Source organism: Cyanobium sp. Copco_Reservoir_LC18 (assembly GCF_009834675.1).
Lineage (GTDB): Bacteria > Cyanobacteriota > Cyanobacteriia > PCC-6307 > Cyanobiaceae > Cyanobium > Cyanobium minutissimum.
In genome coordinates this window covers 168,186-225,856 of sequence record NZ_ASAC01000003.1, presented here as the reverse complement: position 1 = coordinate 225,856, position 57,671 = coordinate 168,186, and the positions used below count along the sequence as shown (strand labels likewise).

Annotated in this window: 47 protein-coding genes (2 of these 47 cut by a window edge); 42 read left to right on the top strand and 5 right to left on the bottom strand. The window is 70.6% G+C overall.

Features of this window, described 5'->3' with window-relative positions:
• A protein-coding gene (locus L107_RS01275; protein WP_159816071.1) for a hypothetical protein crosses the window boundary here: on the top strand, positions 1-298 show its final stretch. The gene continues 584 nt to the left of window position 1, outside the view; 298 of the gene's 882 nt are visible here — the last part of the coding sequence; its start codon lies off the left edge, out of view; the stop codon is at positions 296-298.
• 3 nt (positions 299-301) lie between these two features.
• Positions 302-1,429 carry a UDP-galactopyranose mutase gene (glf, locus tag L107_RS01270; protein ID WP_159816070.1) on the top strand — a complete coding sequence of 376 codons (1,128 nt, stop codon included), beginning with the start codon at positions 302-304 and terminating at the stop codon, positions 1,427-1,429.
• On the opposite strand, the gene mnmA is transcribed toward glf, so the two are convergent.
• Entirely contained in the window at positions 1,414-2,541 is a 1,128-nt protein-coding gene (gene mnmA / locus L107_RS01265) for a tRNA 2-thiouridine(34) synthase MnmA (RefSeq protein ID WP_159816093.1), read from the bottom strand. The genes glf and mnmA overlap by 16 nt on opposite strands.
• Positions 2,542-2,674: 133 nt before the next feature.
• Here mnmA and L107_RS01260 point away from each other — a divergent pair, with 133 nt between their 5' ends.
• The gene (locus L107_RS01260) at positions 2,675-4,297 is read left to right on the top strand and encodes an NAD(P)H-hydrate epimerase (RefSeq protein ID WP_236550431.1); all 1,623 of its coding nucleotides are present in this window, start codon (positions 2,675-2,677) and stop codon (positions 4,295-4,297) included.
• A 222-nt stretch (positions 4,298-4,519) separates the two neighbouring features.
• Positions 4,520-5,452 carry a sigma-70 family RNA polymerase sigma factor gene (locus tag L107_RS01255; protein ID WP_159816069.1) on the top strand — a complete coding sequence of 311 codons (933 nt, stop codon included), beginning with the start codon at positions 4,520-4,522 and terminating at the stop codon, positions 5,450-5,452.
• A gap of 16 nt (positions 5,453-5,468) precedes the next feature.
• Here L107_RS01255 and L107_RS01250 read toward each other — a convergent pair whose 3' ends face one another.
• Both L107_RS01250 and pdhA read right to left on the bottom strand, forming a co-directional pair.
• Positions 5,469-6,266, bottom strand: a complete 798-nt coding sequence (locus L107_RS01250; protein ID WP_159816068.1) for a hypothetical protein — start codon at positions 6,264-6,266, stop codon at positions 5,469-5,471.
• Between the two features lie 112 nt (positions 6,267-6,378).
• Entirely contained in the window at positions 6,379-7,488 is a 1,110-nt protein-coding gene (pdhA, locus tag L107_RS01245) for a pyruvate dehydrogenase (acetyl-transferring) E1 component subunit alpha (RefSeq protein ID WP_159816067.1), read from the bottom strand.
• A gap of 108 nt (positions 7,489-7,596) precedes the next feature.
• Here pdhA and L107_RS16850 point away from each other — a divergent pair, with 108 nt between their 5' ends.
• From L107_RS16850 to galE, 9 genes are all read left to right on the top strand, one after another.
• Entirely contained in the window at positions 7,597-9,573 is a 1,977-nt protein-coding gene (locus L107_RS16850) for an ARC6/PARC6 family protein (protein WP_159816066.1), read from the top strand.
• Positions 9,573-11,048: a signal recognition particle protein gene (gene ffh / locus L107_RS01235; protein ID WP_159816065.1), complete on the top strand. Its 1,476-nt coding sequence runs from the start codon at positions 9,573-9,575 to the stop codon at positions 11,046-11,048. Before L107_RS16850 ends, ffh begins: the two co-directional genes overlap by 1 nt.
• Positions 11,049-11,094: 46 nt before the next feature.
• Positions 11,095-11,520 (top strand): 30S ribosomal protein S16, encoded by a 426-nt coding sequence (gene rpsP / locus L107_RS01230; RefSeq protein ID WP_159816064.1) that lies wholly within the window; start codon positions 11,095-11,097, stop codon positions 11,518-11,520.
• Entirely contained in the window at positions 11,517-12,533 is a 1,017-nt protein-coding gene (locus tag L107_RS01225) for a PhoH family protein (RefSeq protein WP_159816092.1), read from the top strand. The genes rpsP and L107_RS01225 overlap by 4 nt, the downstream gene beginning before the upstream one ends.
• Positions 12,530-13,036, top strand: a complete 507-nt coding sequence (locus L107_RS01220; RefSeq protein WP_159816063.1) for an aromatic acid exporter family protein — start codon at positions 12,530-12,532, stop codon at positions 13,034-13,036. The genes L107_RS01225 and L107_RS01220 overlap by 4 nt, the downstream gene beginning before the upstream one ends.
• A gap of 104 nt (positions 13,037-13,140) precedes the next feature.
• Positions 13,141-13,869 (top strand): Bax inhibitor-1 family protein, encoded by a 729-nt coding sequence (locus L107_RS01215; RefSeq protein WP_159816062.1) that lies wholly within the window; start codon positions 13,141-13,143, stop codon positions 13,867-13,869.
• A gap of 326 nt (positions 13,870-14,195) precedes the next feature.
• Positions 14,196-15,320, top strand: a complete 1,125-nt coding sequence (gmd, locus tag L107_RS01210) for a GDP-mannose 4,6-dehydratase (protein ID WP_159816061.1) — start codon at positions 14,196-14,198, stop codon at positions 15,318-15,320.
• Between the two features lie 130 nt (positions 15,321-15,450).
• A complete protein-coding gene (locus L107_RS01205) occupies positions 15,451-16,419 on the top strand; it encodes a GDP-L-fucose synthase (RefSeq protein ID WP_159816060.1) in 969 nt (322 codons plus the stop codon).
• Complete coding sequence (gene galE, locus L107_RS01200) at positions 16,416-17,462, top strand: UDP-glucose 4-epimerase GalE (protein ID WP_159816059.1); 1,047 nt, start codon at positions 16,416-16,418, stop codon at positions 17,460-17,462. The genes L107_RS01205 and galE overlap by 4 nt, the downstream gene beginning before the upstream one ends.
• Here galE and L107_RS01195 read toward each other — a convergent pair.
• Positions 17,416-18,606: a TIGR03790 family protein gene (locus L107_RS01195; RefSeq protein ID WP_236550430.1), complete on the bottom strand. Its 1,191-nt coding sequence runs from the start codon at positions 18,604-18,606 to the stop codon at positions 17,416-17,418. The two genes, galE and L107_RS01195, sit on opposite strands and share 47 nt — an antisense overlap.
• 367 nt (positions 18,607-18,973) lie before the next feature.
• Between L107_RS01195 and L107_RS01190 the strand changes: the two genes are divergently transcribed.
• The 28 genes from L107_RS01190 to L107_RS16290 all read left to right on the top strand — a co-directional run bounded on the left by L107_RS01190 (position 18,974) and on the right by L107_RS16290 (position 53,783).
• Positions 18,974-20,893: an ABC transporter ATP-binding protein gene (locus L107_RS01190; protein WP_159816058.1), complete on the top strand. Its 1,920-nt coding sequence runs from the start codon at positions 18,974-18,976 to the stop codon at positions 20,891-20,893.
• Positions 20,894-20,942: 49 nt separating this feature from the next.
• Complete coding sequence (locus tag L107_RS01185) at positions 20,943-21,872, top strand: glycosyltransferase family 8 protein (RefSeq protein WP_159816057.1); 930 nt, start codon at positions 20,943-20,945, stop codon at positions 21,870-21,872.
• The gene (locus tag L107_RS01180) at positions 21,869-23,419 is read left to right on the top strand and encodes an asparagine synthase-related protein (RefSeq protein ID WP_159816056.1); all 1,551 of its coding nucleotides are present in this window, start codon (positions 21,869-21,871) and stop codon (positions 23,417-23,419) included. Before L107_RS01185 ends, L107_RS01180 begins: the two co-directional genes overlap by 4 nt.
• Positions 23,416-24,630, top strand: a complete 1,215-nt coding sequence (locus tag L107_RS01175; RefSeq protein ID WP_159816055.1) for a glycosyltransferase — start codon at positions 23,416-23,418, stop codon at positions 24,628-24,630. The genes L107_RS01180 and L107_RS01175 overlap by 4 nt, the downstream gene beginning before the upstream one ends.
• On the top strand, positions 24,623-25,534 hold the full coding sequence (locus L107_RS01170; RefSeq protein ID WP_159816054.1) for a glycosyltransferase family 2 protein: 912 nt from the start codon (positions 24,623-24,625) through the stop codon (positions 25,532-25,534). The genes L107_RS01175 and L107_RS01170 overlap by 8 nt, the downstream gene beginning before the upstream one ends.
• The gene (locus tag L107_RS01165; RefSeq protein ID WP_159816053.1) at positions 25,531-26,415 is read left to right on the top strand and encodes a glycosyltransferase; all 885 of its coding nucleotides are present in this window, start codon (positions 25,531-25,533) and stop codon (positions 26,413-26,415) included. The genes L107_RS01170 and L107_RS01165 overlap by 4 nt, the downstream gene beginning before the upstream one ends.
• 15 nt (positions 26,416-26,430) lie before the next feature.
• Positions 26,431-27,552, top strand: a complete 1,122-nt coding sequence (locus L107_RS01160) for a hypothetical protein (RefSeq protein WP_159816052.1) — start codon at positions 26,431-26,433, stop codon at positions 27,550-27,552.
• Positions 27,553-27,574: 22 nt separating this feature from the next.
• Positions 27,575-28,459 (top strand): glycosyltransferase family 2 protein, encoded by an 885-nt coding sequence (locus tag L107_RS01155; protein WP_159816051.1) that lies wholly within the window; start codon positions 27,575-27,577, stop codon positions 28,457-28,459.
• On the top strand, positions 28,456-29,811 hold the full coding sequence (locus tag L107_RS01150; RefSeq protein WP_159816050.1) for a glycosyltransferase family 4 protein: 1,356 nt from the start codon (positions 28,456-28,458) through the stop codon (positions 29,809-29,811). Before L107_RS01155 ends, L107_RS01150 begins: the two co-directional genes overlap by 4 nt.
• A complete protein-coding gene (locus L107_RS01145) occupies positions 29,804-31,825 on the top strand; it encodes a glycosyltransferase (RefSeq protein WP_159816049.1) in 2,022 nt (673 codons plus the stop codon). Before L107_RS01150 ends, L107_RS01145 begins: the two co-directional genes overlap by 8 nt.
• A gap of 4 nt (positions 31,826-31,829) precedes the next feature.
• Positions 31,830-32,765, top strand: a complete 936-nt coding sequence (locus L107_RS01140) for a glycosyltransferase family A protein (RefSeq protein ID WP_159816048.1) — start codon at positions 31,830-31,832, stop codon at positions 32,763-32,765.
• A complete protein-coding gene (locus L107_RS01135; protein ID WP_159816047.1) occupies positions 32,762-34,825 on the top strand; it encodes a glycosyltransferase in 2,064 nt (687 codons plus the stop codon). Before L107_RS01140 ends, L107_RS01135 begins: the two co-directional genes overlap by 4 nt.
• Position 34,826: 1 nt before the next feature.
• Entirely contained in the window at positions 34,827-36,134 is a 1,308-nt protein-coding gene (locus L107_RS01130) for a hypothetical protein (protein ID WP_159816046.1), read from the top strand.
• A complete protein-coding gene (locus tag L107_RS01125) occupies positions 36,131-37,306 on the top strand; it encodes a glycosyltransferase (RefSeq protein WP_159816045.1) in 1,176 nt (391 codons plus the stop codon). Before L107_RS01130 ends, L107_RS01125 begins: the two co-directional genes overlap by 4 nt.
• On the top strand, positions 37,303-38,760 hold the full coding sequence (locus L107_RS01120; protein WP_159816044.1) for a hypothetical protein: 1,458 nt from the start codon (positions 37,303-37,305) through the stop codon (positions 38,758-38,760). The genes L107_RS01125 and L107_RS01120 overlap by 4 nt, the downstream gene beginning before the upstream one ends.
• Positions 38,757-39,560 carry a glycosyltransferase family 2 protein gene (locus tag L107_RS01115; RefSeq protein ID WP_159816043.1) on the top strand — a complete coding sequence of 268 codons (804 nt, stop codon included), beginning with the start codon at positions 38,757-38,759 and terminating at the stop codon, positions 39,558-39,560. Before L107_RS01120 ends, L107_RS01115 begins: the two co-directional genes overlap by 4 nt.
• A gap of 106 nt (positions 39,561-39,666) precedes the next feature.
• The gene (locus L107_RS01110; protein WP_159816042.1) at positions 39,667-40,701 is read left to right on the top strand and encodes a GDP-mannose 4,6-dehydratase; all 1,035 of its coding nucleotides are present in this window, start codon (positions 39,667-39,669) and stop codon (positions 40,699-40,701) included.
• Complete coding sequence (locus L107_RS16845) at positions 40,698-41,915, top strand: glycosyltransferase (RefSeq protein WP_159816041.1); 1,218 nt, start codon at positions 40,698-40,700, stop codon at positions 41,913-41,915. Before L107_RS01110 ends, L107_RS16845 begins: the two co-directional genes overlap by 4 nt.
• A gap of 5 nt (positions 41,916-41,920) precedes the next feature.
• Positions 41,921-43,765, top strand: coding sequence for an asparagine synthase (glutamine-hydrolyzing) (gene asnB, locus L107_RS01100; protein ID WP_159816040.1), 1,845 nt, complete (start codon positions 41,921-41,923; stop codon positions 43,763-43,765).
• 277 nt (positions 43,766-44,042) lie between these two features.
• Positions 44,043-45,794, top strand: coding sequence for a carbamoyltransferase C-terminal domain-containing protein (locus tag L107_RS01095; RefSeq protein WP_159816039.1), 1,752 nt, complete (start codon positions 44,043-44,045; stop codon positions 45,792-45,794).
• Entirely contained in the window at positions 45,791-46,669 is an 879-nt protein-coding gene (locus tag L107_RS01090) for a glycosyltransferase (RefSeq protein ID WP_159816038.1), read from the top strand. The genes L107_RS01095 and L107_RS01090 overlap by 4 nt, the downstream gene beginning before the upstream one ends.
• A gap of 28 nt (positions 46,670-46,697) precedes the next feature.
• Positions 46,698-47,432, top strand: a complete 735-nt coding sequence (locus L107_RS01085; RefSeq protein ID WP_159816037.1) for a hypothetical protein — start codon at positions 46,698-46,700, stop codon at positions 47,430-47,432.
• A gap of 11 nt (positions 47,433-47,443) precedes the next feature.
• The gene (locus tag L107_RS01080) at positions 47,444-48,361 is read left to right on the top strand and encodes a hypothetical protein (protein WP_159816036.1); all 918 of its coding nucleotides are present in this window, start codon (positions 47,444-47,446) and stop codon (positions 48,359-48,361) included.
• Positions 48,358-49,296 (top strand): glycosyltransferase family 4 protein, encoded by a 939-nt coding sequence (locus L107_RS01075; RefSeq protein ID WP_159816035.1) that lies wholly within the window; start codon positions 48,358-48,360, stop codon positions 49,294-49,296. Before L107_RS01080 ends, L107_RS01075 begins: the two co-directional genes overlap by 4 nt.
• Before the next feature lie 351 nt (positions 49,297-49,647).
• Complete coding sequence (locus L107_RS01070; RefSeq protein WP_236550429.1) at positions 49,648-51,555, top strand: nucleoside-diphosphate sugar epimerase/dehydratase; 1,908 nt, start codon at positions 49,648-49,650, stop codon at positions 51,553-51,555.
• On the top strand, positions 51,552-52,490 hold the full coding sequence (locus tag L107_RS01065; protein ID WP_159816033.1) for an exosortase/archaeosortase family protein: 939 nt from the start codon (positions 51,552-51,554) through the stop codon (positions 52,488-52,490). The genes L107_RS01070 and L107_RS01065 overlap by 4 nt, the downstream gene beginning before the upstream one ends.
• Positions 52,487-53,155 carry a hypothetical protein gene (locus tag L107_RS01060; RefSeq protein ID WP_159816032.1) on the top strand — a complete coding sequence of 223 codons (669 nt, stop codon included), beginning with the start codon at positions 52,487-52,489 and terminating at the stop codon, positions 53,153-53,155. The genes L107_RS01065 and L107_RS01060 overlap by 4 nt, the downstream gene beginning before the upstream one ends.
• Before the next feature lie 22 nt (positions 53,156-53,177).
• Positions 53,178-53,783, top strand: coding sequence for a hypothetical protein (locus L107_RS16290; protein WP_201295762.1), 606 nt, complete (start codon positions 53,178-53,180; stop codon positions 53,781-53,783).
• Between the two features lie 9 nt (positions 53,784-53,792).
• On the opposite strand, the gene L107_RS01050 is transcribed toward L107_RS16290, so the two are convergent.
• Positions 53,793-56,276 (bottom strand): polysaccharide biosynthesis tyrosine autokinase, encoded by a 2,484-nt coding sequence (locus tag L107_RS01050; RefSeq protein ID WP_159816031.1) that lies wholly within the window; start codon positions 56,274-56,276, stop codon positions 53,793-53,795.
• Positions 56,277-56,623: 347 nt separating this feature from the next.
• Between L107_RS01050 and L107_RS01045 the strand changes: the two genes are divergently transcribed.
• A protein-coding gene (locus tag L107_RS01045) for a polysaccharide biosynthesis/export family protein (protein ID WP_106220691.1) crosses the window boundary here: on the top strand, positions 56,624-57,671 show its 5' portion. Its footprint extends 56 nt past the window's final position; the window shows 1,048 of its 1,104 coding nt (coding positions 1-1,048); its start codon is at positions 56,624-56,626; its stop codon lies beyond the right edge, outside the window.

Here is a 57,671-nt window from a genome sequence, read left to right as displayed (position 1 = left end):
GCAGGCCATCGGCAATCACCGCTCCCAGAACTGCTTCATGCGCGAGTCCCAGGTGTGCCTCGACCACGAGGGCAACTTCTCGGTCTGCTGCGTGCAGTCCCCCTCCGCCCCTTCGATCGCCAACTACCTGGACACTCCCTACCAGGTGATGCAGGCGAAGCGCTATGGCAGCGAACTCTGCAAGAAGTGCACCAGCAGCGGCATCAACATCTTCGCCACCTATGGCATGCAGGAGCCGCCGGAGATCCAGCAGTCAATCGAAAATCTTCTGCCCGTCGACCTGAAGGATTTTCGCTGATCTGTGACCTCCCAGGAATCAGACTCGCCCACCTACGATTACCTGATCGTCGGTTGTGGCCTGTTCGGCGCCACCTTTGCCCGACTGGCCACCGATGCCGGCAAGCGCTGCCTGATCATTGACCGCCGCTCCCACATCGGTGGTAACTGCTATACGGAGCAGCTGGAAGGCATCAACGTTCACCGCTACGGCGCCCACATCTTTCACACCAGTAACAGGGCCGTCTGGGCCTTCGTCAACAGGTTTGCGGAATTCAATAACTACATCAACTCCCCCAAGGCGATCTCCGGAGACAAGTTATACTCCCTTCCCTTCAATATGAACACCTTCTACGAGCTCTGGCAGACCCGGACGCCCGCGGAAGCCCGGCAGAAGATCGCCTCCCAGCGCTTCAGCGGCGAACCCACCAACCTGGAAGAGCAGGCCCTGTCCCTGGTGGGGAAGGACATCTACGAAACCCTGATCCGCGACTACACCCGCAAACAGTGGGGCAAGCATCCCCGTGAGCTGCCTGCCTTCATCATCAAGCGGCTGCCGTTGCGCTTCACCTACGACAACAACTACTTCTCCGACCGCTTCCAGGGCATTCCGATCGGCGGTTACACGGCCTTGTTCGACGCCATGCTGGAGGGCATTGAGGTCCGCCTCAACGTCGATTACTTCGCCCACCGCACCCCGTTGGGGCGCCTGGCCCGCAAGGTGGTCTACACCGGCTGCATCGACCAGTACTTCGGCTACGCGCTGGGGCGGCTGGAGTACCGCTCCCTGGAGTTCGACAACGCCGTGGTGGAGACCGACAACGTCCAGGGCAACGCGGTGATCAACTACTGCGACATGCGCGAGCCCTTCACCCGCATCATCGAGCACAAGCACTTCGAAGGCTCCAGCTCCCCCGTCACCGTGATCACCCGGGAGTACCCCCGCCCCTGCAGCGGCGACGCCATTCCCTACTACCCGGTCAACGATCCCCGCAACCAGGAGCTCTATCGCCGCTATCTCGACCTCTCCCAGGGAACGGAGAACGTGATCTTCGGGGGCCGCCTCTCCGAATACAAGTACATGGACATGCACGTGGTGATCGAATCGGCGATGAACCGGTTCCGCAGCGAGAGCCGTCAGGCGTCGGCCTGAATCAGCCCGCCACCGAGGAGCACCTCGCCGCTGTAGGCCACCGCCGCCTGCCCCGGAGCCACCGAGAACTGGGGCTCGGCGAAGTCGAGCCGAGCCCGGTGGGGCCGTCCGGTGGCATGGTCGGCGGCCGTCTCGGGCAGGGGCGTCAGCAGGGCCCGCTCCGGCAGGCTCCGGTAGCGCACCTGCACCTCCACCTCGATCGGCCCGCTGGGCGGCGCGATCGACACCCAGTTGATGGCGCCCACCACGCAGGTCCGGCGGGTCGCCTCCCGCCGGGGCGCCACCACCACCCGGTTCATGGCCCCATCCAGCCGCACCACATGGAGCGGTTCGCTCCAGGCCACCCCCAGCCCCTTGCGCTGGCCGATGGTGAAGTGCTCGATGCCGTCGTGCTGGCCGAGCACCGTGCCGTCCGCCAGCACGATCTCGCCCTGGCGGGGCGCCAGGTAGGCATCCAGGAACGCCCGCATCGAGCCGTGGTGGTCGGCCAGGCAGAGGTCCTGGCTTTCGGGCTTGGCGGCGGTGCGCAGGCCGAGGCGTGCGGCCTCGGCCCGGGTGGCCTCCTTGGTGAGTTCACCCAGGGGGAAGACCAGCCGGCCCAGCACCGACTGGGGCAGGTCGTAGAGGAAGTAGCTCTGGTCCTTGTGGGCATCGAGGCCCCGCAGCAGCTGATGGCGGCCGTCCCGGGGGTCGCCCTGGCGCAGCCGGGCGTAGTGGCCCGTGGCGAGGCGACCGATGCCGCGTTCCGCCTCGGCCCACTCCAGCATCGGGCCGAACTTCACCGCCCGGTTGCAGCGGGAGCAGGGCAGGGGGGTGAGGCCCTCGCCGTACCCCTCCACCAGGAAATCGACGATCTGCTCCTGGAACCGGGTCCGGGAATCGACCACATGGTGGGGAACCCCCAGCTGGTCGCAGATGCCGGCCGCGTCCACCAGACCCTCGGCGCAGCAGGAGCCCTTGCCGCTCATCAGCCACAGGGTGAGGCCCTCGACCTCCCAGCCGGCCGCCACCAGCAGGGCGGCGGTCAGGGAACTGTCAACGCCGCCGGAGAGACCCACCGCCACGCGCCGTTCACCCGGCCAGTCGCCAAGCCGTCCCAGCACCGCCGCCACCTCGGGGCTGACGGCGGGGGGGTGGGCAGGGGACTCAGGCGGAACGGAGACCGTGGCGGCGGTGGGGCTCAAGGATCCCGATGGATGGAACGGGCGGACGCCTCCATCATGGGAGAGCACCGCTCGGGCCGCCGTGAACCTCGGGCCGCTGCCCACCGCCTGGCCGCCGGCGGATGCCGATCACATCCTGGTGAGCGGCGCCGCCATGGCCGCCATCGAGCAGGAGCTGTTCGCCAGCGGACTGCCGGTGGAGGCCCTGATGGAGAAGGCCGCCCTGGCGGTGAGCCGCCGCCTGGCGGAACGGCCGGGCCGGGACCGGCAGGACGGCCTGCTGGTGCTGGTGGGGCCGGGCCACAACGGCGGCGATGGGCTGGTGGTGGCCCGGGAATGGCACCTGGCCGGAGGCCGGGTGCGGATCTGGTGTCCCTTCGAGCGCCGCCGGCCCCTCACCGAGGCCCACCTGCGCCATGCCCGCTGGCTGGGCATTCCCCTGCTGGAGGCCCCGCCTGACCCGGAGGATCCGGCCCTCTGGGTGGATGCCCTGTTCGGCATCGGCCAGCACCGGCCGGCCGGCCCGCTGATCGAAGCCCTGCTGGGGGAGCGGCAGCGGCGGCGGCCCGGCGCCCTGGTGGCGATCGATGTGCCCACCGGCCTGGACGCCGATGACGGGGTGCTGCTGGGCGAGGTGGCCGCCACGGCCGCCACCACCTACACCATCGGCCTGATCAAGCGGGGCCTGGTCCAGGACGCCGCCCTGCGCTGGGTGGGACGGCTGGAGCGGATCGACCTCGGGCTGCCGGCCGCTCTCCTGGTCCAGCCCGATGGCGAGCCGCTGCTGGGCCTGGGGCCCGCCGACCCGTCCTCGGCCCCCTGGCCCGTGCCGGATCCGGCCGCCGGCAAGTACGCCCGCGGCCGCCTGCTGGTCGTCGCCGGCAGCCGCCGCTTCCGGGGAGCCGCCCACCTGGCCCTGGCCGGCGCCACGGCCTCCGGGTGCGGCAGCCTCCGGGCCGCTCCGCCCCGGGAGATCAGCCCCCAGCTCTGGCAGATCCATCCCCATGTGGTGCTCGAGCCCGGCCTGGGGGCCACCGCGGCCGGGGGGCTGGCCCTGGTGGATCTGGCCGCGGGCTGGCTGGATCGGCTGGATGCCGTGCTGCTGGGGCCCGGCCTGGGCGGGATCGACCCCGCCGGCGCCCCGCAGGCGGCGGGGATCGAAGGCGCGGAACGGCAGCGCTGGCAGGAGCTGGCCGGCTTCGAGGGCCTGCTGGTGCTCGATGCCGATGGCCTCAACCGCCTGGTGGCCCTGGGCAGCGACTGGCTGGGAACCCGCCGGGGGCCCACCTGGATCACCCCCCACGCGGAGGAGTTCCGGAGGCTCTTCCCCGACCTGGCGCCCCTGCCCCGGCCGGAGGCGGCGGCGGCGGCGGCCCGCCGCACGGGTGCCAGCGTGCTGCTCAAGGGGGCCCGCAGCGTCGTGGCGGCCCCCGACGGGCGCCGCTGGCAGCTGCTGGCGGCCTGCCCGGAGGCGGCCAGGGCAGGACTGGGGGATGTGCTCGCCGGCTACGCGGCGGGGCGGGGGGCCCTGGCCCTGGCCGCCATCGGGCAGGGGGGAAGGCCTGGGGCCGATGCCGTCTGGCTGGCGGCCGCCGCCCTCGACCATGCCCTGGCCGGTGTCCGGAGCCATCGCCGGCACGGGGCCGGAGGCGTCACGCCCCTGGCGGTGGCCAAGGCCCTGGAGAATCCGGAGCCCTTGGAATAGGGCGGAGCCGCCACTTCCCCATCGGGCGACTCTGATGGATTCCTCAGACCGGCAACGGAAGAATTAGCCCTTTGCTCATCCAATCAAAGCCCATTGCTAAAGAAGTCCGATTGTGTGCGGGTTCACATCTCATTCCTTAAAAGTTGTTCCAGACACTTTCTGCCCCTGCCGGTGGGTGGATAATCCGTTGACACTTTCCAAGGCGCCATTACGCCCCCTCCTATGACCGTCTCCGCCATTGCGACGAGAAGGGAGGGCTCCACCCGCAGAGGGAGTGATTCCATCACCTGGTACCTCACCTCCATCGGCAGAGAGCCTCTGTTGACCCCGGCCGAGGAGATCGAGCTCGGCAACCAGGTGCAGGCGATGATGCACCTGGTGGAAGAATCAAAAGCCGGATACTCCATCCAGGAGAACAAGACGATCAAGATCGGCCGTCGCTCCAAGGAGCGCATGATGCGCGCCAATCTTCGGCTCGTGGTGAGCGTGGCCAAGAAGTATCAGGGCAAGGGGCTCGAACTGCTCGATCTGATCCAGGAAGGTTCCCTCGGCCTCGAGCGTGCCGTCGAAAAGTTCGACCCCACCCGTGGCTACAAGTTCTCCACCTATGCCTTCTGGTGGATCCGCCAGAGCATGACCCGGGCCATCGCCTGCCAGTCCCGGGCCATCCGCCTGCCGGTTCACCTCAGTGAACGGCTGACGACCGTCCGCAAGGTGAGCCTGGAGCTGGCCCACAAGCTCGGCGCCATGCCCAGCCGCCGTGAGATCTCCGAGGCCATGGCCATCCCCGTCGAGGAGCTTGATTCCCTGCTGCGCCAGGCCCTCACCATCTCCAGCCTGGATGCTCCCATCCATGCGGAGGACGGCCGCAGCTTCCTGGGGGACCTGATCGCCGATGGTTCCGCCGAGGAGCCGCTGGATCGCATCGAGCGGGGCATGCACCAGGAGCAGCTGGCGGAGCTCATGGGCCACCTCTCCGCCCAGGAGAGGGAGGTGCTGGCCCTCCGCTTCGGCCTCGACGGCATGGAGCGCCACACCCTGGCCGAGATCGGCCGGCAGCTGGATGTCTCGCGGGAGCGGGTGCGGCAAATTGAACTCAAGGCCCTGCGCAAGCTGCGCAGCCTCTCGACCCGGTCGGCCGTTCCCCTGGCCTGATCGAAAGGGGGGCTGCTCAGCCCCGGCCCCCTCCGGCCAGAAGCCGTTTCAACCAGCCCTTGGCCCGGAGCCCGGCGATCTTCACGCGGCTCTCCCCCTTGAGGCCGCGATCGCGGCGGATCTGGATCGGAGCATCGCCGACCCTCTCCCAGTCCGGCAGCCAGCAATTATCGGTGCGGGGAAACCAGAACTCGAACACCGATGTTGTCGAGATGGGCAGCAACTTACCCAGAATCGAGTAAATCGACTGATCATGGCGGTGCTCCTGGAACCCCTCCAGGTTGGGGGAACGGGACGGGCGGTCGTCGATCATCGAGAAGTCCTCGCTGAACACCCTGATCCAGTGCCGCATGAAGTCCATGGCGGCGGGGCACTTGCGCACGAAGAAGGTGGTGGCCCCCAGTTGCTGGCTGCCGGTGATCTCGGGCCGGTCCCGCACCGCCAGGCGGTCGAGCAGATCACCCTTGGACCACCTGGCCTCCCCCTGATCGGGAAACTGACGGCCCTCGTAGATGAGGGAACCATTGGGGGGCAGACATTCGAAACCCTGCAGCCCCGAGGGGGCTTCCGCCGCCATCGCAAAGAACTCCAGCAGGCGTTGCCGTCCGGCCGGGTTGAGGTGACAGCCGGAATCGATCCAGTGCACAAGATCGCCGTCCTGCAGACGCTCGAGGGTCTGAAGAACGATCTGGGGTTTCCAGGCGTAGTAGCCGAATCCCCGGTGCTCCGGCGTCAGATAGTCCTTGAACTGCCGGCGAAAGGCAGGATCGAGATCCAACTCCGAGGCGCCGACGATGTCTGTATACACGCCCATGGCCTTCGCCTGACGACATAATCGCCGGCGGGCCACTTTCATGCGGTGATCCGTGAAAGTGACAAGGACGCGTTTGGTCATCCGACCGCTGCCATTGCTGCCATCGTGGCGTTCAGTCGTCGGCCCAGATGTAGCGGGTGAGTTCGCTGCCATCGGGCTCCGGAGCGGCGAGGGCGAACTCGACGCAATCGGCCACAACGGCATCGATCTCTTTGTCGATCTCCTTGAGTTCCTCGGCCGTGGCCAGGCCCTGCTCGATCAGTCGGGCCGCCAGCTGCTTGATCGGATCACGCTTGGCCCAGAACTCCTTCTCCGCCGCTTCGCGGAGTTCGTCGGGATCCGCCAGGGAATGGCCGCGGAAGCGGTAGGTGAGGCATTCCAGCAGGGTGGGACCCTCACCGGCCCTGGCCCGGGCGATCGCCCGCTGGGCCGCCGCCCGCACGGCCAGCACGTCCATGCCGTCGACCTCCTCGCCGACCATGCCGAAGCCGGCCGCCTTGCGCCAGATCTCCGGCTCGCTGGTGGCCCGATTGTGGTCCATGCCGATGGCCCAGCGGTTGTTCTCGACCACGAACAGGATCGGCAGCTTCCAGAGCGCCGCCATGTTGAGGCATTCGTAGAACTGGCCGATGTTGCAGGTGCCGTCCCCGAAGAAGGCGGCCGTGACCGCATCGCTGTCGGCCTGGCCGAGAGCGTCACGCTTGTAGCGGCTGGTGAAGGCCGCCCCCAGGGCCACCGGGATGCCCTCGCCGATGAAGGCATAGCCGCCGAGGAGATGGTGCTCCCGGGAGAAGAGGTGCATCGAGCCGCCCCGTCCCTTGCTGCAGCCGGTGGCCTTGCCGAACAGTTCGCTCATCACCTCCCGGGCCGGCACACCACAGCTCAGGGCATGGACGTGGTCGCGGTAGGTGCTGCAGAACCAGTCGTGCTGGAGGCGCATCGCCCGGATCACACCGGTGGAGACGGCCTCCTGACCGTTGTACAGATGCACGAAGCCGAACATCTTGCCGCGGTAGTACATCTCGGCGCACTTGTCCTCGAAGCGGCGCCCCAGCGTCATGTCGCGGTAGAGCATCAGGCCCTCATCCCGGCTGACCCTGGCCCGCTCGGCCGGGTACAGGCCCTCCAGCCGCACCGCATGGCTGCCGGCCTCGTCGGACGACGAGCTGGCGCCGACGGTGCCGGGCTGCGCTGCCCGCGCCGCGGTCAGTTCCTGAGTCATGGCAGGACGGCGTTGCGATTCGTGGCCATGACTGTACGGGGTCCGTTCCCTGATGACAGTCAAAACTGCTGCCTCTGACTACAGTCGCGCCCCAGCGGCCTCATCGGATTGGACCTGCCGATCGATCACTTCCGGTTGCTGGGTGTCTCTCCCTCCGCCGATGCCCAGGGGGTCCTGCGCACGCTTCAGTCGCGGCTGGACCGGGTGCCCCACGGGGGGTTCACCCAGGAAACGCTGCAGGCGCGGGCCGACCTGCTCCGCGCCAGTGCCGACCTGCTCTGCGACCACGATCGACGCGCCGCCTACGAAGCGGAACTGACGGGCCTGGCCGACACCGGCGGTTCCCTGCAGCCGGCACTGGAGATCGCCACCACCCGCCAGGTGGGAGGTCTGCTGCTGCTGATGGAGGGGGGCCAGCCCCTGGAGACCTTCGAGCTGGCCAGCCGCTGCCTGCAGCTGCCCCAGGCGCCCACCCTCGGCAGTGGCCGCGAAACCGATCTGACGCTCCTGGCGGGACTGTCCTGCCTGGAGGCCGCCCGGGAGCTGGAGGAGCAGCGTCGTTTCGAAGCCGCCGCCCGCACCCTGCGGCAGGGGCTGCAGCTGCTGCAGCGTCTCGGCCGGCAGCCCGAGCTCAGGGAAACCATGAACGCCCGGCTGGAGCGGCTCACCCCCTACCGGGTGCTGGATCTGCTCAGCCGGGATCTGGCCGCCGGCGCCGAACGGCGTGAGGGGCTGGCGCTGCTGGAGCAGCTGGTGCAGCGGCGCGGGGGCCTCGAGGGGGACGGCGATCCCCACTTCCCCCGCGAGGACTTCCAGACCTTCTTCCACCAGATCCGCTCCTTCCTCACCGTTCAGGAGCAGGTGGATCTGTTCAGCCGCTGGGCCGCCAGCGGCTCCGAGGCCGCCGACTTCCTGGCCACGATCGCCCTGACCGCCTCCGGTTTCGCCCAGCGCAAGCCCGAACGCATCGCCGACGCCCGGAGCCGCCTGCAACGCAGCGGGCGGGAGGGCGTCGAACCCCTGCTCGCCAACCTGCACCTGCTGCTGGGGGAGGCCGACACGGCGCGGGCCTGCTTCGACAGCGGCGCCAGCCAGGAGCTCAAGGCCTGGGCGGCCGGCAAGAGTGACGATCCCCTCGGCCAGCTGTGCGCCTACTGCAGTGACTGGCTGGTGCGGGACGTGCTGCCCGGCTACCGGGACCTGGAGGCCGAACCGGATCTGGTGGCCTATTTCAGCGATCGCGACGTGGTGGCCTACGTGGAGCGGGAGGACCAGCGCCGGGGCCGCGCCTACCTCTCGGCACCGGCCGCACCGGCCGCGGCGGCCCCTCCCCCGTTCCCGAGCTTCGAGACACCCGGTTTTCCTGCCGCCGAGCCCTTCGCGACCGGCGCCTCGGCCCTGGAAGGCTTCGCCCCCCTGCCGCCGCCAGGCCCCGGAACGGATCCCGACGACGAGCGGGACCTCGATGATGAGGTGCCCCTGCGCTGGCCCGTGCCCCCCCGGCCCTGGCTGCTGGCGGGCGGCGCCGCCCTGCTGCTGCTCCTGGCCGGCGCCTGGGCGCTGCGGCAGCGCCAGAGCGCGCCCCCGCCCCCGCCACCACCGCCGCCGGCTCCGTTGCCGGCACCGCCCGCCAAGCCCCCAGCCGCCCCGGCGCCCTCCCCAGGGCCGGCGATCGGGCAGAGCCCCACGCCCCTCACCAGCCCCCGGCCCGATGCGGCCCAGATCCGAAGACTGCTGCAGGACTGGTTGACGATCAAGGCTGATGTGCTGGCCGGTGAGCCCGTGCCCCGGGGCCTGGATCGCATCGCCCGGGAAGCACCGGTGGGCCTGCTCATCAAGGAGCGCCGCAGCGATGCCGCCCGGGGCCAGACCCAGCGGCTGGACGTGCGGATCACCGATCTGACCCTCGCGGAAAGCGGGCCCCGCCGCATCGTCGCCGTGGCCCGGCTGCGCTACAGCGACCGGCGCCTCGATGCGAACGGCAAGGTGGTGGAGACCACCGCGCCGCTGGAGCTGCGCAATGGTTATGTATTCGGGCGCGACGGCGACAGCTGGCGCCTGGTGGCCACCCAATCCCTCAACTGATGTTCGACGAACTCTCCCAGCGCTTTGAAGACGCGGTCAAGGGACTGCGGGGCCAGGCGGCCATCTCGGAGACGAACGTCGATGGCGCGCTGCGCGATGTGAGGCGGGCGCTGCTGGAGGCCGACGTCAGCCTGCCGGTGGTGAAGGAGTTCATCGACGAGGTGCGGCGCAAGGCGGTGGGCGCCGAGGTGGTGCGCGGGGTGAGCCCGGACCAGCAGTTCATCCAGCTGGTGCACGCCCAGCTCGTCGAGACCATGGGCGGCGCCAACGCCCCCCTGGCCCGGGCCGCCGAAGGGCCCACCGTGATTCTGATGGCCGGCCTGCAGGGGGCCGGCAAGACCACCGCCACCGCCAAGCTGGGCCTCCACCTCAAGGAGCAGGGGCGGCGCGCCCTGCTGGTGGCCGCCGACGTCTACCGGCCGGCCGCCATCGACCAGCTCCAGACCCTGGGCCGCCAGATCGGTGTGGAGGTGTTCAGCCTCGGCAGCGACGCCGCCCCGGAGGCGATCGCCGCCGCCGGCGTGGCCAAGGGACGGGAGGAGGGCTTCGACACCGTCCTGGTGGACACCGCCGGCCGCCTCCAGATCGACACCTCGATGATGGAGGAGATGGTCCGCATCCGGGAGGCTTCGGCGCCGGATGAGGTGCTGCTGGTGGTGGATTCGATGATCGGCCAGGAGGCGGCCGACCTCACCAGGGCCTTCCACGAGCAGGTGGGCATCACCGGCGCCGTGCTCACCAAGCTGGACGGCGATTCGCGCGGCGGAGCCGCCCTCTCGATCCGCAAGGTCAGCGGCGCCCCGATCAAGTTCATCGGCACCGGCGAGAAGGTGGAGGCCCTGCAGCCATTCCACCCGGAACGGATGGCCAGCCGGATCCTGGGCATGGGGGATGTGCTCACCCTGGTGGAGAAGGCCACCAAGGAGGTGGAGCTGGCCGACGTGGAGAAGATGCAGCGCAAGCTGCAGGAAGCCAGCTTCGATTTCTCCGATTTCGTGCAGCAGATGCGCCTGATCAAGCGCATGGGCTCCCTGGGCGGGCTGATGAAGCTGATCCCGGGGATGAACAAGATCGACGACGGCATGCTCCGCCAGGGGGAGAGCCAGCTCAAGCGCATCGAGGCCATGATCGGCTCGATGACCGAGGCCGAACGCCGCCAGCCCGAGCTGCTGGCCGCCCAGCCCTCCCGCCGCCGCCGCATCGCCGCCGGCAGCGGCCACACCCCGGCGGACGTGGACAAGGTGCTCCAGGATTTCCAGAAGATGCGCGGCTTCATGCAGCAGATGACCCGGGGGGGGATGCCCGGCATGCCCGGCATGGGTGGCTTTCCCGGCATGCCGGGCATGGGCGGCATGCCGGGGATGCCTGGAATGGGGGGCATGCCGGGCATGGGCGGGCCCGGAGGCCGCGGCGGCGGCCAGCCCCGCAAGCCCCCCAAGCCGGCCAAGAAGCGCAAGGGATTCGGCCAGCTCTGAGCCGGCCTGTAGGATTGGGGGCTGCATTTCGAGCACCCTTTTCCAGATGATCAAGCTCCGGCTGAAGCGGTTCGGCAAGAAACGGGAAGCGAGTTTCCGTCTGGTGGCCACCAACAGCACCTCCCGCCGCGACGGCCGTCCGCTCGAGGAACTGGGCTTCTACAACCCCCGCACCAAGGAAACCCGCCTCGACGTCGAGGCCATCCGCGTCCGCCTGGGCCAGGGCGCCCAGCCCACCGACACCGTGCGCAGCCTGCTCGAAAAAGGTGGCCTGATCGAGAAAACCACCCGTCCCGCCGAAACCGTCGGCAAGCTCCAGCAGGCTGCCGCCCGTGAGGCCGCCGCTGCCGCCGCGGTGAAGGAAGCGGCCGCCGCCAAGGAAGCCGAGGCCGCCAAGCTGGCTGCTGAGGCTGCCGCCGCCGCCGAAGCAGCCGCTGCAGTCGAAGCCGAACCTGCCGCCGCCGAGGCCTGAGCGAGCTCTCCTCCACGTTCGCCCTGCCCGACAGCGCCGCCGCCATCGCCCTGGCCGGCACGGACGGTGCTTCCCTGCGTCGGCTGGAAGCCCTCACGGGTGCCCAGATCATCCTGCGGGGCCTCGATCTTCAGATCCGGGGCCGGAGCTCCCAGGTGGAGCGGCTGCAGGCCCTGGTCCAGCTCCTGGAGCCGCTGTGGCAACGGGGCGAACCCATCGGACCGGTGGACATCCAGGCGGCCCTGACGGCCCTGGACACGGGGCGCTCCGACCAGCACCGCAGCATGGGGCTTCAGGTCCTGGCCACCAGCGTCACCGGCCGGCCCCTGCGTCCCCGCACCCTGCGCCAGAACAGCTACGTCGAGGCGATCGAACGCCACGACCTGACCCTGGCCATCGGGCCCGCCGGCACCGGCAAGACGTTTCTGGCCACGATCCTGGCCGTGCGCATGCTGCAGGAGCGCAAGGTGGAGCGGCTGGTGCTCACACGCCCGGCGGTGGAGGCCGGCGAGCGGCTGGGGTTCCTGCCCGGTGACCTGCAGCAGAAGGTGGATCCCTACCTGCGGCCCCTCTACGACGCTCTCCACGGGCTGCTGGGTCAGGAGCGCACCAGCCAGCTGCTGGAGAGAGGGGTGATCGAGGTGGCGCCCCTGGCCTTCATGCGCGGACGGACCCTGGCCGATGCGTTCGTGATCCTCGATGAGGCCCAGAACACCACCTGCGCCCAGATGCGCATGGTGCTCACCCGGCTGGGGGAGAACTCCCGCATGGTCGTGACCGGTGACACCACCCAGATCGACCTGCCCCCGGGCCAGCTCAGCGGCCTGGTGGAGGCGGAGCAGGTGCTGGCCGGGGTCGAAGGGGTGGCGATCTGCCGCTTCTCCGACGCCGACGTGGTGCGCCACCCGCTGGTGCAGCGGCTGGTGCAGGCCTATGCCCGTCGCGATGCCCGCCCGCCGGGCCCCCCAGCCAGGAAACGGGTCGATGGCACCCCCAGCCGATCGGACCCATGAACAGTGCCGAACGGCTGCGCATCCCGGCCCAGATCGCGCTGGCGGCCCTGGTGGCCTACTCCCTGGGCTTCTGGTTCACCAGCCTGTTTCCGGGCTACCTGCCCAAGATCGGCGGCCTCTGGTCGGCGATCTCCGCCGTCGTCGTGACCCAGGTCACCCGCAGGGATGCGGCCTCCTCCGCCTCGCTGCGGATTCTGGGGTCGGCGATCGGCGCCCTCACCAGTGCGGTGTACCTGACGCTGCTGCCCTTTCACCCCCTCGGCATGGCCGCGGCGATCTTCGCCACGGTGGTGATCTGTGCGGCGATCAACGTGCCCAGCCACGGCCGTCTGGCGGCGATCACGGTGATCGTCGTGATGGTCACCGGCAGCCTGGATCCGGCCCTGAGTCCGGGGGTGAATGCTCTGCTGCGCTTCCTGGAATCGTGCATCGGCACGGGGGTGGCGCTGCTGGCGGTGTGGCTCTGGCCAGGGTCGGGTCGCCAGCCCGCAGGCGACGCCTGAGCGGGCCTCCCGGGCCGGGGCCCGCATGGGGAGATCCGAACCGGCGCCTCCGCCGCAACCCTGGGGCCGCTGGCAAGATGGATTCAGTTTGAAATGCCAGCGCCATGCCGGCCCGCAGCAATTTCCAGGAAGCGATCCGCGAAGCCCAGTCCAGCGCCCTGGTCGGACCCAACGTGGTCAACAAGGCCCTCCCGTATGTGGGCGGCGGCATGGTGCTCACCGCCGTCGGCGTGGTCGGTGGTCTCTCGATGATCGGCAGCCCGATCTTCATGCCCCTGTTCTGGGTGTCGCTGATCGGCAACTTCATCCTCTTCTTCGTGGCCCAGAACGCGGCCATGAAGGGCAACAACGGCACCGCCCTGCCAATCCTGGCCACCTACAGCCTGATCACCGGTTTCACCCTCAGCGGCATCGTGGCGATGGCCATCGGCACCGCCGGCATCGGAGCGATCGGCACCGCGGCCCTGGCCACCGGCATCACCTTCGTGATCGCCTCGGTGGTGGGCCGCAACATGAGCGACAACCTCGGTCAGGCCCTCAGCGGGGTGGTGGGCCTCGGCATCGTCGGCCTGCTGATCGCCATGGTGGTGCAGCTCGTGGGAGGGATCTTCATTCCCGGTTTCGGCGGCAACGGTTTCGAGCTGATGATCGCCGGCTTCGGCACCGTCCTGTTCGTGGGAGCCGCCTTCGTCGACTTCTACACCATGCCCCGCACCTACAGCGACGACCAGTACCTGGCCGGCGCCCTGGGCATGTACCTCACCTACATCAACCTGTTCATCTTCATCCTGCGGCTGATCATTGCCCTCCAGGGTGGCGGTCGCCGCGACTGAGGCCATTCAGACCAAGCCTTGATTGTTCTGGTCAGCCAAGCCTTTCCATGGGCCTGTCCGTTCCGGATGGGTCCATCTTTTTGTGGCGATCCCACGGCGCCCATGGGCCCGAGCGTCCGGCGCCCTCCCGGAAGCCCTCTCGGACAGCCTCAGCGCCATCCTCGGTGTCCCGGGGACGGGCCCCATCGGAGGGCGCGCCCCGAACGCCCCGCTAAGCTCCCACCGACTCGGGCCGGATCCGGCAGACACAGCACGGCACCAGTGACAAACCAGACTCCTGGTCTGCAGGCCTGGCCCCTTCACCCTTTGAACACGACGGAAACCCCATGACCAAGACGGCTCTGATCACCGGGATCACCGGCCAGGACGGTTCCTACCTGGCGGAGTTGCTCCTGGAGAAAGGCTATGTGGTGCATGGGATCAAGCGGCGGGCCAGCAGCTTCAACACCGACCGGATCGACCACCTCTACCAGGATCCCCACGAGAAGAATCCCCGCCTGGTTCTGCACTACGGCGATCTGACCGACTCCACCAATCTCATCAGGATCGTTCAACAGATCCAGCCGGACGAGATCTACAACCTCGGGGCCCAGAGCCACGTGGCCGTGAGTTTTGAAAGTCCCGAATACACCGCCAACTCCGATGCCCTCGGCACCCTGCGGATCCTGGAAGCCGTCCGCATCCTCGGGCTGACCGACAAGACCCGCATCTATCAGGCCAGCACCAGCGAACTCTATGGACTGGTGCAGGAGATTCCCCAGAAGGAAACGACCCCGTTCTATCCACGCAGTCCCTACGGCGTGGCCAAGCTCTACGCCTACTGGATCACGGTCAACTACCGCGAGGCCTACGGCATGTATGCCTGCAACGGCATCCTCTTCAACCACGAAAGCCCCCGGCGGGGGGAGACCTTCGTCACCCGCAAGATCACCCGGGGCCTGGCCCGCATCGATGCCGGACTCGACCAGGGCCTGTTCATGGGCAACCTGGATTCGCTGCGGGACTGGGGTCACGCCCGGGACTACGTGGAGATGCAGTGGCGGATGCTGCAGCAGGAGCAGCCCGAGGACTTCGTGATCGCCACGGGCCGGCAGGAATCGGTGCGCCGTTTCATCGAGCTCACCGCCGAGGAGCTGGGCTGGGGAGGGATCGACTGGAGCGGCAGCGGCGTCGAGGAGACGGGCGCCCGGCGCGACACCGGCGCCATCGTGGTGCGCATCGACCGGCGCTACTTCCGGCCGGCGGAGGTGGAGACCCTCCTGGGGGATCCCACCCGGGCCCGGGAGCGGCTGGGCTGGACGCCCACCACCACCCTGGAGGAGCTGGTGGCGGAGATGGTCGCCACCGACAAGGAGGAGGCCGCCAAGGAGGCCACCCTGCGGCGGGAGGGGTTCACCGTTGTCGGCTCGATGGAGAATCCCCCCCAGGTCGGGGTGAGCGCCGCTCCGTGAGCCGGCCCGCAAAACGCGGCTATGGTCAGGGCCGTGACCCGTTCTCGTCGAGGCGGACCTTCGCTGGAACGACGCCTTCTCCCGTGGTCCGCCACCCCGCCCGGCAGCGCGGGGGCCTGACGATTTCCCCATGCTGATCTCCACGAACGATCGGATCTTCATCGCCGGCCATCGCGGCATGGCCGGCTCGGCCATCGCCCGGCGCCTGGAGTCCGAAGGGCACCAGCACCTTCTCCGCGTCAGCCGCTCCGAGCTCGACCTCATGGATGGCCCTGCCGTGGCCGCCTGGTTCGCTGACCAGCGGCCCGACGTGGTGGTGCTGGCGGCGGCGCGGGTGGGGGGCATTCTCGCCAACGCCACCTATCCGGCCGACTTCCTGCTCGACAACCTCAGGATCCAGCAGAACGTGATCGAGAGCGCCTGGCGGCACGGCACCCGGCGCCTGCTGTTCCTGGGCAGCAGCTGCATCTACCCCAAACTGGCCGAGCAGCCGATCCGGGAGGAGGCCCTGCTCGGGGGACCCCTGGAGCCCACCAACGAGTGGTACGCCATCGCCAAGATCACCGGCATCCAGCTGTGTCGCGCCCTGCGGCTGCAGCACGGCTTCGATGCCATCAGCCTGATGCCCACCAATCTCTACGGCCCGGGCGACAACTACCACCCCACCAACAGCCATGTGCTGCCCGGCCTGATCCGCCGCTTCCAGGAGGCCCGGGAGACCGGCGCCGAGGAGGTGGTCTGCTGGGGCAGCGGCAGCCCGCGGCGGGAGTTCCTGCATGTCGATGATCTGGCGGATGCGGCCCTGTTCTGCCTGCGCCATTGGCAGCCGGGCGCCGAGGAACCGCAGCACATCAACGTGGGAACGGGAACGGATGTGAGCATCAAGGAGCTGGCGACGATGGTGGCCGAGGCGGTCGGCTTCCGCGGACGGATCGCCTGGGACACCTCCAAGCCCGACGGCACGCCCCGCAAGCTCCTGGATGTGGGCCGCCTGGCCGCCCTGGGCTGGCGGGCGACGATTCCCCTGCCGGACGGACTGCGCCGCACGGTGGCGGAATTCGTCAGCGAGCGGGCCAGCGGTGCCGAGGTGCGGCTGTGAGGATCCTCGTCACCGGGGGTGCCGGCTACATCGGCAGCCATGCCGTCAGGGCCCTGACCCGGGCGGGGCACCAGCCCGTGGTGCTCGACAACCTGGTCTACGGCCATGCCGACATCGTCGAGAAGACCCTCAAGGTGCCGCTGGTGCTGGGCCAGGTGGGCGACCGGGAAGTGCTGGAGCCCCTGCTGCGCGGCCGCCATCCCGCCCTCGACGGCACGCCCCTGGAGGGCAAGCCGATCGAGGCGGTGCTCCACTTCGCCGCCTACGCCTATGTGGGCGAATCGGTGACCGATCCCGCCAAGTACTACCGCAACAACCTGGGCGACACCCTCACCCTGCTCGAGGCCCTGGTGGCCACCGAGCGGCCCCTGCCGATCGTGTTCTCCTCCACCTGCGCCACCTACGGCATTCCCCAGCAGGTGCCGATCACCGAGGACCACCCCCAGGCCCCGATCAATCCCTACGGCCGCAGCAAGTGGATGGTGGAGCAGCTGCTCACCGACTTCGCGGCGGCCTACGGGCTGCCCAGCGTGATCTTCCGCTACTTCAATGCCGCCGGCGCCGACCCGGACGGCGACCTGGGGGAGGACCACAACCCGGAGACCCACCTGATCCCGCGGGTGCTCGACACCATGAGCGGCCGGGAGCCCTACCTGCAGATCTTCGGCGATGACTACCCCACCCCGGATGGCACCTGCATCCGCGATTACATCCACGTGGCCGACCTGGCCGACGCCCACGTCCTGGGGCTGGAGCGGCTGCTGCGGCTGCGGGAACGGGAGGAGAGCGAGCGCCGACCGCTGATCTACAACCTCGGCAACGGCACCGGTTACTCGGTCCAGCAGGTGATCGAGACCGCCAAGGCCGTCACCGGTCGCGGCCTGCTGGCCCACGTGGCCAAACGCCGCGACGGTGACCCTCCCCAGCTGGTGGCCGGGGCCACCCGGGCCCACCAGGAACTGGGATGGCGGCCCCGCTTCCCGGAGCTGGAAACCATCATCGAGCACGCCTGGACCTGGCACCAGCGGCGTCACCAGGGCTGAGGGCCCCGGGCCCTGGCCAGGGCCTGGCCAGGGGCTCGCCGATGAACACCCCCTGCCCGGGCATGGCCACACTGCGCCAGTAGCTCTCGATCAGGGTGTCGCCCCGGAGGTAGTAGCTGAGCAGCAGGCCGGGGTCGGGGAACTTGGCCGTGAAGCTGCACGGTTCCACCACCGTGCCGTAACTGCCGGTGGCGCCGGCCTCGAGCCAGCGCAGCGCGCTCATCTGGGGGCTGTCGGTGAGCTGGCCGCCGAAGGAGGTGAGGTGATCGGCGACGGCACCGGGCCGGAAGCGGTTGGTGCGCAGGCCCACGGGGAAGGCCAGCCCGGTGACGTAGGCCATCACATCCTGGGCGCCCACCAGGGTGTCGCTCTCGATGATCCGCACCCGCAGGCGGGAGCCGATGGCGGCCCTGACCCTGTCGTAACCGGCGGCCCGACGGTTGCGCCGGGCGTCGCTGGTGCTCAGCAGATAGGCCGTCCCGGGCGGTGCGGTCCCGTCCGAGGCGACGCCCTGCTGGATCAGGCGCCGGGCCGCCGCCGCGCTGGTGGCCGCCAGCATCATGCTGGGCCGGACCCGCAGCTGATCCCAGGGGCGGCGCACGTCACCGCGGGCGAACAGGGGGCTCAGGGCCGTGGTGCGGCAACCGCTGGCGCAGAAGCGCGGATCGAGGCCGAGGCTGAAGGCGCTGGTGATCGACTGGCAGCCGACCCGGTACGGGGCCGCCCAGGCCAGGGCATAGACCTGGACATGGGCCGGGGTCTGCCGGTCGACCCTGGCCTTGATGCGGCGGAACAGCCCAGGGTTGAGCGACGCCTTCCCGGGCGGGAAGCGCACCCGGATCACCTGGTCCGGGGGGATCAGCCGGGCCGCCTGGTACTCCCGCCCGATCGTCTCGCTGAGGGGATCGGCGGCGTTGATGATGATCGCCAGATGGCGATGGTCGAGGGGGCCGAGGGAGGGCGGTGCGGAGCCGGCGGAGCGGTTGTCAGCCCATGGGCTGCCGCTGGCCGCCAGGGCCAGTGGCAGCAGCAGCGCAACCCCGACGGCCAGGCGGCGGCGCCACGCACGCCGTGGCCCGGCGCCGGTGAAGGCAGCCCCGCCCGGGGGTCCGGAAAGCGGAGGCCTTGGCGGGGGAGGGGCCATGGCGGAGGCGGCGAGGCGGGGGGCTTGGCCGACTGGGGCGGCTCCGAACCCGGCGTGGACCTGGAAGCGAGGCGGAAAGCGAAGGCAGGCACGGCGCCGGCCGCGAGCCCGTCCCCCGTCCTGCCATCCGTCGAGGGGCGATCGTAGGACCAGCCCGACGTCGTGCAGGTCCTTGGTGGCGGCCTAGATTTGAGACCACCGGCGTTCCTGTTGCCATCCCGATCCCCTGGTCCGCCGGGCTGGGCCAAGCCCCAGCGCCAAGCTCCTGCCGTGTGACCCGGGGGCGGCTTCCCGACCGGAGACGGCAAGCCGCCCCAGCCCCGATTCCCCATCCGCCTGTTCCAGCATCCTTTCCGCCTCGCCGTTGATGCCGCTTCTCCATCGCATCGCCAGACGACTCCCCAGCCCCCTGCTTGCCCCCCTCACTGACCAGAGACCCGCTGCGCGTCTGATCCGGCATTCGGCGAAGAAGTACTGGAAGCTTCTGGCCCTCAACTTCTCCACCAGCCTGGCCGCCAGCCTCAGCGAGGGCGCCACCCTCGGGATCATCTTTCTGTCGGTCAGCCTGATCAGCGCTCCCGAGAACAGTGACTGGACCAAGATGTCCTCGCTCGGCTCCCTCAGCCAGCTGCCCTGGCTGCAGGACTGGCTGAACAGTGCCCTCAGCACCCGCACCGGTCGCGACGGGATCTTCGTGATGCTCCTGGCCACCGCCGTGGCGCTGCAGGGCCTGATGGCGGCGACCAGCTACGTCAACAGCGTCAGCACCGCCGTGATGGGGGCCCGGATGGGCGCCGAGATCACCGGCAAGCTGAACGATCGGGTCCTCTCCCTCACCTTCGGCTGCGCCAGCCGTTACCGGGTCGGGGACCTGCTCAATTACGTGGGCTCCGGGGGCAGCACCGTTCAAAAGGAGATCAGCCTGGCCAACGGGCTGTTGATGAACAGCCTGCAGCTGATCATCTACCTGGCCATTCTGGTGGCGATCTCCCCCTGGCTCCTGCTGGTGGCCTTTGCGATGGCCGCCGTGATGCAGACGGTCCAGAAGGTGCTGCTGCCGCGGATCCGCAGGAATTCACGGGAGCAGCAGAAGGTGGGTGTCGAACTCTCCAGCCATCAGAACGAACAGATCCAGGGCCTGCGGCTGTTGCACAGCACCGGCCAGCTGGAGAGTTCCAGGAAGAAGCTCAAGGCGCTGCTCGATGAAAGCAGGCGGCTCTCGATCCGGCAGAGCAAGCTGTCCAACATCGTGCAGCCGATCTCCAACATGCTGCCGATCATTTCGATCGCCATCATCGCGGCGCTCAGCCTGATGGTGTTCAAGGACCGCAGCAGCGGTGTCCTGCCGAGCCTGGTGACGTTCATCATCGCCCTCCAGAGACTCAACCAGCGGGTCGGCAGTCTCACGGGGCTGGCCACCAGCTATGCCGCCAACAGCGCCAATGTGGAGCGGCTCAACCAGATCCTGCGCGACGACGACAAGGAATTCATCCGCACCGGCGGTGTGCCGTTCACGGCCCTGCGCGAGGCGATCCAGCTGGATGATGTCTCGTTGCGCTACAGCCCCGATCTGCCCCAGGCCCTCTCCTCCATCCAGCTCACCATCGGCCGCGGCCAGACGGTGGCCCTCGTCGGCTCCAGTGGCGCCGGCAAGAGCTCCATCGCCGACCTGCTGGTGGGCCTCTACGAACCCACCGGCGGTCGGATCCTGGTCGACGGCGTCGATATCCGGACGATCAATCTGGCGAGCTGGCAGCAGCGCCTCGGGGTCGTCAGCCAGGACACCTTCCTGTTCAACGCCAGCATCGCCAGCAACATCGGCTTCGGCGTCGAGAACGCCTCCATGGAGGACATCATGGCCGCGGCCGCCAAGGCCCAGGCCTCCCGCTTCATCGCCGATCTCCCCGAGGGCTACGACACCAAGATCGGCGAACGGGGCTATCGGCTCAGCGGCGGCCAACGCCAGCGCATCTCACTCGCCAGGGCGATTCTGCGCCGACCTGAGCTGCTGATCCTCGATGAGGCCACCAGCGCCCTTGACAGCCAGAGCGAACGGCTGGTGCAACAGGCGATCGAACAGTTCGAGCGCCAGCACACCGTTCTGGTGATTGCCCACCGCCTCAGTACGATCGTCAATGCCGATGTGATCTGTGTCCTTTCCGAGGGAAGGATCGTGGAGCGGGGCCGCCACCATGAGCTGCTCGCCCAGAATGGACAGTACGCAAAACTCTGGAGCGACCAATCCAAACATCCCCATCAGAAGCCGATGACGGCAGCACCCGTTTGATGGTTGTCCGATACCCCGGGGCGACCCTGCAGGAGCCCGCATCTTTGCCATGATCATTGCCTGCACGATCGACAACAACTACATCCGACATTGCGCCGTGATGCTGAAATCACTGCAGCTCTCCAACCCAACAGAAAGCCTCAGTGTCTATATCCTTCACGGCGTCATTGATGCCGCGGAGCGAGCTCGGCTGGCGGCCTACCTTGGTGAATTTCTCCCTTCGGTCTCCTTCCTGCAGCTGGATGAGCAGATGCTCGCGGGTTTTCCCGTCTTCGGACATATCAGCCTGGCCACCTATTTCCGGCTGCTGCTGCCGGCGGCCCTTCCCCATGCCGTGGAGAAGGTCCTCTACCTGGATTCCGACCTGATCGTGGTCGATTCGCTGCGGGACCTCTGGGAGTCGTCACTGGAGGGGAACAGCATCGGCGCGGTGGAGGAACACAACCAGGACTTCGACCGCAACCGCCTCGCCCTGGCGGAGGGCTCGTTGGTCTTCAATGCCGGCGCCATGCTCATCGATCTGGGCCGCTGGCGCCGGGAGAACATCCTGGCCAACGGCCTTGAGTTCGCCCGCACCCATCCCGAGCGGATCAAGCACTGGGACCAGGACGTGCTCAACTCCCTGCTCGAAGCCCGCTGGCGTCCCCTCGACTGGCGCTGGAACGCCCTGCCCCACCTCTGGATGCATCCCGAGTACACCGCCTCCGACACTCCCCTGGGTCGGCAGGCGGAGCTGGCCCGGGCGAGCCCTGCCGTGATCCACTTCGCCGGCTCGGGCGTGGCCAAGCCCTGGCACCATCGCTGCACCCACCCCTGGCGCCAGCGCTACCTGGAGATCCGCCGGCAGACGCCCTGGGCGCACCTGCCCCTGGAGGGCACCCCCAGCACGTCCCCGGGCGATCGCCTGGGCCGCCTGCGGTTCCGGGTCAAGCGAGCCGGCAAGGAGATGCTGGCCAGGCTGGCTCCCCGCAGCCGATGACCATTCAGATCGGCGACCACCGGCTCACCTGCATCGGCTACGCCGACAGCACGGAGGCCGAGCTGCTGGGACGCTTCCTGCGCCAGGGAAGCCGTGCCCTGGCCGAGACCCAGGGGGAGTACGCCCTGGTGATCGACACCGACGCCGGCGACGTGACGGTGGTCACCTCACCGGTGGGGGCCACGCACTATTACGTGCTCGAGCACGACGGCCGTCTCTTCCACGGCGACCGGGTGGCCGAGATCCTGCACCGCAGCGGCCTGGCCTGGCGCTGGAACTGGCAGGCCCTTGGCGATCTCTGCCAGCTGGAGAACCTGACCGACAACCAGACCCTCCACCCGGCGATCCGCCGGGTGCCCCCCGGCAGCGTCCTCCACTTCACCGACGGCAGGCTCTCCCTCTCCTCCGTCGCGGTGCTCGATCACATCCCGCCGGCCCCCGCCGACCCCGACGCCGCCGTCGAAGCCCTCAACGCCGCGGTGCTGCGGCTGGCGGGGGAGAACCCCTATCTCTCCCTGTCGGGCGGGTTCGATTCACGGGTGATTCTGGCGTCGATGCTGCGCCAGGGCCTGCGCCCCCGTCTGATCACGATGGGACGCGAAGAGGCGACCGATGTGCAGGTGGCCCGCCGCATGGCCGAGCGCTACGACCTGCCCCACCAGCTGATCAGCCTGGAGCTCGACGACGTCTTCCGCCACGCGTCCACCATCTCCAGCCTCACCAACGGCACCAAGACCGCCTGGCACTGGCACACCTTCCTTTATCCCCTCAAGGCGGCCATCCCGGCCGACGCCACCTTCTTCGTCGGCACCCTGGGGGAATTCGCCCGTTCCTACTACTTCGACCGTGGCTGGCTGGGGCGTTTCGCCTCCCTGGCCCCCGAGGTGGCCCTGGGCCGGTTCTGGGGCATGAAGCTGAACCGGCACCCCAGTTTCGCCGCCGAGGAACTCCGGCATCTGGCGCCCGAACTCGCCGCCGAGCTGATGCCGGAGGGCCGCCACCGGCGGGCCGCACGCCTGGCGGGCTACTGCCGGGGTGGGTTCCTCGAAGGCCTCACCCGCTACTACTTCGAGCAGCGGGTGCCGAACTTCTACGCCAACGGCATCCGCATGTACCGGGCCTCCAGCGCCTGGCGCTCCCCCTTCCACGACCGCCGCTGGATCGAAGCGATCTGGAACCTGCCCGATGGCTGGAAGCTGGGCTCCAACTGGCACCGCCACGCCATCGCCCGCAACTGCCAGGAACTGCTGACGTTCCCGGAGGAGAACGGCTTCGACCGGCGTCGCATGCTTGCCAAGGCGCCGCCCCTCTACTGGACGCCGCCGATGCGGCGGGCCCGCTACGTGAGCTACGACCTCAGCGCCGACTGGTACCGCGACCCGCGGATGCATGCCTTCCTGCGCGAGAACGCCGGGCGGATCGACGACCTGGTGGATCCGGAGCTCGTCGAGCGGATCCTCGAGGCCCACCGCAGCGGCACCGACCGGACCCGGACCCTGGCCTTCCTGCTCACCCTGATCGTCTGGAAGCAGGTGATCGCCCCATGAGGGTGCTGTTCGTCTCCCACATGGCCACCCGCAGCGGGGCCCCGCTGCTGCTGCTCTGGCTGCTGCGCTGGCTGATGGCCCATGGGCGCGGCATCGAACCGGCGGTGGTGCTGCTCAGCGATGGTCCCCTGCGGCCCGAGTTCGAGGCCCTGGCGCCCACCGAGGCCTGGAGCCGGCCCCTGTTCCAGCCCCTGCGCGAGCGGGTCGCCGCCCGGCTGGGGCGGGGGAGGGCCGGCAGTCCGGCCGAGCTGCTGGAGGCGGCGGTGCAGCGGCACCGGCCGGAGCTGATCTACCTCAACACCCTGGTGCTGGGCCAGCACCTGAAGGGCCTGGGCGCCGATCCGGCCCGCCCGGCCTGCCTCAGCCATGTCCACGAACTGGAGACCACCCTGGCCACCATGAGCAGCCCGGAGGCGGTGGCCCGCCAGCTGGCCCTCTCCAGCGTCGTGGTGGCCTGCGCCGAGGGGGTGAGGCAATCCCTGCACACCCACCACGGCCTGCCCCTCCAGCGCTGCACGGTGATTCCGGGCTTCCTTCCCTTCGCCGCCCCCGGGCAGGGGCCGCCCGCCCCGGCCCCCCTGGCGGAAGAGCCCCGACTGGAGCCGGCCCTGGAGCCCCTGGAGGCGGCCCTGGCGGCGGGCACGTTCGTGTTCGGCTTCGCGGGCCAGGCGATCGCCCGCAAGGGTTTCGACCTCTTCCCGCTGCTGGTGCGGGAGTGTGAGCGGGTCTTCGCCGGCCAGCCCTTCCTGGCCGTCTGGCTCGGGGCCACCCCCGCTCAGGAGGAGGTGATCGTGGCCCGCCGCGACCTGCAGCTGCTGGGTCTCGAGCACCGGGTCCTGCTGCTGCCGCCGAGGCCCTCGGCCACCGGCGTCATCGGTCGCTTCGCCGTCCACGGCCTGCTGTCGCGGGAGGACCCCTATCCCCTGGTGGCCCTCGAGGCCGCCGCCGCGGCCGTGCCCACCCTCTGCTTCGACGGCGGGGGCGGCATCGTCGACTTCGTGGCCGACGGCTGCGGTCTGGCCGTCCCGTACCTCGACCTGGCGGCCTTCGCCACCGCCCTGCACGGGCTCAGCCTCGACCCGGAGAGGCGGCGCCGGCTGGGGGAACGCAGCCGGGCCCGGGTGTGGCGGGAGTCCGGCATCGACGACGTGGCGCCCCGTCTGCTGGCCTGCATGGAACAGGCCGTCGCGGCCGGACCCCACCATGGCTGAGGTGCCCCTGCCTGCCACCCGCCCCCTCTACGGCTGGAGCGCGGCCGCGCCGCCCAGCGTGCCCGAACGGTTCAGCACGGACCCTGGCCGGCCCCTGTTCTCGATCGTCATCCCCACCCTCAACCAGGGGGCCTTCATCGAGGACACCCTGCTGTCGATCCTCTGGCAGGGTTACGACAACGTCGAGATCATCGTGGTGGACGGCGGCAGCACCGACGACACCCCGGCGGTGCTGGAGCGCTACCGCCCCTGGATCTCGGTGCTGATCAGCGAGCCCGACCGGGGCCAGTCGGACGCCATCAACAAGGGCTTCCGCCGGGCCAGCGGATCGATCCTGGCCTGGCTCAACTCCGACGACCTCTACCTCCCCGGTGCCTTCCGCGCCGTGCTGGAGGCCTTCGCCGCCCATCCCGACGGCCGCTGGGTGATCGGCAGCGGCGACATCATCAGCGCCGACCAGCGGTTCCTGCGCCACGTGCCCGCCCGGGAGGGATCGGAGCAGACCCTGCTGGCGATCGAGAACGACTGCTTCCTGCTGCAGCAGAGCTGCTTCTGGAGCGCCTCCCTCTGGCGGGAGGCCGGCGGGCAGGTGGACGAGTCCCTGAGCCTGCTGATGGATTACGACCTCTGGTGGCGCTTCTCCCGGCGCTGCACCGGCATCGTCACCCAGGAGAAACTGGGGGCCATGCGCTACTACGCCACCGTGAAGACCCGCCGCCAGGGGGAACGGTTTCCGGCCGAACTGGCCACCATCTACGCCCGCTACGGGGCGAGCGCCTCGCTGGATCAGCTGGTGCAGCGGCTGCTGGCGGAGAAGTCCGCCCTCGGCGAGCGGCTCTCGGCCCTGGAGCGCCAGCTGCCGGTGCGGCTGCTGCGTCGCCTGCGACTGCTACCCCGACCATGACGACCCCCGAGCTCTTCGTCGGCATCACCAGCTGGAACAGCGAGCTGTTCCTGCCCCACTGCCTGGAGGCGCTCCAGAGCACCACCCGGGGCCTGGAGACGCACGTGTGCGTGCTGGACAACGGCTCCACCGACCGTTCCGTGGCGATCGCCAGGGAGCGGGGGGCCGAGGTGGTGCAGCGCCGCTGCAGCCAGCCGGAGGCGCTCAATGCCCTGCTGAACCGATCGCGCTCCCCCTACACCCTGCTGCTGCATGCGGACGTGATCCTGCTGGCACCGGAGTGGTTCGCGCTGTGCCGCTCCCGGCTGGTGGAGGGGGTGGCGCTGGTGTCGCCACAGGACATCGGCTGCGGACCGCTCACCCGCCCCTTCGGGGCCGGCATGCCGGAGAGCTCCTTCCTGCTGATGCACACCCGGCGGTTCCGCCGCTGCCGGCGCCTCCACTGGCGGCGCAAGGGGCGCCTGCCGCGGCCCCGCTACGAGGTCGACTTCCACGGCCCCCACATCACCCACCACCTGCCGCGGGAGCTCCAGCGCCAGAAGCTCGGCTGGGTGCCCATGGACGTCTACGTGTCCAACCGGGCCAGCGAACCGCTGTTCACACCGGCCTCGCCACCGGCGGTCTGGAGCGACGAGCTGGCCTACCTGCGCTACGGCCTCGGCAACTTCTACGGCCTTGACGGCACGGTCACCCACTACCACAACTGGTACGACCGGATCGCCGCCCGGGAGAAGAGCGAAACGGCACCGAATCCCAACCGCAAGGATTTCCCGGTGGACTTCATCCGCTCCTACACCCACCGGCTGCTGGAGGACTACGGCGCCGGCCGGCTGGAGCTGCCCACCGACCTCAGCACCACCCGCACCCCCAGGGCGCTCTAGCCCATCGCTTCCTCCATGACCGGTCCCTCGTCGCCACGGCCGATCGCCGCCCACTTCCTGCTGGTGCCGGAGCTGCTGCACTCGCCCCCCAACGAGGCGATCATCTCCGCCCTGCTGGAGAACGGCTACGACGTCCATGTCTTCGCCCCCGGGCCCTGCGGCAGCACCGCCCCCTACGGCGACCGGGTCAGCACCCACCCGGTGGCCTATGCGATGCGCTGGCTGCTCAGCCAGGCCTGGCGGCCGCGCTGGCGCCGCTACGCCTGCTTCTCGGGCACCACCGAGGATCCGATCGCCGTGGTGGGGGTGCTGGCCCGTCTGCACCGCCGTCCCTCCTTCATCCTCGGGGACGAGATCCGCGCCGGCAGCTACCGGGGGCCCCGCTCGGAGCGCTGGAAACGGCTGTGTCTGCAGGCCTACCGCCGGGCCCGCTTCACCATCGTCAACGACACCCACCGGGTGGATCTGGTGCGCGACTACGCCGGCCTGCCGCCGGCCCAGCCGGTGCTGGTCTACCCGGGCTGTTTCCGGCAGCCCCCCCCGAGGGATCCGGAGCTGCGCCAGGAGCTCCGCCGGCGCTGGGGGCTGGCGCCGGACGCCCTCACCCTGGCCATCTCCGGGGGCTTCAACCTCACCGCCGGCGCCGACTGGCTGCTCGACGCCCTGCACGAGGATCCGGCCCTCTGCGCCGTGATCCAGCCCCTGGGGGTGGATCCCCTGGCCCTCTACCTGCTGCGGCGCCTGAGCCTGGGGGGCCGGCTCCACATCGAAACCGGCCGGCTGTCCTGGCAGGAGGCCTGGCGATCGGCCGTGGGCTACGACATCGGCCTGGCCGTGTACACCAATCCGGCGCCCCAGTTCCAGGCCATGGGGGTCAGCTCCAACCGGCTGTGCATGTACCTGGCCATGGGGGTGCCGGTCATCTGCAGCCGCCAGCCCAGTTTCCAGTTCGTCGAGGACTTCGGCTGCGGCGTGATGGTCGACGATGGCGCCGGCTTCCTGGCGGCGGCCCATCACCTCGGCGCCGACCTGGAGGCCCGCCGGGAGGACTGTGCCCGCTGCTTCCACGACCACATCCGCCCCCGGGAGCGCTACCGCGGCCTGGTGGAGGCGATCGGCGCCCTGGGGCGTCCCTGAGGGAGCACCCACCACCGCCGCCATGAACCGTTCCTCCCTCAACCTGCGCCTCTACCTCGCCGCCCGGGCCGTGGTGCACGGCGGCCGCCGCCGCATCCCGCGGGTGCTGCTGCCGCCGCGGCGGCCCCTCGGCGATCGCTTCACGATCGCGATCACCACCTTCGAGGCCCGCTACGAGAGCTACTTCCGTCCCCTGTACCGCTCCCTGCGGCGCACGTTCCCCGAGGTGCCGATCCTGGTGGCCGTCAACGGCCACGGCGATGCCGCCAGCCAGGGCCGCTACCTGGAGCGGCTCTGCGGGGAGCTGGCCAGCGGCGAACCGCCCCATCGCCGCTTCCTGCTGCATGAGCGGGTGGTGGGGCTCTGCCAGATGTGGAACGAACTGCTCCAGGCCAGCCCCACCGCCACCACCCTGGTGCTCAACGACGACCTGCGCATCGACCCCTGGCTGCGGCGCTGGGCCGAGGCCATGGCCTGGGAATCGGTGGATCTCAGCCTGCTCAACAACACCTGGTCCCATTTCGCCATCGGCCGGCGCTGCTGGGAGCGCATCGGCGCCTTCGACCAGAGCTTCAGCGGCATCGGCTTCGAGGACATGGACTACACCGCCCGGGCGAGCCTGGCCGGGGTCGAGATCGCCGGGGTGGCCTGTCCCTACCTGCACCATGCGAATGACCAGCCCGCCACCACCTCCTTCGACGGCCAGTCGGAGCGGGTCTGGGGCAAGTACACCTCCGCCAACCAGGAGAGCTTCTTCCGCAAGTGGGAGCGCTGCCCGGCAGCGGAGGGGATCTACATCCGCCAGCTCGGCCACCACGTGCGGGCCGTCGCCCCCCTGCCGCACCTGGCCGTGCCGCCGTTGAACGCCGACGGACCGGGGATCGTCCACCTGGATCGGACGCCATGAGGGTGCTGGTGCTCGCCCCCTCCGCCTACCTGCTCGGCGGCGTCCAGGACTGGCTGGCGAACCTGGTGCCCGGCCTGCGGGACGGCGGGCTGGAGGTGACCGTGGCGGTGCCCGACGGGGAGCATCACCGCCATGGTCCCTATGCCCGGGCCTACCCGGCCCTGGCGGCCGGGGCGATCGCCAACCCCAGCGGCAGCGCCGAAGGCCGGATCCGTGCCATCGCCGCCCTGCTGGAACGGCTGGACCCGGATCTCGTGCTCGGCGTCAATCTCGTCGATCTGTACCCGGCGGCCCGGCGGGCCCGGCGCCGGGGGCGGTTCCATGGACGGGTGGTGATGACCCTGCATGCGCTCCAGGTGGAGTACTTCGACGACCTGCGCCGCCACGGCGCCGGCATCGACGCGGTGATCGCCACCAATCGGCTGGCCTGCCGGCTGGCGAGCGGGCGTGGCGGGATGGATCCGGCCCGGGTGCTCTACGCCCCCTACGGCGTGCCGGTACCGCCCTGGCGACGCCCCGACGGCGATCCGGGAGCCACCCTGAAGCTGGCCTGGGTGGGCCGGCTGGAGCAGGCGCAGAAACGGGTGCACGATCTGCCGCCGCTGCTGGAGGCGCTGCAGGCCCGGGGCCTCGACGTCCGGCTCAGCATCGCCGGGGATGGCGAGGAGCGTCCGGCCCTGGAGCGGTCCCTGGCCCCCTGGATCGAACGGGGCCGCGTGCGGATGCTCGGCCATGTCGACCAGGGCCGGCTGGCGGCGGAGGTCTACGGCCATCACCATGCCCTGGTGATCACCTCCTCCTGGGAGACGGGCCCGATCGTGGCCTGGCAGGCCATGGCCAGCGGCATGGCGGTGGTGAGCAGCCGGTACGTGGGGGCGGGCCTGGAGGGCGCCCTGGAGCAGGACGCCACGGCCCTGCTGTTCCCCTGCGGGGATACGGACGCCGCCGCCGGCGCACTGGCGCGGCTGCGGGATCCGGCCCTGCTGGAACGGCTCTCCAGGGCCGGACACGGCCTGGTGGCCCGTCGCTACAGCGGGGCGGCCTCCCTGGCCGCCTGGCGGCGGGCCCTTGATCAGGTGACGGCCCTGCCCCCCCTGCCCCAGGCCCCCCAGGAGCCGGCGCCGGTCCCCGCCGGACGGCTGGACCGCTGGCTGGGCTGCGGGCGGGGTGAGGACCTGCGCCGGCTGCTGGGGCTGCGCTTCCGCCACGGCAGCGCCGGCAGCGAGTGGCCCCATTCCGGCGGCGACGGGGCTGGCGACGGGGCTGGTGATGCCGCCGCCACCGGGGCCCAGGCCGAGGACCTGCTGGCGGCGGCGGCCCGCCTCGACGCTCCCGGGGCCTCCCATGGCTGAGACGGCGGGGCCCACCCGGCGGGAGCGGCTGGGCGTGTGGCTGAAGGACCGGCTCCGCTACGAGTGGCTGCTGCGCCGTCCGGCACCGGCCCAGCTCGGCATCGCCAACCGCCGCGAGCGGCTGGAGGCCGCCCCCGATGGCTTCGGTCAGGCCTGTCTGTGGCGCTACACCTCCCGCCTGCACGCACCGGCCGTCCAGCCGGAGCTCGGCCGGCGCCTGCTGCGCCGCTGCCTGGCGGCGGCACCGATCCGGCGCCGGCCCACCCCCGGCTGGGCCGCTGGGCCACCGGAGCTGAGCGTGCTGATCGGCCACCGGGGCACCGAGCGGCTGCCCCTGCTGCTGGCCACCCTCGACTCCCTTGCCGCCCAGGAGGGCGTCCGGCTCGAATGCCTGGTGATCGAGCAGGACAGCGAGCCCCGCATCGCCGACCGACTGCCCCCCTGGGTGCGCCACATCCACGGCCCCCTGCCGGACCCCACCGCCCCCTACAACCGCTCCCACACCTTCAACCTCGGCGCCCGCGAAGCCCGAGCCCCGGTGCTTCTGCTGCACGACAACGACATGCTCGTGCCCACCGGCTACGCCCGCCGCCTGCTGGAGCGGATCCGCCGGGGCTACGCGGTGGTGAACCCGAAGCGGTTCGTCTTCTATCTCGATGAGACCCACAGCGCGGCGGTGCTGGCCGGCTCGGGCGCCTACGACGCCAGGCCGGCGGAGGCGATCGTGCAGAACCTGGAGGCCGGCGGCTCGATGGCGATCACCGCCGAGGCCTACGCCGCCATCGGTGGGATGGATGAGGGCTTCGTCGGCTGGGGCGGGGAGGACAACGAGTTCTGGGACCGCTGCCTCACCCGGCCCACCTGGATCTGGGGCTACGAGCCCATCGTGCACCTCTGGCACCGGGGCCAGCCCCTCAAGCACCGGACCGAGAACCCCAACCTGGAACGGGCCCGGGCCGTGATGCGGCGCCCCGCCCTCGAGCGCATCGCCGCCCTGCGGCCCGCCCCGGTCCCCGGCCTGGTGAGCACGATCATCCCGGTCCACAACCGGGCCACCCTGCTGCGTGCCGCGGTGGCCAGCGTGCTCGATCAGGACCACCGGCCGATCGAGATCGTCATCGTCGACGACGGCTCCAGCGACGACACCGGCGCCGTGGCCGACGGGCTGGCCGCCGCCCATCCGCAGACCATCCGGGTGATCCACCAGCCCAACGGTGGTCCCGGAGCCGCCCGCCAGCGGGGCCTGGACCACAGCCGCGGGGAGTTCGTCCAGTACCTCGACAGCGACGACCTGCTGCTGCCCGGCAAGTTCAGCGCCCAGGTGGGCGCCCTGCGGCGCTCCCCCGGGGCCGGGATCGCCTACGGCCCCAGCCTGGAGGAGGACCACTCCCGGCGGCCCGTCGAACGGTGCGGCCCGATGCGGGCCACCGGGATCCCCCTGGAGCGGCTGTTCCCCCGGCTGCTGCTGGAGCGCTGGTGGACCACCAGCTGTCCCCTTTACCGACGCGAGCTGCTCGACCGCATCGGCCCCTGGCAGCCCTGGATCAACGAGGAGGACTGGGAGTACGACGGCCGGGCCGGGGCGACCGGGACCCCCCTGGTGTGGGTGCCGGCGCCGGTGTCGGTGCGGCGGATCCACATGGGCGACGACCACCTCAGCGACCGGGGCCACCTGGACCCCCGCAAGCTGGTGGACCGCTCCCACGCCCAGGAGTCGCTGCTGCGCAGTGCCCTGGCCGCCGGCGTCGACCCCGGCGGCCCCGAGATGGCCCGCTTCTGCCGCTCCGCCTTCCTGCTCAGCCGCCAGTGCGGTGCCGCCGGCGCCGAGCAGGCCGCCCGCCGGCTGTTCCGGCTGGCCCGGCGCCACGGGGCCCGGCAGCCGCGACGGCAGCTGGAGTTCCTCCTCTACGGCCTGCTCGCCGCGGCCCTGGGCTGGGGCCGGGCGGCCCGGCTGAGCATGGGAGTCCGGACACGGCTGCGGCCAGGACCCCGCCCAGGGGGGAACATGACCTGAGGTGATGCACGAGCCTGTGGAGCACGAATCCGGCACGGCCCCGCAGGTGTCGGTGGTGATGGGGGTTCGCAATGGCGCCGCCAGCCTCGCCGCGACCCTCGATTCCCTGACCGGCCAGGAGGGGGTGGAGCTGGAGATCGTGGTGATCAACGACGGCTCCAGTGACAACACCGGCGCCCTGCTCGCCGCCCGGGCCGCCGCCGAGCCGCGGCTGCGGGTGCTGGATCGGCCGGGACGGGGCCTCACCCGCTCCCTGATCGAGGGCTGCCAGCTGGCCCGCGGCCAGTTCATCGCCCGCCAGGACGCCGGCGACCTCTCCCTGCCGGGCCGGCTGCAGCGGCAGCTGCGCTGCCTGGAGGCGCATCCCGACGCCAGCCTCTGCTCCACCCACGTGCGCCTGGTGGTGCCGGAGGGGGCCACGGTGCGGGTCAACGCACCGGAGCCGGCGGAGCTGGCCGATGGCCTCACCGGACCCGCCATCCACGGTTCGGTGATGATGCGCCGCAGCGCCTACGAGCGCGCCGGGGGCTATCGGCCGATGTTCTATTTCGCCCAGGACATCGATCTCTGGAGCCGCATGGTGGAGCTCGGCAAGCACCTGGTGGTGCCGGAGGTGCTCTACGAGGCCACCCTCTCCCCAGGATCGATCAGCGGCTCCCGGCGCCGGGAACAGGATGCGTTCCATGGTCTGATCGTGGCGGCCACCGAGGCACGACGCTCAGGCCGGGAGGAGGGGCCCGTGCTGGCCGAGGCCGAGGCGCTGAGCCAGCACTGCCGCGGCTCGCTACCCGACCCCCGCCGCCAGGCCGATGGGGCCTACTTCATCGGCGCCTGCCTCCTCCGTGAGCACCCGGACCTGGCCCGCCGCTACCTGCGCCAGGCCCTGGCCCTCAACCCCTGGCACCTCAAGGCCCGGCTCAAGCTGGCCACCCTGCCATGACCCTCAGCGTCGCCATTCCCACCTTCGGCCGCGATCAGGTGCTGGTCGACAGCGTTGCCGCCCTGCTGGCGCTGGATCCACCGCCCTTCGAGCTGCTGGTGGTCGACCAGACGCCCCGCCACGACCCCGACAGCGAGGCCCGGCTGGCGGCCTGGCAGGCGGAGGGACGGATCCGGTGGCTGCGGCTGCCGACCCCCTCGATCACCGGCGCCATGAACGTGGCCCTGCAGGAGGCCCGCGGCGATCGGGTGCTGTTCCTCGATGACGACATCCTGCCGGACCCGGAGCTGCTCAACGCCCACGAACGGGCCGGGGCGGCCGACCCCGGCGCCATGCTGGCCGGACGGGTGCTGCAACCCTGGCACGGGGGCCAGAGCGATCCGGAGGACGGGCCCTTCCTGTTCAACAGCCTGCGGCCCCGCTCCGTGGCGGAATTTATGGGGGGCAACGTGGCCATCCCCCGGCGGCTGGCCCTGGATCTGGGGGGGTTCGACCAGAATTTCGTGCGGGTGGCCTACCGCTTCGAGGCGGAATTCGCCTTTCGCTGGCGCCAGGCCGGCCATCCGATCCAGTACGTGCCCGGTGCCCTGATCCACCACCTCCGGGCCGAGCGGGGCGGCACCCGCAGCTACGGCAAGCACCTCACCACGGTGAAGCCCGACCACGCCGTGGGCCGGTACTACTTCCAGCTGCGCACCCAGCCCCTGCCGGCGGCCCTGGCGGGCTGCCTGGGCGGCTGGCTGGGGTCGGTGCGCAGCCGCCACCACCTGCGCCATCCCTGGTGGATCCCCCCCACCCTGATCGCTGAAGGGCGCGGTCTGCTCTGGGCCCTGCGCCTGCAGCGCAGGGGGCCGGCCCTGCTGCCGACCCGCCGGCGGCGGCTGCTGATCGCCGGCAGCCACCCGGTCCAGTACCAGACGCCCCTGTTCCAGGCCCTGGCCGCCGCCCCCGGCGTGGCCACCGATGTGGTGTACCTCACCCTCCCGGACGCCCGCACCCAGGGGCTGGGTTTCGGCGTCGCCTTCGAGTGGGACGTGCCGCTGCTGGAGGGCTACCCCTGGCACCGGGCCGCCAGTGGCCGGGGCCGCGGCATCACCTCCGGCTACCGGGGCGTCTGGCTGGCCCGGCCCCTGAAGGAGCTGGGCTTCGGCCCGGCCCGGCAGCGCCCCGATGCCCTGCTGCTCACCGGCTGGCACTTCCTGGGCATGGTGCAGCTGTTCATCGCCGCCCGGCTGCAGGGCCTGCCGGTGCTGCTGCGGATGGATTCCAACGCCTTCCGTCCCAGGCCCTGGCCCCTGAACCTCACCTATTGGATGCTGTTCCGCGGGGTGTCGGTGGGCCTTCCCGTGGGCACGGCCAATGCCCGCTGGTACCGCCAGTTCGGTGTGCCCCAGAGCCGGCTGGTGCCCTCGCCCCACTTCGTCGACAACGCCTACTTCGCGGAGCGGGCCGCGGCCCTGCGCCCCCGGCGGGACGCGCTGCGCCAGGACTGGTCCGTCCCCCGGGAGGCCTTCTGCTTCCTGTTCGCCGGCAAGCTCCAGCCCAAGAAACGGCCCCTCGACCTGCTGGAAGCGCTGCGGCTGCTGGTGAGGGAGCCCCTGGCCCACCCGGTGCATCTGCTGATGGTGGGCAGCGGCCCCCTGGAGGAGGCCTGCCGGGAACGGGCTCGCCAGCACACCCTGCCGGTGAGTTTCGCCGGCTTCCTGAACCAGTCGGCCATGCCCTCGGCCTATGCGGTGGCCGACGCCCTGGTGCTGCCCTCGGACCACGGCGAGACCTGGGGGCTGGTGGTGAACGAGGCCATGGCCTGCGGGCTGCCGGCGATCGTGAGCGACCAGGTGGGCTGCGCCGAGGATCTGGTGCTGGACGGCCGCACCGGCCTGGTGAGCCCCGTCGGCCAGCCGGCGGCCCTGGCCGCGGCCATGGGCCGGATGGCCGCCGATCCGGCCGCCGCCGCCGCCCTGGGGCAGACGGCCCGGGAGCGTGTCAACAGCCACTTCGGCGTGCGGAACGCCGCCGAGGGGATCCTGGCGGGGCTGGCCCTGCTGGAGCGGCGCTGAGATGGCCAGAGCCCTGGTCCTCTCCCTCCAGCCGCCGGGGGGCGGCGGCGTCCAGGCCCGCCGCTACGCCAAGCTCCTGCCCCATCTGCCGGCGGCGGGCTGGGAGTTCCACGTCGTCGGCCCCGACCCCCGGCTCGATGCCGTCACCCCGGAACCCTTCCCCGAGCAGGAACGCTTCTGCCACTACAGCCGGCAGGTGTCCCGCTCCCAGCGCTGCGCCATCCGCAGGAACCGGCGCCGTCGCGGCTCGCCGCTCCACCTCTGGTTCGGCCTGCGCCAGCTGGTCCACCGGCGCCTGGAGCAGCTGGGGCGCCACGACCCCCAGGCCCATGTCCTCAAAGGCCTCCGGGCCACCGCCCTGGAGACGGCGGCGCGCCTTCCCTTCGATGCGGTGGCCGGCATCTGCCCGGATTTCCGCGTGCTCGAGGTGGCCCTGGAGGTGGCCGGCCAGCTCGGCAAGCCCTTCATCGCCATCTACGACGATCCCTTCGGCCACCGGGAGAAGGGCCGTTTCCACCCGGCCCACCCCGAGCGCCAGCGGGCCGTGCTGGCCGCCGCCGCCGGGGCCGTGTTCGCCTCGCCCCTCACCCTGGAGCGCTACCGGGAGCAGGGGCTGCTGGGCGACACCCCGGCCCGGTTCCTGCCGGACTGCTTCGATCCCGGTGAGGCTCCCGCGGCCCCGCCCGCCAGCGTCGGAGGCGGGCCGGCCAGCGGGGAGACGCCGGCGCGACCCCTGGCGCCGCTGACGCTGTTCCACCCCGGCAGCCTGGGCCCCTGGCGGCCGATCGAGCCCCTGCTGGAGGCGGTGCGGCGCTGGCGGGCCGAGGCCCACGGCGGGCTGCGGATCCTGCTCTACGGCTACCTCTACGAAGCGGCCCGGGCGGCCATCCGCCGCGACCCCCTCCTGCGCCAGGACGTCACCCTCCACGCCCCCGTCAGCAACGAACGCTCCCACCAGCTGGCGGAGGCCGCCGATGGCCTGCTGGTGCTGATCGGCCCGCGCCACACCGACAACCTGCCCTCGAAGTTCTTCGAATACCTGCCCCACGCCACGCCGGTGCTGGTGGCCGGGCCGGCCGGCAACCCGCTGCAGGCGATCGTCGCAGGCCTGGAGAAGGGGATCTACTGCGACATCGAGAGCAGCGCGGCCATCTTCGACGCCCTGGTGGCCCTGCGGGAGCGGGGCGGCTGGTTCCGGGAGCGCCACCGCCACCACCGAGAGGCCATCGCCGCCTACGCCGCCCCCGCCGTGGCCGCGACCTGGGGGGCAGCCTTCGACGATTTCCTGGCGATTCGCCCGGCGCCATGAGGGTGCTCCATGTCATCCCCTCGATCAGCCCGCTGCGGGGCGGCCCCAGCCGGGCCGTGGTCGAGATGGTGGCGGCCCTGCGGCTCCGGGAGGTGGACGCGGCCATCCTCACCACCAACGACCATGGCCCGGGGCTCCACCCCGACCTGGTGACCGGCCGCTGGCAGCAGCACCAGGGGGTGCCGGTGCTGGCCTTTCCCCGCTGGAGTCCGCCCGTCGCCGCCCTGCGGGAGTTCGCCATCAGTCCCGGGCTCAGTCTCTGGCTGGCCCGCCACCTGAAGGAGTACGACCTGCTGCACATCCATGCCCTGTTCTCCTACCCCTCCACCAGTGCCATGGCCCAGGCCCGCTGGGCCGGCGTTCCCTACATCCTGCGCAGCATCGGCCAGCTGAGCCCGTGGAGCCTGGCCCAGAGCCGCGGCCGCAAGCGGCTGATGCTGGGCCTGATCGAACGGCGCAACCTGCAGCGGGCGGCCGCGCTTCACTTCACCAGCGGCGCCGAACGGGACGAGGCCGCCGCCCTCGGCCTGGCCCCCCCCGCCCTGGTGCTGCCCCTGGGGGTGCGCGGCCCCGCGGCGGCGGCGGCGGCGGGCGACCGGGAAGGCACCACGCCGGTCCGCTTTCTGTTCCTGTCCCGGCTGCACCCCAAGAAGCGGCTGGAGAACCTGCTGGACGCCCTGGCCCTGCTGCAGCGGCACCGGCCGGAGGCGTCCTGGGAGCTGGCCATCGCCGGCGACGGGGAGCCGCGCTACATCGCCGGGCTGCAGGAGCGCAGCCGGCGCCTGGGCCTGGAGGCCCGTTGCCGCTGGCTGGGGTTCGTGGAGGGGGAGGCCAAGTGGCGGGCGCTGCAGACGGCCGACTGGTACGTGCTGCCATCGGCGGCGGAGAATTTCGGCATCGCCGCCGTGGAGGCCCTCGCCGCCGGCACCCCGGTGATCCTGTCCCCCGAGGTGGCCGTGGCCGCCGATGTGGAGCGCTGCGGCGCCGGCCTGGTCTGCGGCAGCGACCCCGAAGCCCTCGCCCGGGCCCTGGTCACCGCCCTGGAGCGGCCCTCCCTGTCAATGCGGGCGTCCGCCCTTAATCTGGCTCAGATGGATTTTTCCTGGAGCACGATCGCCCTTCAGCTGCGTGACGCTTACCGCCAGGTGCTGAACTCCTCCCCCGGCCGATGACCATCCTGCTGCTGATCGTGCTCTTCGGCGCCCTGGCCGCCGTGCTGCTCGACGGCGACTGGCGGGCGGGCCTGATGGTCACCCTTCTCATCGGCTTCGTGCAGGATCCCCTGCGCAAGATCACCCCGGACCAGCCCGGCTACATGGTCGGCCTGGTGCTGATCGGCTTTGCCCTGTGCGGCGCGGTGATGCTGGAGCGGGCGGGCCGCTTCAACCTGCGGGCCATGTTCTGGACGGTGCCGCAGTTCGATGGCTGGGTGACGATCTACTTCGCCCTGATCGCCCTGCAGAGCCTCAACAGCTTCGCCCGTTTCTCCGACATCCGCCTCACCGCCATCGGCGCCGCCTTCTACCTGGCCCCGGCCTTCGGCCTCTGGGTGGGCTTCCAGGTGGGCTGCTCCCTGCCGTTCCTCAAGCGGCTGCTGACGCTCTACCTGATCGGTTCGACGGTGATGGCCTTCACCGTCTACCTGAGCTTCCAGGGGGTCGACCATCCCACCCTCCAGGAAGTGGGCGGAGGTCTGCTGATCACCTTCCGCCACGGCTTCTCCGCCCAGGGGGCCTCCGGCTTCTGGCGCACCAGTGAGATCGCCTCCTGGCAGCTGTCGGCGGCGGCCTGCATCGCCGCATCGATGGGCATCGCCAGCCAGAAACCCACCAATCAGTTCGGGCTGCTGCTGCTGGCGGCGGGCTTCGCCTTCCTGACGATCCTCACCGGCCGGCGCAAGGCCCAGGTTCTGATCATGGCGTTCGTCGCCGTCTATCTGCTGCTCTTCAGCCGCCGGGCCAGCCCCGCCTCCAAGGAGCGGGTGATCTCCAGCGTGCTCGGCGTGGCCGGGATCGCCTATCCCCTGTATGCCTTCATCCTCTCCGAGAATCTCGGTGAGAACTTCGGCGAGTACACCAACCGCTCCCTGACCATCCAGCAGGATCTGGTCGAGCGCTTCGATTCCCAGGGCATCGGCGCCACCCTGCGGGCCATCCAGGTCTCCGACGGCATCGGCATGGGGGTGGGCGCCGGCGCCAGCACGGGGGGCCTGGTGAGGAACGCGGCCCGCGATGCCATTCAGAGCGTGGGCTACGTCTCCGAGGGTGGCGGCGGCCGCCTGATCCTCGAACTGGGCGTCCCCGGCATGGTGGTGCTCGGGGTGATCCTGGTGCTGCTGGGCCTCGTGCTGCTGCGAAACTTCCGCCTGCTGAAGCAACTGCCCCAGTCCACCTCGGCCCTGCTGATGGGGCTGATGTCCTTCGCCCTGGCGAATGTCCCGGCGTTCTTCTCAGCGGCCCAGCTCTATGGCGACCCCTTCGTGCTCATCCTGATGAGTCTGTCCCTCGGCTCCTTCCTGGCCATTCCCACCCTGGTGTCCCAGCAGCAGGAACAGTGGGCGCTGTGGCAGGAGCAGCGACGCCAGCAGCAGATCCTCCTGGAGCAGCATTCCCAGCCCCAGACATGAGTTGGAACGAGCCCGCCGCGCCGCTCCTCACCGCCCTGATCCTGACCCACAACGAAGAGGCCAACATCGGCCGGACCCTCGACCACCTGGGCTGGCTGGATTCCATCCTGGTGATCGACAGCGGCAGCAGCGATGCCACCCTCTCGATCCTCGCCGGCCACGGGGCGGTGCGGGTGCTGCACCGACCGTTCGACAGCTTCGCCGACCAGTGCAACTTCGGCCTCGACCAGATCACCTCCCCCTGGGTGCTGAGCCTGGATGCGGACTATCTGATCCCGCCGCCGCTGGCCGCTGAAATCCAGGCGGTGCTCAGCGATCCGGCGGCCACTGCGATGGCGGGCTATGCCATCCCGTTCCGCTACTGCATCGGCGGCCGGCCCCTGCGCAGCGGCATGCTGCCCCCCCGCACCAGCCTCTATCGCCCGGAGCTGGGCCGCTATCGCAACGACGGCCATGGCCACCGCATCGTCCTGTCGGGACCCGTCGGGCGGCTGCGGCAGCCGATCTTCCACGACGACCGCAAACCCCTGAAACGCTGGCTGGCCTCCCAGGGCTCCTACCTGGCCATCGAGGCGGCCAAGCTGCGGGCCACCCCCTCCAGCCAGCTGTCCCCGGCGGATCGGCTGCGCAAGCACACCCCCCTCGCCCCCTTGGCGGCCCTGCTGTTCTGCCTGATCTGGAAGGGGGGGCTCCTGGAGGGCTGGCGCGGCTGGGCCTACGCCCAGCAGCGCATGTATGCCGAACTGCTGCTCCATCTGATGCTCCTGGAGGGCCGCTGCAGCCTCTCGACTCCCCCGTGATTGCCCACAGGGCCCTGCAGGATCTGGCGGTTGGATTAAGGTCCGGCCGGACCGCTGGACCGCCCCCTTCGAGTCCTTCGTTGATTCCCCCGCCCCGCTCTTCTCGATGCCTTCGATCCTGATCACCGGCGGCGCCGGATTCATCGGCGTGAACGCCGCCCAGCACTTCGCCTCCCTGGGGTGGGAGGTGGCGGTCCTCGACAACCTCTCCCGCCGGGGCACCGAGGACAACCTCCGCTGGCTCCTCGATCAGCATCCCGCCATCGCCTTCCACCGCATCGACATCCGCCAGGCCGAAGCCCTCGCGGAGGTGGTGGCCGCCGTGCGTCCGTCGATGCTGCTGCATCTGGCCGCCCAGGTGGCGGTGACCACCTCCTACACCAACCCCCGGGAGGATTTCGAGATCAACGCCCTCGGCACCTTCAACGTCATGGAGGCCGTACGGCTCCATTCCCCCGGGAGCTTCGTGCTCTACGCCTCCACCAACAAGGTCTACGGCGGCATGGAAACGGTGCCGGTGGAGATGACCCCCCACGGCTACCGCTTCCGCGACCTCCCGTCCGGGGTGCCGGAAAGCCAGCCCCTCGATTTCCACTCCCCCTACGGCTGCTCCAAGGGGGTGGCCGACCAGTACACGATCGACTACGCCCGCATCTACGACCTGCACACCTGCGCCTTCCGCCAGTCCTGCATCTACGGCACCCGCCAGTTCGGCATCGAGGACCAGGGCTGGGTGGCCTGGTTCAGCATCGCCGCCCTGCTGGAGCGGCCGATCACCCTCTACGGCGACGGCTGGCAGACCCGCGACGTGCTCGACGTGCGCGACCTGGCCCGGGCCTATGAGGCCGCCTGGCACAGCCGCGACCACATCAGCGGCCAGGCCTTCAACATCGGTGGCGGGCCGGTCAACACCCTCTGCCTGCGGGATCTGCTGGGCTTTCTGGAGGAGGAGCTGGCCATCACGCTCACGCCCCTCAGCGGCCAGTCCCGCCCGGGCGACCAGCCGGTGTTCATCTGTGATGTCACCAAGGCGGCCGAGCAGCTGGGCTGGACGCCGGAGATCAGCGTTGATGCGGGTGTACGTCACCTGATCCGCTGGGTCCGCGACAACCGCGACCTGTTCGGCTGGCTCAGGCAATGAGGCGGCCCCGGGCCCTGGTCAGCACCATCGAACCGGTGGACGGCGGCGTGCCCGCCATGACCACCGCCGTCACCCGGATGCTCGAGGAGCTCGACATCGAGCCCGTGTTCGCCTGGTACGCCCCCTGGAGCACCCATCCCCGTCTGTCGGTGCCGCTGCACGCGCTCGCCAGCGGCCGGCGCCCCGGTCGGATGGAGCGGTGCGTCTACGGCGACCATGACGGCCATGGCCTGGGGGCCTGGCTGCCGGAGCTGGAGTTCACCCACTACCTGCCGCGGCGGGCTTGGCGGGAGCTGGTGGCCGGCTGCGACCTGCACCTCTCGGTGACGGGCAATCCCCTCTGCGCCGTCCCCTTCGCCCGCCTGGGGATCCCCTTCCTGGCCTGGGTGGCCACCCCCTGGAGGGAGGATCGCGTTGACCGGGTCAGGGGCTTCTCCCGGCCCCGGCGGCTGCTCGACCGGATGCTCAACGGACCGGTGCTGCAGCGGCTGGAGCGCCAGGTGCTGCGGGCCCCCCGGGGCCGGATCCTGGCGTTGAGCGGTTACACGGCCCGGGCCCTGGAGGCGCTGGCCCACCGGCCCATGGACGGGGTGATGCGGATGCCGGTGAATCCCGCCGTCTTCCGCCCCGCCCCGGAGCGGCTGGTGCCCTGGCGCGTCGGCTTCGCCGGGCGCTACGGGGACCCCCGCAAGCACATCACCCTGCTGCTGGAGGCCGTGGCCCGCCTCGTCGCCGCCGGCCACCCCATCGAGCTCGTGCTGGCGGGCGAGCAGGACGTCGACCGCCTGCGCGGCCCCCTGGTGGCGATGGGACTGGCCGAGCGGGTGTGCTGCCTCCCCTGCCTGGCCCCCGCCGCCCTGGCGGAGGTGCTGCAGACGCTGGATGTGTTCGTGATCCCCTCCCACCAGGAGGGGCTGTGCATCGCCGCCCTCGAGGCCATGGCCTGCGGCGTCCCGGTCGTGAGCACCCGCTGCGGCGGCCCGGAGGACTACGTGCTCGACGACCGCACCGGCCAGCTGGTGCCCCGTGATCCCGCCGCCATGGCGGCGGCGATCGCGGCGATCAGCGTCGATCGGGACCGGCGCGGGCGCCTCTCCGCCGGCGCGCTCACCTGGGTGCGGGAGCAGGCGAGCCCCCAGGCGGCCCGGCGCACCTTCCGGGCCCACCTGGAGGCGATCGCCCCCGGGAGGATTGCCTCCCTGCGGGAGGCCTAGGGGCGATGTGCGGCATCGCGGGCCAGCTGGGGAATGACCCGGGCGACTTCGCCGCCAGGGTCGGCCCGCGCCTCGCCCACCGGGGGCCGGATGATGCCGGCGTCTGGCAGGACGCCAACGCCTGCCTGGTGCACCGGCGCCTGGCGATCCTGGATCTCCCCCCCCTGGGCCCCCAGCCGATGGCCTCCGCCTGCGGCCGCTGGCAGCTGGTGTTCAACGGCGAGATCTACAACCATGCCGAGCTGCGTGGCCGGCTTGAGGCGGAGGGGCAGCGCTTCCGGGGCAGCGGCGACACGGAGGTGCTGCTGGCCTGGCTGGTGAGCCGGGGCCTGGACGGGTTGGGGGCGCTGCGGGGCATGTTCGCCTTCTGCCTGTATGACACCCGGGAGCGCAGGGCCCTGCTCGGCCGCGATCCCCACGGCATCAAGCCCCTCTACCTGCGCAGCGGCCCGGGGGGCGGCCTCGCCTTCGCGTCGGAGCTGCGGGCCCTGCTGGCCGCCGACGGCGAGGCGCCGCGCCTGAACCGCCGGGCCCTGGGGCGCTACCTGGCCACCGGCTCGGTGAGCGAGCCCGACACCCTGGTGGAAGGGGTGCAGCGCCTCCCCTGCGGCCACGCCGCCACCTGGCGCCAGGGCCGGCTGACGCTGCAGCCCTGGGGAGCCCTTCCGGAGAGCCTCCTCGGCGCCACCGGCACGGGCGCCATGACGGCGGCGGCGGCGGTGGCCCTCACCCGCTCGGCCCTCGAGGATTCGGTGGCGGCCCACATGGTCAGCGATGTGCCGGTGGGGCTGTTCCTCAGCGCCGGGCTCGATTCCGCCTCCCTGCTGGCGCTCGCCCCCCGGGGCCTGCACACCTTCACGATCGGCTTCGAGACGCCGGGCGCCGGCGCCTTCGATGAATCGGGGCCGGCGGCCCGCATCGCCGCCCACTTCGGTGCCCATCACACCCCCCTGAACCTCAGCGCCGACCAGGCCCGCCAGTGGCTGCCGGCCTTCCTGGCCAGCCAGGACCAGCCCTCCATCGACGGCTACAACACCTGGTGTGTCTCCCGGCTGGCCACGGAGCACGGGCTGAAGGTGGCCCTCTCCGGGCTCGGCGGGGATGAGCTGTTCGGCGGCTACCCCAGCTTCCGGATGGTGCCGAAGCTGCGGCGCTGGCGGAGCCTGATCGGCCCCGCCGGTCCACCGGCGGCCTGGCTGCTGCGGCGGCTGCCCCAGGGGCGCCGCGCCCGGCTGCAGCGGATCACCGGACTCCTGGAGGCGCCCGCCTCCCTGGCGGAGGCCTACGGCTGCTTCCGGGGCCTGTTCTCCCGCTCTGAGGCCGATCGTCTGCTGGCGCACTGGGGGCTCCCTCCCGATCCCGGGGGCGTGCCGTCGGCCGCCGATGGCGGCGGGGTCGGGGGCGGCCCGGGCGGCGGCGCAGCGCCGGGGGGCCGCGAAGGGGTGGCCTGGCTGGAGGGCAGCCGCTATCTGCGCAACCAGCTGCTGCCGGACAGCGACGTGATGGCGATGGCCGCCGGGCTGGAGCTGCGCCTGCCCCTGGTGGATGCCCGGCTGCAGCGCCGGCTGGCCCCGATCCCCACCGCCCTGCGGCTGGCGGAGGGCAAGCAGCTGCTGGCCCGCAGCGTGCCGGAACTGCCCGACTGGTTCCTGAACCGCCCCAAGCAGGGGTTCCGCTTCCCGTTCCAGCTGTGGCTGGACGACCCGGCCACGCCCCTGGCCCTGCGGCTGCCCTCCACCCCCCGGGGGATCGATCTGACGCCCTGGTACCGGCGCTGGAGCCTGATGGTGCTGCAGCACTGGCTGGAGGCGCACCTCGGCCTCAGCCTTGCGCCGGTGCCCCGCCGATGAGCCGGTTCACGGCGTGGCCGTCCGCGCTGGCGGGGAGGGCTCCGGAAAGGTCACCTAGAATCGACTCGCGGGCGAACGCCGTCTCCGCCGTGTCATCCGCTGAGCGTTTTTCTCCCTTGATCCGGCCAGCCGTCCGTGGAAGCCGAGGCCGACCGGGTGATGGGGCCCATCGGGACGGCTCCGGTGCCCCGGACCGGAGCGGGGTTCCACCGATCCCCCTTCGCGGGGCCCCATCCGTCCAGCCCGTCCTCCACCCGCCGTCCGGTTCCCCAGCTCCATGACGCTCATCCTGGGCATCAATGCCTTCCACGCCGATGCGGCCGCCGCCCTGGTGCGGGACGGGGTGATCGTCGCCGCCGCCGAGGAGGAGCGCTTCCGCCGCATCAAGCACTGGGCCGGGTTCCCCTCCCAGGCCATCGCCTGGTGTCTGGCCGATGCCGGCGTCGGGCCGGCCGACCTCGACCACGTCGCCATCAACTCCCAGCCGGGGGCCCACCGCTGGCGCAAGGTGGCCTACACCCTGGGGCACCGTCCCGATCCCCGCTTCCTGGTCGCCCGCTGGCGCAACAAGCGGGAACGGGCCGATCTGGGCCAGCAGCTGGCCCAGGCCTTCCCCGGGGCGGCGATCCGGGCCCAGCTGCATTTCGTCGAGCACCACCGGGCCCATCTGGCCTCGGCCTTCTTCGCCTCCCCCTTCGAGGAGGCGGCGGTCATCTCGGTGGACGGCTTCGGTGACTTCGCCAGCGGTGCCTGGGGGTATGGCCAGGTCAACCAGCTCAGCCTCGATGGCCAGATCTGGTTCCCCCATTCCCTCGGCGCCTTCTACACGGCGATCACCCAGTACCTGGGCTTCCCCAACTACGGCGACGAATACAAGGTGATGGGGCTGGCGCCCTACGGCCAGCCCACCCGGATGGAGGCGATGCGCCGCATCGTGCGGCTGCAGGACGACGGCACCTACCGCCTCGATCTGCGCTACTTCCTCCATGCCACCCAGAAGCTGCCGCACCAGTGGAGCAACGGCGCTCCCGTGGTGGGCAGCCACTGGAGTCCGGAGCTGGAAGCCCTGCTCGGCCCCGCCCGCCGGGCCGACCAGCCCCTGGAGCAACAGCACATGGACATCGCCCGCTCGGCCCAGGCGATGTACGAGGAGGCCTTCTTCCACCTGCTGCGGGCCCTGCACCGCAGCCACCCCAGTGACCGGCTCTGCATCGCCGGGGGCTGCGGCGCCAACTCGGTGGCCAACGGCAAGGTGACCCTGGCCACCCCCTTCCGGCACGTCTACGTCCAGGCGGCCGCCGGCGACGCGGGGGGCGCCCTCGGCGCCGCCCTTGAGGTCTGGCACGGCCTGGGCAAGCCCCGTGCCACGCCGATGCGCCATGCCTACCTGGGCAGTCAGCCGGCCCCCGGGGAGGTGGAGGAGCTGCTGGCCAGAGCGGACACCCGCACGGCCCTGGAGCAGGCCGGGTGCAGCCTGGAGCAGCCAGAGGAGGGGGTCCTGTGCGAGCAGGTGGCGGCGGCGATCGCCGAGGGGCTGGTGATCGGCTGGTTCGACGGCCGCATGGAGTGGGGCCCCAGGGCCCTGGGCCACCGCTCGATCCTCGGAGACCCGCGCCGCGCCGACATGAAGGACATCCTCAACCTGAAGATCAAGCGCCGGGAATCCTTCCGCCCCTTCGCCCCTTCGGTGCTCGCCGAGGCGGTGGGTGAGTGGTTCAGCCTCGACGGGGAGGTCCCCTTCATGATGCAGGTGTATCCGATCCGGGAGGAGCAGCGGTCCCGCATCCCGGCCGTCACCCACGTGGACGGCAGCGGCCGGCTCCAGACCGTCAATGCCGCCGACAACGGCCGCTACTACCGCCTGATCCGGGCCTTCGCCGACCGCACCGGCGTGCCGATGGTGCTCAACACCTCGTTCAACGAGAACGAACCGATCGTCTGCACCCCCGCCCAGGCCCTCGACTGCTTCCTGCGCACCCGCATGGACCTGCTCGTGCTCGGCGACGTGCTGATCCGCCGGCAGGGGTGAACGCCACGCCGCCACCCGGCCCCGCCAACGGCGCCACCCCGCCCTCAGGCGCCGCCACCGGGCTCACGCTGATCGTTCCGACCCTCGATTCCCACCACCTGCTGCCGCGGCTGGTGAACTCCCTGCAGCGCCAGAGCTGGCCCCACTGGCGGGTGCTGTTCATCGATGGGCCCAGCGGGCCGGAGCACCGGGCCTGGCTGGAGGCCCTCTGCCACCGGGACCACCGTTTCAGCTGGCAGCCCCAGGATCCGGCCCTCCCCGGCATCTTCGGCGCCATGAACCAGGGTTTCCGGGCCGCACCGGCGGAGCACTGGCTGCTGTTCTGGGGCAGTGACGACTGGGCGCCCTCCCGCACCGTGCTCGAGGAGGCCATGGAGGCGACCCAGCGGGGGCCCCGCGGCGGCCAGCCACCGGATCTGGTGGTCTGCTCCGGCCGCTATGCGGGCAAGGGGCCGGACGGGGCCACGCGCCTGGGGCGGCGCACCGCCTTCTCCAGCTGCCGGGCCTTCCGCCTCAGCCTGTTCCTGGGCTCCACCCCCCCCCACCAGGCCACCCTGATCGGCCCCGGGGCCCGCCGGCGGCTCGATCACTACGCCGAACCCTTCCGGCTCTCCGCCGACCTCGACTACTTCCTGCGCCTCAGCACCAGCCGCGACCTGACGGCCAGGGGCCTGGATCTGGAACTGGTCCACATGGGGGAAGCGGGGGCCAGCGGCCAGCAGACCGGCCGGCGGCTGCAGGAGGTCGCCCTGGCCTACCGCCGGGCCTTCGGCTGGCTCTGGTGGCTCCCCTTCGGCCTGCGCTACGTCCGGCGACTCTGGAGCCGCCGGCCCGGGGCCGGGCGGCGGCGGAAGCCCCCCGGACGGGACCGATAAGCTTGCCCAGGCCTGCGCAGCGATTCCCTTGCCCGAGGAGGAGAGGCCACCTGGGGCCGACCCGGAACCACGGCGGCAACGGATCCGCAGAAAGCGGGCACGGCCGAGGCAGGGCACCCTGCTGCAGCGTCTCTGGTGGAACCGCCGGACCCGGCTGGTGATCCTCGCCCTGGGCGTGGCCGCCGGCCTCGCCTGGTTCTTCGCACCTGCCTGGCAGAGGAAGCGGGGCAGCTCCCCCCGGCCCTTGCCGCAGGCCGTCACGGCCGTTCCGAGGGGCTCCGCCCCGGGCCCGGACGTCATCTCCGTCTTCATCGAGGATCCGTGGCGCAGCCAGTCGGCCCTGCTGCTCTGGCGGGAGCGGCCCGGTGCCTATCTGGTGCTGCAGGGCAACGCCGAGTACCAGGCCATCACCACCAACCACCTCAGGAACCGCCAGCTCTGGCCCCGGGACACCTCCAGGATCGTGCGGCTGCTGCCGGGCTGCGACACGGTGGGCCAGGTCACCCACCTGGCCAGACTGCTGCAGAACTGGCCCCAGCAGGGCCGCATCACGATCGTGACAGCCCCGACCCATATCGATCGAACCCTGGCGATCTCCCGGATCGTCTATGCCGGCACCGGCTGGCAGGTGGATGGCTCCGACGCCGAAACCGGCGATCTGCGGCCCGAATCCCAGCTGCGCCTCTGGCGCGACCAGCTGCGGGCCTCCCTCTGGCGCCTGACCGGATGGGACGGGCGCCTCGATGGCAACGACTGCGTCTGATCCCCCTGGCCATGCCCGCACCCGCTCCGATCACGCTCTTCGGGGCCACCAGCCCGAGCGGCCAGGCCCTGATCGCTCTGGCGGCCGGGCGGGAGCTGGTGGTGGCGGGCCGACGGGAACCGCGGCCCCCGGCCGGCGGCGGCGACGCACCGCCCTTCCTGCGCTGCGACCTGGAGGACTCCGGCGCCGGGCCTGAGATGCCGGCGGGGCTGCTGGTGAGCTTCGCCCCGATCTGGTCGTTCGCCCCCTGGCTGGAGCGCTGGGCCCGCCGCGACCCGGCCGGCTTCGGCCGGCTGCCGGGGGTGGTCGCCTGCTCCTCCTCCTCGGTGATCACCAAGCGCTTCGCCGCCAACCGCTTCGACCGGGATCTGGTGCGGCGGCTGCGGCAGGCGGAGGAGACGCTGGCCCGAACCTGCGCGGCCCATGCCCGACCCCTGCGGATCCTGGCCCCCACCCTCATCTACGGCCAGGCCGGCCCCCTCGGCGATCGCAACCTCAGCCGGCTGCGCCAGCTGCTGCGCCGCCTGCCCCTGCTGCCCCTGCCCGGCGAAGGAGGGCTGCGGCAGCCCATCCACTGCCGCCAGCTGGCCGCCGTGGCCCTGCACCTGGCCGACCGCCTGGCCGAGGACGGCTTCGACCCCTCCCAGCCGGTGCATCTCCCCCTCGGCGGCGACGACACCCTGAGCTACGCGGCCATGCTGCGGCGCCTGCAGGAGGCGACCGCCCCGGGGGATCGGGCCCGCCGCTGCCGCCTGCTGGCCCTGCCGCCGCGCCTGTTCCTGGCCCTGGCTACGCCGCTGCTGCTGCTCTCCCCGAAGCGCTTCGAGGCGGTGCTGCGCATGGGCGCCGACCTGGCCGGCTTCACGCCGGCCCACCGCCTCCTGGGGGGATCCCCCGAACCCTTTCCCGTGCTGCCGCTGGTGCCATGACCAACCTGCAGGGCCCGGCCTTCCTGCTGCTCGGCGCCGGCCTCGGGGCGCTGCTGCTGCACCGCCTGCTGCCCCTGCTGCGGCGCCGGCTGGTGGATCAGCCCAACGCCCGCAGCTCCCACCGGCGACCCACCCCCAGGGGCGGCGGCGTGGCCTTCGTGCTCGTCGGCTGCGCCCTGGCTCCCCTGGCGGGGGGGGGCTGGCCGGCCTGGATTCCACTGATCTGCCTGCCGCTGGCGCTGGTGGGACTGCTGGACGACCGTCTCGACCTGCCGGCCACCTGGCGCTACGGCGTCCAGATCGCCACGGCCGTGGCCCTGGTGGCGATCACACCCCTGGCCCTGCCGTGGTGGCTGGTGCCGGTGGCCGTGTTCGCGGCCACGGCGGTGATCAACTTCATCAATTTCAGCGACGGGCTCGACGGGCTCGTCGCCGGCTGTGCCGTCGTGCTGCTGGGGGTGGCCGCCCTGGCCCTGGCCCCCGGCGGCGGCCAGGCCCTGCTGCCGCTGATCGGGGCCCTGCTGAGCTTCCTGGCCTGGAACTGGAGCCCGGCACGGGTGTTCATGGGAGATGTGGGCAGCACCTTCCTGGGGGCGGTGATCGCCGGAATGGTCCTGCAGCAGACCACACCGGCCCTGGCCCTGGGGCTGCTGCTGGCGGGCTTCCCGCTGCTGGGGGACGCCTGCCTGTGCGTCCTGCGCCGGCTGGCCGCGGGCCAGCCGATCTTCCAGGCCCATCGCCTGCACCTCTACCAGCGCCTCCATCAGGCCGGGTGGCCCCATGGCCGGGTGGCCCTGCTCTACATCGGGGCCACCGCCCTGCTGGGGGCGGCCCTGCTCCTGCGGGGCCTGCCCCTGGAGCTCGGCCTGCTGCTGCTGGAGCTGGTCCTTGGCCTGTGGCTGGATCGGCACCAGGCGGTCCCCTTCTCACCTTGAACGGGCAGTAACCTCAAAGGGTGCAGGGATTGCCAGGGCCATGATCCATTCCTTTACCACACTATTGCTGTGTGAAATTGCTGTGTGAAAACGACAATCTCCAGCGGATTGCCTAGTCGTGGTCGGCCCACCCGGCCGCAAACCCTTTCGCCGTTCCTTCCCCGGGCTGTCCTTCCACGGACCGGAAACCGCCTCCAGCCCGATCACCGATGCGTGAGGACTCCGGCTCGCCATCATTCAGATGTCGGTTCTTTCACCCTTCTCCACCTGACTTCTCACCCGTTCATCTCCTGATTCGTCGATCACCGCCGAACTGAACGATTGATCCCCCAGCTCTCATTCCTCCGTTACGTGCAGAAGCAGCTGCTGGCCCGCCGGCTGCTGCTGGTGGTCTTCGATGGTCTGATGATCGTCGCGGCCTATCTCGGGGCCTTCATCCTGCGTCTGCCCGACGCCACCACCCTCAAGGGCTTCCTGCCCTCCACAATCCTGCTGCTGCCCCTGGCCGTCATCACCGGCCTGCCCGTCCTGGTGGTCTCCGGCTGGTACCGGGGGCTCACCCGCTATGCCGGCAGCCACTCCCTTTACGGCCTGGTGCCGCGCTCCGGCGCCATGGTGCTGATCCTGCTGCTCAGCAGCACCTTGATCGGTGGGGCCCAGCCACCACGCTCCTTCTGGATTCTCTACTGGCTGCTGTTCACCGGCGGGGCCATCGCCAGCCGCATCGTGCTGCGCGACGTCCTCGTCCATCACCTCGACCAGCGGGAGAACCACTCCCCCGGGGGCTCCCAGGGTGACGGCACCCTGATCTACGGCGCCGGGGCCTCCGGCATGGGTCTGATGCTGGCCCTGCGCAACGACCCCCGCTTCCGCATCGTCGGCTTCCTTGATGATGCCGAAGGCCTGCAGGGCCGCACCCTGCAGAACATGCCCATCCACTCGCCCCTGCGGCTGCCCCGACTGATCGAACGCCACGGGGTGCGCAAGGTCCTGCTCGCCATGCCGACCATGTCGCGGCGGCGCAAACGGCTGCTGGTGGATCAGCTCACCCACCGGGGCCTGGAGGTGCTCTCGATTCCCTCCCTGGCCCAGATGGCCACGGGCCAGAGGATCGTCTCCGACCTGCAGCCGGTGGCGATCGAGGATCTGCTCGGGCGTGAACCCTCCAACCCCGACCCGGTCCTGCTCAAGGCCGGCGTCGAGGGCAAGGTGGTCATGGTGACCGGCGCCGGGGGATCGATCGGCAGCGAACTGTGCCGCCAGGTCGTGGCCCTCGGCGCCACCCGGCTGCTGCTGGTCGAGCGCAACGAATTCGCCCTCTATGCCATCGAGCGGGAACTGAGCTCCCAACCCTGCGGGGTCGAACTCCACGCCGTCCTCGGCGATGCCTGTGACGCGGCCCGCCTCACCCTGATCTGTCGCCAGCACGGGGTCGACACGATTTTCCATGCCGCCGCCTACAAGCACGTTCCCCTCGTGGAGGCCAACCTCTGCGCGGGCATCGCCAACAACATCGGCGCCACCGAGGCCGTGATCGCCGCCACCCGCGCCTCGGGCGTGAGCCGGCTCACCCTGATCTCCACCGACAAGGCCGTTCGTCCCACCAATGTCATGGGGGCCAGCAAGCGCATCTGCGAACTGCTGATCCAGGCCGCCGCCGCCGAGATCGGCGCGGGGGGTCCGATCCTCTCGATGGTCCGGTTCGGCAACGTGCTGGGCTCCTCCGGCTCGGTAATCCCCCTGTTCCACCAGCAGATCTCCAGAGGCGGGCCGGTCACCGTCACCCATCCGGCCATCACCCGCTACTTCATGACCATCCCGGAGGCCGTCCAGCTGGTCCTGCAGGCCACCGGCATGGCGGTCGGCGGCGACCTGTTCCTGCTGGACATGGGCGAGCCGGTGCGGATCGCCGACCTGGCCCGCCAGATGATCGAGCTCTCCGGGCTGCGGGTGCGGGATGAGCACAACAGCGACGGAGACATCGCCATCCAGTACACCGGCCTGCGGCCCGGAGAGAAGCTCTACGAGGAGCTCCTGATCAGTGCCGCCGACCAGCCCACCCAGCACCCGCTGATCCGCCGGGCCACCGAACCCCATCGGGACAGCGCCCAGCTCAGTCCCTTGATCCAGCAGCTGCATGAGGCTCTTGCCCACTGGGATGAAGCCACCACCAGCCAGCTGCTGCGCCGTCTGGTCCCGGAATACGATCCTGATGAAGGCGTCCCGGCCACTCCTCTGGTCGACGCTGTGGCCCGATGAGCAACAGCATCGAGCGACTCTCCAGCAGCCTCCTGCAGCGGATCCCCCCGGCCTGGCGGGCCGCCGTGCCGGCCGTTCCCCCGCCCACGCCCCGCAACCTGTGGCTGGCCCTGGCCGCGGCGGTGGCGGTCCAGAACATCGCCGTGTTCCAGAGCAGCCAGAGCGAGCACATCACCGTGTTCGCCGTGCTGGTGTGGGGGGGAGCGGTGATCTGCATGGAGGACCAGTTCGAGGAGCTCCGCCCCAGCCCCGCCGGCTGGGGACTGGTCATCGGCAGCCTGCTGCTGATCTGGGTTCTGGCCCGCTCGGCCCTGATCCTGCACTGGGACGGCCTGCTGTTCGCCCTGGCGCCGATCGGCGGCCTCGGCCTGGGGCTGATGGCGGAGCAACCAGCCCGCCTGGGCCGTTTCCGCGATCCGCTGCTCTGCCTGATGCTGCTGCCGGCCTTCGCCCTGCTGATGCGCACCCTTCCGGAAGCCCCCATCAGCCTGCTCACCGCGCGTCTGTCCGGCCTCTGGTTGAGCGTGCTCGGACTTGATGTGACCGTGAACGCCCGCAGCGTGCTGCTGCCCGGCGGCGGGGTGCGGGTGCTGGGCCCCTGCAACGGGGTCGACCTGATGGCCCAGATTCTCTGCGTGGGTGTCATCTTCCTGCTGGCCTTTCCGATCCGCTCCTGGGCCAGCCGCACCGTGGTGGTGCTGGTGGCACCGGTGATCGGGCTGGTCTGCAACACCTTCCGCATCGCGCTGCTGGCCGTGTTCGCCGGCAACGGCCACGGCAAGGGGAGCTGGCTGTTCGATTTCTTCCACGAGAGCACCGGATCCCTGGTCTTTTCCGGGGTGGCGGTGCTGGTCTTCGGCATGGTCTACATGCGGCTGCTGGAGAGGGAACTTCCCCCCCTGCCCGCACCGCCGCGGCCGGGGGAGGGAGCGTGATCACCCCTCCCCTTCTGGTGCGGTGGTACGGCACGCTCGCCACCATCGCCGCCCTTCTGGCGACCCAGGCGATCCTGCTGCCCCGCTGGCCAGCGGCTCCCCGACCCCTGCCGGCTGGGCAGCTGGAGGCGGCCCTGCGCGGAGCCCAGCTGCTGCCGGAGACAGCCCGTCCCAGCCTCACCCCCCCCTGGCCGGCGAAGCGCAGCTACGAACTGGCGACCTCGGCCCCGGTGGTCCTGCCCCTGCGGGACGGGTTCGAACTGACCCTGGTGGGAGGTGCGGTGCGGCAGCGGTTCAACTTCCAGGCCGGCGCCATCGGCCGGGACCATGCCAGCCTGAAACTACGCCAGCGTCGCCTGCTCGACGCACCGGTACCGACGGCGCGGGGCCTTGCCCAGGATCGCCCCACCCTCCAGACCTGCCTGGTGGCCGGCCCCGGCCTGGCGGAGCCCTTCGGAGTCACCCGCGAGCAGCTCCCCACCCTCGCCGACCGTCTGGCGGTCGGCCGCCAGGCGGCCCTCGAGCGCGTGATCGGTCTTCAGCCCAATCGCACCTACGCCTGCACCCTGATCAGCCTGCGCGGGCCTAAGGGGCAGCCCCCCTCCGACCGGCTCTGGCGGCAGGTGCTGGGCCTGGTGGAGCCGGTGCTGCGAACCCGGACGTGAGCAGAGCCAACGGGCCCCATCCGTGGAGTGCGCGCTGATGGTGGGCCCCCTGCGGCGGTTCTTCCAGGGCCTGAGGCCGGCCGACCGGCCTCTGCCGCCGATGGCGGAACGCTCGCTTCCCTGCAGCTGGGTGCTCACCGGTCAGCTGGCGATCGGTCCGATGCCCCGCAGCGACAGGCACTGGCGGCAGCTGGAGGAGGCCGGGATCCGCAGCCGCTTCAGCTGCTGCTACCCGGAGGAGGAAACCGCCCTGACCGTTCCCCCCGGCTGGAGAAGCGACCGGATCGCCCTGCCCGACCACAGAGCTCAGGAACCGCTGCTGGAGGAGAGACTGGCCCTGGCCCTGGCAAGGGCGGAAGCGCTCGTGAGCGACGCCGCCCCCGTCTATCTGCACTGCATGGCCGGGTATGAGCGCTCCCCCCTGCTGGCCGTTGGCCTCACGGCCCGACTGCGCGGAATCGACCCCCTGGCGGCCCTGGCCTGGGTGCGGCGCTGCCACCCGATGGCCATGCCGATCTATGACCACCTGGTGATGCTTGAGAGCCTGCTCTCGACGAGGCAGGCCCCGGGTGAGCCATGGGGCACCGGCCGGCCGGGTCCCCTCCCTGGCGAGCGGAAGGGACCCTGAACAAGGGGCTCAGCCCCGGTGGCCGAAACGGCGGCGCAGCCAGCCCATCGGGCCATCACCACCCTCGCGGGACGGGCGATGGCGGCGGGAGGGGACGCTCTCGGCGGGGGGCAGGGAGATGGAGGAGCTGGCGCTGGGACCGATGCCGCCGTTGGTGGTGACCGGTGCGGAGTCCTGATCCTCGTCCTCCCGGAAGTAGGTCTTGACGTCGGATTCGCCGTCGTTGTAGCGGGCGGAGATGTAGGAGTTGGTGGCAGCGCCCTTCATGTAGCTGTCGCGATAACGCTGCACATAGCTGCCGAATCCACCCGTGGACGAATCGCTGCCGCTCTTGGCGTAGCCCGAAGCCGAGGCGTAGGCATAGTGATAGTAGTAGCCGTATTCGTAGCCGTAATCGTTGAGGCGGCTGGGGAAATTGACCTGGTTGCAGATGATGCCCAGCACATCCACCCCGGAGGCCCTGATGCGACGGCTGGCCTGGGGGGCCAGCTCGCGACTCACCTTGCCGAGACCCACGAGGAAGAGAATGCCGTCGAGCTTCTCGCCGAGCAGGATCGGATCGGCCAGCATCAGGCAGGGCGGCGCGTCCACGATGATGATGTCGTAGCCGGGCAGGGCACGGATCTCCTCCATGATCTCCTTGCAGCGGCTGGAATTGAGCAGCTTCGCCGGATCGGGCGGCTTGGGACCGGCGGGCAGCACATCCATGTTCTCGGCGATGGAGTGGATGAAATCGGTCGGTCTGCGCGACGAATCCGACAGCAGGGTGGAGAGGCCGTCGCCCTGCTCCACACCCAGGTAACGGGCCTGCATCGGCAGACGCATGTCGGAGTCGATGACGAGCACCCTGAGGCCGAGGTCGGCGAGGGTGCGCGAGAAGACGGCGACGGCGGTGGACTTGCCCTCCCCCTGGGTGGAGGAGGTGATCCCCACCATGCGGATGTTGTTATCGGCGCGGAGCAGACGGAAGGTGGTGAACAGGCTGCGCAGCGACTCCTTGATGGCGAAGCGCTCGCTGGAGGACATCTTGGAGATGCTGGTGGCGATGTCGACACCAGGCTCGAGGGGCAGGTAGGGGATGAGCCCCAGCACGGGCAGCTGCAGGTCCTTCTCCACCTCCATGGGGGTGTGGAAGACGTTGTCGGTCCGCTCCCGCAGGATGGCGGCGCCGAGGCCGGCCAGCAGACCGATCATGATCGCCCGCAGCAGGTTGCGCTGGATATTGGGCTCCACCGGGCTGCTGCCGAAATCCGGGGGGCCGATCACTTCCCAGGGGGAAATGGAACGGGCCATCTCCAGCCGATACCTCTCCCTGGCCTGGATGTAGGAGGAATACTGCTCTCTGGCGATCGAAAGCCGCTGGTTGATGTTCTCGAACTCCGCCAGTTTCTGGGGATTATTACGGAAGTTCTCGCTCAGCAGCAGGATCTGGCGGTTGATTTCATCCTGCTGGGCCACATTGGCGAGCAGCCGCGCCTTGACGGCATCGGCCGCCTGCCGCTGCACCACGGGCAGCAGCTGGTTGCGCCGGGCCAGCAGGGACTGAACGATCGGCGAGTTCTCCTTGAAGGTGCCCTTGGCGGTGGCCAGCTCCTGCTCGAACTGGTTGAGGAGGTCGAGGGGGGTTCTGGTGCCGCTGGCGGCCTCGGCGGCGGAATCCCCCCTGCCGGGCACGAGAACGCTGTTGCGGCCCAGCTGCTCAAGGGCGGTGGGGGCGCCGCTGGGGGTGAACTGGAGCTTGCCGGTCTGGATCGACTTCAGCTGGCTGTCCAGCTGCACCTGTTCGTTCTGGAGGGTGCGCAGCTGGTTGACGAGACCTTCGCGGGCGCCGAGGATCTGGCCGGCCGCCGCGGCCGGGTCAACGAAATTGTTGCGCTCCCGGAACTTGAGCATCTCCTGGGAGAGCTTCTGAACCCGCTCCTCGATGGCGGGGGCCTGCTCATCAAGGAAGCGGACCCCGGAGTTGACGGCCGCCTGGCGCTGGGTGAGCGAGAAGGCGGTGTAGTCCTTGGCGAGCTGCCGCAGGATGGCCTTGCCCTTGGCCGGATCCGGCCAGCGCAGGGAGACATTGAGAACGTTGTCGACCCGGGCCGACTCCTGGTTGATGGAGAGGTTGCTCTCCAGGGCCCGCAGCGGCACGCCCTGGCGCTGGGCCACCGGCCCGAGCAGCAGGGGGCTGCGCATCAGAACGATGAGGCTGGGCACATCGGTCTTGATTTCGCTTCGGGCGATGGATTCGACGGAACCGCCGCCGCCGCCGGTGCCTGGGTTGTCGAAGGGGTTGCTGATCTGCATCTGGAACCCCCCCTGGTAGACGGGGGAGAAGATGCGTTGCCGAAGGGTGTTGATCGCCAGAACCCCGGTCACCACGGCAAAGGTGATCAGGAAGATGGATTGACGGCGCTTGACCGTGCGCACAAGTCCCCCCAGGCCGCCGCCGCCGGACTGGTTCTCGCCCATGGGGCTGAGGGGGCTCTGGGACGACGGATCCATCAGGCCGGGGCCAGAAGCACCGGGGGCCGGAAGGGACAACGGGCGCGCGGTTCCACCCGGAAAGGCCTCAGGAGGAGCACCCGTCGTTGTCACGTTATGTACCGCAGGGAAAGTTGTACCGATGATAATGGCAACCCGCAAAGAATGCCCCTTGACTCGGGCGTCTATGGTGGTAATCCGATTTATGTCCTTCGGTGGCTTCTCCTCCCAGAACATCTGTACGCCAGGGATCTGCAGGCCAATCGGCACGCCGGGAATCTGCTGCAGAGCATGGATCTGCAGCCACTGAACGAATCCTCCGGAAGGGCGTCCGCCGGTCGGTCCGGCGTCGCCTTTCCGCCGTCGGGATGCTGGGCCTGGCCGGTGTGCTGGTGGCCCCGACGGGACTGAAGGCCTCGGTGCCCCAGGGTGCCGCTCCCCACTCCCCCTGGCGCGGCCCGGCGGCGGTCAGCGCCGCGCCCCTCTCCGGCCCCGCCTCCTCGGCTCCCCTGCCCCTCACGGTCACCGAGGTCTACAACGATCTCTATGTCCTCGGCCCCGGGGACGGCCTCCAGCTCACCTTCACCGACCCCTCCGCCTCCGCCATCGGCGGCGCGGTCGTCATCCTTCCCGACGGCACCTCGACCCTGTCGCTGCTGGGTTCGGTGCAGCTCACCGGCCTGACCATCGGCCAGGCCACCCGGTGGCTCACCTCCCTCTACGCCAAGCAGCTGGTGAGGCCTGAGCTGATCCTCAGCCTCACCTCACCCCGTCCCGTCAAGGTGACGATCATCGGCGAGGTGGGCCGTCCCGGTCTCTACCCCCTGCCCTCCTATTCCACCCCGGTCTCCGCGATCCAGACCGCCGGCGGCGTCACCCTGAACGCGGACATCCGCAAGGTCCTGCTCCGGCGTCTGGCCGGCCCGGACGGCAGCCAGAAGCAGACGGTCCTTGACCTGGCCCAGGTGTTCCAGGTCGGCAACCAGCGCCAGAACCCGATCCTGTTCGACGGCGACACGATTGTCGTCGCCCGCACCGAGGATCTGATCCCCGAGGAGATCCTCCAGATCGGGGCCACCAACCTGGCCCCGGCCACCATCACCGTCTCGGTGATCGGCGAGGTGCGCAGCCCCGGCACCCTGAGCCTGCCCGCCAACACCCCTCTGGCCGAAGCCATCTTCCGGGCCGGCGGGGCGGAGAACTGGCGGGCCAACAAGAACGACATCGAACTTGTCCGCCTCAACCGCAACGGCACCACCACCCGTGAGGTCTACAGCTACCGGGACGGGATCGGCGTCTCCAAGGGGCTGAACCCTCCACTCCGGGACAGGGACACGATCATCGTCAATCGCACCTTCTACGCCGAAGCCCTCGACGTCATCAATCAGGTCATCGTTCCCCTCAGTCAGGCCGCCA

What these genes read in the sequence shown, in the direction of transcription:
- L107_RS01255 (WP_159816069.1), top strand. Translation starts at nt 4,520, where the DNA reads ATGACCGTCTCCGCCATTGCGACGAGAAGGGAGGGCTCCACCCGCAGA.
- L107_RS01250 (WP_159816068.1), bottom strand. Translation starts at nt 6,266, where the DNA reads ATGGGCGTGTATACAGACATCGTCGGCGCCTCGGAGTTGGATCTCGAT.
- pdhA (WP_159816067.1), bottom strand. Translation starts at nt 7,488, where the DNA reads ATGACTCAGGAACTGACCGCGGCGCGGGCAGCGCAGCCCGGCACCGTC.
- ffh (WP_159816065.1), top strand. Translation starts at nt 9,573, where the DNA reads ATGTTCGACGAACTCTCCCAGCGCTTTGAAGACGCGGTCAAGGGACTG.
- rpsP (WP_159816064.1), top strand. Translation starts at nt 11,095, where the DNA reads ATGATCAAGCTCCGGCTGAAGCGGTTCGGCAAGAAACGGGAAGCGAGT.
- L107_RS01220 (WP_159816063.1), top strand. Translation starts at nt 12,530, where the DNA reads ATGAACAGTGCCGAACGGCTGCGCATCCCGGCCCAGATCGCGCTGGCG.
- L107_RS01215 (WP_159816062.1), top strand. Translation starts at nt 13,141, where the DNA reads ATGCCGGCCCGCAGCAATTTCCAGGAAGCGATCCGCGAAGCCCAGTCC.
- gmd (WP_159816061.1), top strand. Translation starts at nt 14,196, where the DNA reads ATGACCAAGACGGCTCTGATCACCGGGATCACCGGCCAGGACGGTTCC.
- L107_RS01205 (WP_159816060.1), top strand. Translation starts at nt 15,451, where the DNA reads ATGCTGATCTCCACGAACGATCGGATCTTCATCGCCGGCCATCGCGGC.
- L107_RS01195 (WP_236550430.1), bottom strand. Translation starts at nt 18,606, where the DNA reads ATGGCCCCTCCCCCGCCAAGGCCTCCGCTTTCCGGACCCCCGGGCGGG.
- L107_RS01190 (WP_159816058.1), top strand. Translation starts at nt 18,974, where the DNA reads ATGCCGCTTCTCCATCGCATCGCCAGACGACTCCCCAGCCCCCTGCTT.
- L107_RS01185 (WP_159816057.1), top strand. Translation starts at nt 20,943, where the DNA reads ATGATCATTGCCTGCACGATCGACAACAACTACATCCGACATTGCGCC.
- L107_RS01180 (WP_159816056.1), top strand. Translation starts at nt 21,869, where the DNA reads ATGACCATTCAGATCGGCGACCACCGGCTCACCTGCATCGGCTACGCC.
- L107_RS01175 (WP_159816055.1), top strand. Translation starts at nt 23,416, where the DNA reads ATGAGGGTGCTGTTCGTCTCCCACATGGCCACCCGCAGCGGGGCCCCG.
- L107_RS01170 (WP_159816054.1), top strand. Translation starts at nt 24,623, where the DNA reads ATGGCTGAGGTGCCCCTGCCTGCCACCCGCCCCCTCTACGGCTGGAGC.
- L107_RS01165 (WP_159816053.1), top strand. Translation starts at nt 25,531, where the DNA reads ATGACGACCCCCGAGCTCTTCGTCGGCATCACCAGCTGGAACAGCGAG.
- L107_RS01160 (WP_159816052.1), top strand. Translation starts at nt 26,431, where the DNA reads ATGACCGGTCCCTCGTCGCCACGGCCGATCGCCGCCCACTTCCTGCTG.
- L107_RS01155 (WP_159816051.1), top strand. Translation starts at nt 27,575, where the DNA reads ATGAACCGTTCCTCCCTCAACCTGCGCCTCTACCTCGCCGCCCGGGCC.
- L107_RS01150 (WP_159816050.1), top strand. Translation starts at nt 28,456, where the DNA reads ATGAGGGTGCTGGTGCTCGCCCCCTCCGCCTACCTGCTCGGCGGCGTC.
- L107_RS01145 (WP_159816049.1), top strand. Translation starts at nt 29,804, where the DNA reads ATGGCTGAGACGGCGGGGCCCACCCGGCGGGAGCGGCTGGGCGTGTGG.
- L107_RS01140 (WP_159816048.1), top strand. Translation starts at nt 31,830, where the DNA reads ATGCACGAGCCTGTGGAGCACGAATCCGGCACGGCCCCGCAGGTGTCG.
- L107_RS01135 (WP_159816047.1), top strand. Translation starts at nt 32,762, where the DNA reads ATGACCCTCAGCGTCGCCATTCCCACCTTCGGCCGCGATCAGGTGCTG.
- L107_RS01130 (WP_159816046.1), top strand. Translation starts at nt 34,827, where the DNA reads ATGGCCAGAGCCCTGGTCCTCTCCCTCCAGCCGCCGGGGGGCGGCGGC.
- L107_RS01125 (WP_159816045.1), top strand. Translation starts at nt 36,131, where the DNA reads ATGAGGGTGCTCCATGTCATCCCCTCGATCAGCCCGCTGCGGGGCGGC.
- L107_RS01120 (WP_159816044.1), top strand. Translation starts at nt 37,303, where the DNA reads ATGACCATCCTGCTGCTGATCGTGCTCTTCGGCGCCCTGGCCGCCGTG.
- L107_RS01115 (WP_159816043.1), top strand. Translation starts at nt 38,757, where the DNA reads ATGAGTTGGAACGAGCCCGCCGCGCCGCTCCTCACCGCCCTGATCCTG.
- L107_RS01110 (WP_159816042.1), top strand. Translation starts at nt 39,667, where the DNA reads ATGCCTTCGATCCTGATCACCGGCGGCGCCGGATTCATCGGCGTGAAC.
- L107_RS16845 (WP_159816041.1), top strand. Translation starts at nt 40,698, where the DNA reads ATGAGGCGGCCCCGGGCCCTGGTCAGCACCATCGAACCGGTGGACGGC.
- asnB (WP_159816040.1), top strand. Translation starts at nt 41,921, where the DNA reads ATGTGCGGCATCGCGGGCCAGCTGGGGAATGACCCGGGCGACTTCGCC.
- L107_RS01095 (WP_159816039.1), top strand. Translation starts at nt 44,043, where the DNA reads ATGACGCTCATCCTGGGCATCAATGCCTTCCACGCCGATGCGGCCGCC.
- L107_RS01080 (WP_159816036.1), top strand. Translation starts at nt 47,444, where the DNA reads ATGCCCGCACCCGCTCCGATCACGCTCTTCGGGGCCACCAGCCCGAGC.
- L107_RS01075 (WP_159816035.1), top strand. Translation starts at nt 48,358, where the DNA reads ATGACCAACCTGCAGGGCCCGGCCTTCCTGCTGCTCGGCGCCGGCCTC.
- L107_RS01065 (WP_159816033.1), top strand. Translation starts at nt 51,552, where the DNA reads ATGAGCAACAGCATCGAGCGACTCTCCAGCAGCCTCCTGCAGCGGATC.
- L107_RS01050 (WP_159816031.1), bottom strand. Translation starts at nt 56,276, where the DNA reads ATGGATCCGTCGTCCCAGAGCCCCCTCAGCCCCATGGGCGAGAACCAG.